Genomic DNA, 54,974 nt, shown 5'->3' on the forward strand with positions numbered 1-54,974 from the left:
TCGTTGTCGGTGAGTTCCATTTGATGGGACTCGCCCAGCAGGTCCGCCATACGAGAGGAGTCGTATTCGTTCATCTGGCAGCCGTGCGTTTTGATGAAGAGCTTCTTCGCCATCGGTACCTGTCGTCTATGAATCGTCTGGGACGAAAATGAATGAAATATCGGTCGGGCACAGGCGCGTGCCGGTGCGTTTAGAGTGGCAGTCATTATACGGATACAACAAACCAGCGGCTAGCGCTGTACAATCGATACTTGACCCAGGCGTTTCTATGAGTATACTACGCACCGTGTTTGAGCAGTTCCTCGATAGCTCAGTTGGTAGAGCAAATGACTGTTAATCATTGGGTCACAGGTTCGAGTCCTGTTCGAGGAGCCAACATCTGGCTCGCCTCAAACGCCTTAGCAAAAGCGGTAGCATAAGCAGTTCCTCGATAGCTCAGTTGGTAGAGCAAATGACTGTTAATCATTGGGTCACAGGTTCGAGTCCTGTTCGAGGAGCCAACCGCCGCTAAGCACCGATTTCAAGACGTTCCCCGATAGCTCAGTTGGTAGAGCAAATGACTGTTAATCATTGGGTCACAGGTTCGAGTCCTGTTCGGGGAGCCAATCTCGTCTTTTTTAACCGCACGCCGGTTCTGCAGTTCATCTTCGTTCGATTCAACTGACTCCTTTGCCTCTCTGGCAGTCATTACAGGCCTTTTCCAGCGCCTGATATTTGCGTGTCTTTAAAACGCTCTTATCCTTCTTCACGCTTCAGTACGCCCGTGCGGGCATGAAAAAAGCCGCACCCTCGAAAGGGCGCGGCTGATTCGAGTGGCTCCGGCGCTTAGCGCTGGGCCATGCGCTGGGCGTTTTTCATGTGGGTGTAGTCGAGCATGATCTCGGCGGCTTCGAGCACGTGGGCGCGGTCCACCGGCATCTCTTCATCCTCTTCCTCGGTTTCGTCGATCGGCTCGCCGCTGGCGTTGTCCATGCGGGCGTCGAGCCACTCGTCGAGCTCCGGTAGGTTCAGCGCCCGGCGGCGCTGGTTTTCCAGCGAGAGCTGCTCGGCTTCCTGAGCTTCCAGTTCGCGCTGGCGCTGTTCGCGGTTCAGGCTCACGGTGGTGTGCTGTTCGCGAAGCTGGCGGGCGAGCGTCGACTGGCGCTCCAGATAGCGGAAGTTCGGGTTCTCGGCGGCGCGCTTTTGATGGCGCATGGTCAGCGCGGGAATAAAGTCCTCCGGGTTGCCGTAGCGGCGATACTGCACGTTTTGCACCGTATCCCAGGCCAGGGCGTTATCGAGACTGCTCTCGCCGATGCGCTCCGGGTCGATCAGGCTGGGGAACGTGATATCCGGTTCGACGCCGCGGTTTTGCGTGCTATCTCCCGAAATGCGGTAGAACTTGGCGCGGGTCAGCTTGATCTGGCCGTGGCTCAGCTCGTTGAGGGTTTGAACGGTGCCCTTGCCGAAGGTGTCGGCGCCGACCACCAGGCCGCGGCCGTAGTCCTGAATCGCGCCGGCAAAGATTTCCGAGGCGGAGGCCGAGAGGCGGTTGGTGAGCACAGTGAGCGGGCCGTCGTAGAGCGTACCGGCATCGGTATCGCCGTAGAGCTGGATGCGCCCCTGGGCGTCGCGCACCTGCACGGTCGGACCGCGGTCGATGAACAGCCCAATCAGCGAGTTGGCTTCCTGCAGCGCGCCGCCGCCGTTGTTGCGCAGATCCAGCACGATGCCCTCGACGTTTTCCGCCTTGAGCGCTTCGATCTCCTGGGCAACGTCGCGCGTGGTGCTGCGATACTCCTCTTCGCCCGCCTGCCAGGCGTCGAAGTCGACGTAGAAGGTGGGCACGTCGATCACGCCGATCTTGTGCGGCTCACCGTCGCGCTCGACCTCGATCACTTCGCTCTGAGCGGCCTGATCTTCGAGGCTGACCGTGTCGCGGGTAATCTCGACGATGTGCGAGCGGGTCATGTCGACCGCCTGGGCGGGGACCACGTCCAGGCGCACCGTGGAGCCTTTTGGCCCGCGGATCAGATCGACCACGTTGTCCAGGCGCATGCCCACCACGTTGACCATTTCGCCCTCGTCCTGTCCCACGGCGACGATACGGTCGGCGGGTTCCAGCACGCCGGCGCGCTCGGCGGGACCGCCGGGCACCAGGCTTGCGACTTTCACGTACTCGCCGTCGGCCTGCAGCAGCGCGCCGATGCCCTCCAGTGACAGGCTCATCTGAATGTCGAAGGATTCGCTCTGGCGCGGTGAGAGATAGCCGGTGTGGGGGTCGATGGTGCTGGAGATCGCCGCCATCAAAATGCCGAACACGTCTTCGGATTCGGTCTGCTCCAGGCGCGTGAGCTGGCCTTCGTAGCGCTGGCGCAGATTATCTTCGATCTCCTCTTCGTCCTGGTCGGCCAGCGACAGGGTCAGCGCATCGTTTTCCAGACGCTTGCGCCACAGCTCGTCGAGCTCGCTTTCCTGGGTTGCCCAGGGCGCTTCTTCGCGGTCGACTTCCAGGCGCTCGTCGCTTTGGAACTCGAAGGAGAGGCCGTCGTCCAGGCGGGTCAAGAGCCATTCGAGGCGGTCGGTGTGGCGCTCGCTCAGGCGATTGTAGAGCTCGAAGGCCTCGTCAAGGTCACCTTCGAACAACACCTGATCCATGTCCTCTTCCAGGTGGCGGTAGGGCTCGATGTCGCGACTGAGCAGATAGCTACGCTGGTTGTCCAGAATATCCAGATAGCGCTGGAAGGCCTCCTGAGACCACTGCGCGTCGAAGTCGATATTGGCGTAGTGGCCGTAGCGCAGCGCATCCCCAATCTCCACTGCCGCTTGGCGCTGTTCGTCGGTCGGCGCGAGTTGCGCAAGCGCCGGGCTGGCGACGGCCAGCATCACGGCAACGGCGGCCGAGCGCGTAAGCGTTACAAACAAGCTCATCAGTCAGGCTCTCCCGGAATTTATAGTCACTCGTGTCCTCTGGACATTCAGTCAGCCCATGAGTTGCGCAGGCCAAGAGCATTGTAGCAGGTCATTTACTCTGTGATACTCACTGATTTTCTGATAGAGGGCATTGATTTGACCGCGCTCGACACTTCTTTTGATGCGCCGCGTTTGGCGCGGCTGTGCGATTTTCTGGCGGGCTCGCCCACGCCCTGGCACGCGACCCGCTCGATGGCTCGTCGGCTCGAGGAAAACGGCTTCATTCGCCTTGACGAGCGCGCCGACTGGACGCTCGAGGCGGGCAAGCGCTACGTCGTGACCCGCAACGACTCCTCGATCATCGCCTTTCAACTGCCCGCCGGCGATAAAAACGGCCTCGAAAGCCTTCGCATGATCGGCGCGCACACCGACAGCCCCGGGCTCAGATTGAAGCCCGAGGCGACCCAGCGCTCGGCGGGCTGGCTACAGCTTGGCGTGCAGGTCTACGGCGGCGTGCTGCTCGCGCCCTGGTTCGATCGTGATCTGGGCCTGGCCGGGCGGGTGCACCTTCGCCACGCCGACGGCCGACTCGAAAGCGTGCTGCTCAACGTGGCGGATCCCGTGGCCATGATCCCGAGCCTGGCGATCCATCTGGATCGTGACGTCAACGCCGGCCGAGCGATCAATCCGCAAACCCAAATGGCGCCGGTACTGATGCAAAGCGGCGATGCTACGCTCGATTCGCTGTTGAAGGGCTGGCTTGAGCGTGAACACGGCCTCAAGGGCATCGAGGTCGTCGATTTCGAGCTCGGCTTTTACGATCTGCAGCCGCCGTCGCTGGTCGGGGTGGGGCGTGAGCTGGTGGCCAGCGCCCGGCTGGATAACCTGCTGTCGTGCTTCATGGGGCTGGAGGCGCTTCTGGCGTGCGACGGTGAGCAGGGCGCGCTGCTCATCGCCAACGATCACGAGGAAGTGGGCAGCGCCAGCGCCTGCGGCGCTCAGGGGCCGTTTTTGGGCGACGTGCTCCGGCGCATCAATGCCCAGGTCGGGAAGGGGGGCGAGGAGGCGCTGATTCAGCTGATTCAGTCGTCCGTGATGATCTCCTGCGATAACGCCCACGCGCTGCACCCCAACTTTCGCGACAAGCACGACGAGCGCCACGGCCCGGCCATCAATGGCGGCCCGGTGATCAAGGTCAACGCCAGCCAGCGCTACGCGACCAACAGCGTCACCGGGGCGCTGTTTCGTGACGTGTGCCGCGAGGCGGGCGTGCCGGTGCAGTCGTTTGTCACCCGCGCCGACATGGGCTGCGGCAGCACCATCGGCCCCATCACGGCCACCGAAATCGGCGTGCCGACCATCGACGTGGGCGTGCCACAGTGGGCGATGCACTCGATTCGTGAAACCGCCGGTACCCGGGATGTCGAACACCTGACCCGCGCGCTGGTCGCCTTCCTCAATCGCCCAGCGCTTTATTGAGGCGCACACTTTTCACGGGCGCACAAAAAACCCGCTAACCGAAGTTAGCGGGTTTTTTTGAAGCTGGTGGCTACACCCTGATTTGAACAGGGGACCCCATCATTATGAGTGATGTGCTCTAACCAGCTGAGCTATGTAGCCGTTCAACGGGGGCGAATATTACAAAGCGTGCCGCCGCTCGTCAAGTACTTCCTTGTTCGGCGGCGGGTTTATCCGCCGCCGAGTGCGTCAGGCGTTCAATCAAGCGCTAGACGTTAAAGCGGAAATGGATCACGTCGCCATCCTTGACGATGTACTCCTTGCCTTCCAGGCGCCACTTGCCCGCATCCTTGGCACCTTGTTCGCCGCCCAGGCTCACGAAATCGTCATAGGCGATGACTTCGGCGCGGATGAAGCCTTTCTGGAAGTCGGTGTGGATGACACCGGCGCCTTCCGGGGCGGTGGCGCCCTGTTTCACGGTCCAGGCGCGCACTTCCTTCACCCCGGCAGTGAAGTAGGTTTGCAGGCCCAAAAGGGCGTAGCCGGCGCGAATGACGCGGTCGAGCCCCGGCTCCTCCATGCCCATCTCTTCGAGAAAGACGCTGCGCTCTTCGTCGTCGAGCTCGGCGATTTCGGCTTCGAGCTGGTTGCACACCGGCACTACCACCGCGCCTTCCTCTTCGGCAATTTGACGGACGATATCGAGATACGGGTTGTTCTCGAAGCCATCCTCGTTGACGTTGGCGATGTACATCGTCGGCTTCAGGGTCAAAAAGCCGAAGCTCTTCACCTGATGCTTTTCGTCATCGCTTAGCCCGAAGCTTCGAAGCGGCATGCCCTCGGCCAGGTGCGGCTGGATCCTGTCCAGAATCGCCTTGGTGGCCGTGGCATCCTTGTCGCCACCCTTGACCGAGCGTACCAGCCGCTGGCTCGCTTTCTCGACGGTGTCGAGATCGGCGAGCGCCAGCTCCAGGTTGATGGTCTCGATGTCTGCGCGTGGGTCGACCTGGTTGGCTACGTGAATCACGTTGTCGTTATCGAAGCAGCGCACCACGTGGGCAATCGCCTGGGTTTCGCGAATGTTGGCCAAAAACTTGTTACCGAGGCCCTCGCCCTTGGAGGCACCGGCCACCAAGCCCGCGATATCCACGAACTCCATGGTCGTGGGCAGTACCTTCTGAGGCTTGACGATCTCGGCGAGCTTATCGAGGCGCGGATCCGGCATCGGCACGATCCCGACGTTGGGCTCGATGGTGCAAAACGGAAAGTTTTCCGCATCGATGCCGGATTTGGTGAGCGCGTTGAAGAGCGTGGATTTGCCTACGTTGGGTAGGCCAACGATACCGCAGTTAAAACCCATGGGAATGTCCTGACCGGGGCGCGCTTGATAGAAAGCCGCCTTGAAATGGAAACGTTTGGCTATTTTACGCTATGGAGCTGGTTCATGGCTTTCGCCCAGTCGCCTTTGAGCGCCAGGGGGAGGGTGGTCTCGCACGCCTGAATAGCGTGGTCGATCGCTTCCTGCTCGCTTTTGCCCGGGCGATTCAATACGTAGTGAACCACCTGGCGTGCCTCGCCCGGATGGCCGATACCGATACGCAGCCGGTGGAAGGCGTTCTGGTTGCCAAGAGCGCTGATGATGTCACGAAGACCGTTGTGGCCGCCGTGGCCGCCGCCGGTCTTGAAGCGCGCCTGGCCCGGGGGCAGGTCGAGCTCGTCGTGCACGACCAGCAGGTTGTCCGGGGCGAGCTTGAAAAACTGGCAAAGCGCAGCGACGGCGCCGCCGCTGCGATTCATGAAGGTGGTGGGGTTCAATAGGTGAAGCTCATGGCCCTCGAGCTGCGCCTTGGCATAGCGCCCGAGGAACTTCTTTTCCGGGCGAAGCTCGGTATGGGCACGTCGCGCCAGCGCGTCCACTAGCCAGAAACCGGCGTTGTGGCGCGTCGCGTCGTACTCGGGGCCGGGGTTGCCCAGCCCAATGATCGCCGTTACCTGGCTCATGTTCCCACCTCCAACGTTCAAAAGTGTCTCGGCCGCTGGCCCGACAAAAAAAATCAAGCGCCGAAGCGCTTGATTTTAGCATTCATGGGCCATGCGGGCATGGCCCAATCTGCACGGGGGTAAAGAGGACCGCGCTTACTCGGCGCTGCCTTCTTCGCCTTCACCTTCTTCCTCGTCTTCAACACGATCCTTGATCGCGGTGATGTTGAGGATGGCGTGGTCGTGCTCTTCGCCGTGGGCAAGATCCACGGAAGAAACGCCGGCCGGCAGGGTCAGGTCGGACAGGTGCAGGGTGGTACCCAGCTCGACGCTCGAAATGTCGACTTCCAGGTAGTCCGGCAGGTCTTTCGGCAAGCAGCTGATCGCCACTTCGTTGTTCAGCACGTGCAGCTCGCCGCCCTGGTCCTTGATGCCGACACACTTCGCTTCGCCCACGACGTGCAGCGGCACGTTCATGGTGATTTCGTGGGTGGCGTCAACGCGCATGAAGTCGGCGTGAGTCAGCAGCGGCTTGTAGGGGTGACGCTGCAGATCACGAACGACGACCTGCTCCTGCTTGCCTTCGACGTCCAGCGTGATGACCGAGGAGAAGAAGGACTCGTCTTCGATCGCCTTGTAGAACGCGGTCTTTTCGACGGCGATGGAGACAGGCGCTGTTTCGCCACCGTAGATCACGGCGGGAACTTGCTGGTTCGCACGACGCAGGCGGCGGCTCGCACCTTTCCCCAGGTCGTTACGAACGTCGGCTTTCAAAGTAAAATCGGACATGTTGGTGCCTCTTGGTTTAAGTAAGAAAACCCCGCCGACCGCGACCAGTCGACGACGCTTTCAGGGCCCCGAGGGGGCTATAACGTCAGGCAGTGTCCACGCTCGCGTGAGCGGTTAGTGGAACATCGCGCTGACGGATTCTTCGTTGCTGACCCGGCGGATCGCTTCCGCAATCAAGCCGGCAACGCTCAACTGGCGAATTTTACCGCTGCGACGCGCATGGTCGGCGAGCGGAATAGTGTCGGCCACGACCACTTCATCCAGTACGGAGCTTGTGATGTTGTCGATGGCGGGGCCAGACAAGATCGGGTGTGTAGCATAGGCCACCACGCGCGCCGCGCCGTGGTCCTTGAGTGCTTCGCCGGCCTTGCAGAGCGTGCCGGCGGTGTCGATCATGTCGTCGACCACCACGCACGTGCGGCCTTCGATCTCGCCGATGATGTGCATCACCTGGGCCTGGTTGGCCTGGGGGCGACGCTTGTCGATGATGGCGAGATCGGCGTTGAGCTGCTTGGCGATGGCGCGCGCGCGCACCACGCCGCCGACATCCGGCGAGACCACGACCAGATCGTCGTAGTTCTGGCGCTCGATGTCGTCGAGCAGGATCGGCGAGCCGTAGACGTTGTCCACCGGCACGTCGAAAAAGCCCTGAATCTGGTCGGCGTGCAAATCCATGGTCATCACGCGGTCAACGCCGGCCTTGACCATCATGTCGGCCACGACCTTGGCGGAGATGGGCACGCGGGCAGAGCGCACGCGACGATCCTGGCGCGCGTAGCCGAAGTAGGGCAGCACCGCGGTGATGCGGGTCGCCGAGGCGCGACGCAGGGCGTCAACCATCAGGATCAGCTCCATCAGGTTGTCATTGGTCGGGGCACAGGTGGACTGGAGAATGAAGACATCCTTGCCACGCACGTTCTCATTGATCTCGACTGCGATCTCGCCGTCGCTGAACTGGCCCACCGTGGCGTTGCCCATCCGGCTGTCCAGGCTCTCAGCCACTTTACGAGCGAGTTCGGGATTGGCGTTCCCGGTGAAAACCATCAATTTTGACACGTGCAGCCACCTTTGCAGCGTTGGGGATCAGGGGAGAAAACGTTGGATCATGGGCAGGTTGGCTGGGGTACCAGGATTCGAACCTGGGAATGCCGATACCAAAAACCGGTGCCTTACCACTTGGCGATACCCCAGCAATAACCCAATGTGATGACCGGGCGCTTTCAGCGTCCCAGCGCATCGTGTAGAGGAGAGGTGTTGAGCCCGCGCGTCACCCAGGCCTGATAGCGTTGGCCCGCCTGTTCAGCGACGGCGTTTGCATCGCGTTGGGTTTCAAACGCGGCAAACAGACACGCGCCGGTGCCGGTTACGCGGCCGGGTGCGAACTGCTCGAGCCACTCGAGCGCACAAGCGATCGGCGGATAGCGTTTTTTGACCGTTGCTTCACAGTCGTTACGCCACGTGGCCGCTCCCCCCTGCAGTGCGCGCGCCATAGTAATGGGGCGGCTTGCGCGTGTCAATTCCGGGTCCTGGAAGATGGCCGGGGTCGACACGCTCACCCCCGGGTGGATCACCACGAACCAGGGCGTGTCGAGGGTGACCGGGGTAAGCACCTCACCCACGCCCTCGGCCCAGGCGCTATGGCCATGAACGAACACCGGCACATCGGCGCCCAGCGAGAGCCCGAGGTCCGCCAGTGCCGTCAGCGAGAGCTCGAGCTTCCATAGCCGGTTGAGCCCGACCAGTACAGTGGCGGCGTTGGAGCTGCCGCCGCCCAGGCCTCCGCCCAGGGGCAGGCGCTTGTCGATGCCAAGGCTTACGCCCTGGTTCGCGTCACGGCGGTAGGGCAGCAGGGTGCGCGCGGCGCGCACCATCAGGTTGTCATCGAAGTTCACGCCATCGACGTCGTTTTCGAGCGCGATCACTCCATCGTCTCGCGGCGAGAGCGTGATCGTGTCCTGCAGGTCGATGAACTGAAAAAGCGTCTGCAGCGTATGGTAGCCATCCTCACGGCGGCCGGTCACGTGCAGCATGCGGTTGAGCTTCGCCGGTGCCGGAAGCTTCATGGTAGACGTCGTGCCTGTCACCGCTTACTCCTGGTCGTCGCGCGGGCGCCACTGGTTCACCACCAGAGTGATGCGCACCTCGTCATAGTTCATGACCAGACGCCGCGGCAGCCACATCTCTTCGACCTCTTCCCAGTCGCGGTAGTCGATCTCCCAGCCGTCCTGCTCCAGATGACGCGGAAAGCCGAGCTCGTCGGTTTCGAGCTGATAATCGGAGTCATCGCCTGGAAGGCCCCGTACCCAGTCGGGCATGGCGCGTACCGGCAGCGACCAGCCAAGCTGCTCCTCCATCAGCGCCTCCGGCGTTTCGGCTTCGAAACGGCCTTCACCGGTGGTCAGCGAGAAGCGGCCCTCGCGGCCTTCCAGCACGCTGCGCCCGCCGCCGAAGGGGCCGCTGATCAGCATGCGAAAGTAAAACGGCGTCTGGTTCCAGTCCAGGTTGGCGCTGGTGTTCTCGTCCGGGGTTCTAAGCCCGGCCTTGCCGATCAGCGTCCAGCTATCGAACGCTTCGACCTCGGCCTGCTGGCGCTCCCAATGGCCCTCTTGTCGGCCGCTGTCGTCCATCGGGGCCTGGGTGGCGCACCCGGCCAGCGCCAATAGTGCGGCGCCGGTCAGAAAGGCTTTTGCCGGGCGGGCCCAGGCGCTGAAAGGCGAGGCGTTCGAGTAAGCGGTCAACATGGTGAAGCTCCGTATCGGTGATGCATTCTGATTCATTCAGAATAAAAAGGGTTAAAGAGGGTGTCTCAAGGCGTGCCAAGCGCCGGGCGGCGGCGCAAGAGCTCGTCGAGCGCCGGGGTATCGCCACGCCCGGTTTGGAAGCGGCGAACGATGGCGCGTGCCTCATCAACGCGGCCCAGCGCATCGAGGACCTCGGCCAGGTGCGCGGCGACCTCCTGGTCCGGCATTTGGGCAAACGCGGTTTCGAGCCAGGAGAGCGCCTCGTCGGGCTCGCCCTGTTTGAACAGCACCCAGCCCATGCTATCCAGCACCGCCGGGTTGTCCGGCTCGAGCTCATAAGCGCGCTCGATGAGCGCTCGGGCCTCCTCAAGCCGTTCGCCGGAATCCGTGTCTGCCAGCGTGTAACCCAGCGCGTTGAGCGCGTTGGCGTTGTCCGGCTCGCTGCGAATGATGTAGCGCAGATCGCGCTCCATGGCCGCAAGGTCACCGCGCTCGAAGGCGCGCATGGCCCGCAGGTAGCGAAGGCCGGTATCGGCGGGGGTGCGGGCGAGCTCGCGGTCGAGCAGGGCGTCGGCCTCGCTTGCGAGATTTTGGTCGTCGAGCAGCTGTACTTCCAGCAGCACCAGATCGCTGAAGTAGGCGTCATAGCGCATCCGCTCGATGCGTAAAAAGGCGCGCGCATCCAACAGCCGATCCTCCTCGATCAGCATCTGCGCGGCGGCGGCCCGGGCGGGCAGGAACTCGCTGCCCTCGCGCACCTGACGGTAGTAGATCAGGGCGTTATCGATGTCGCCTTCGGATTGAGCGATCGCGCCCAGAAGAAAGTAGGCCAGATCCGGAATGTTCTCTTCGCCGATCATCGGCTGCAGCAATCGGTAGGCGGGGTCCGGGTGGCCCTCTTCCAGATAGAGCTGGGCCAGCGCCACGCGCAAATCCGGCCCGCCGCCGTGGCGCTCGAGCAGCGCGTCGGTCTGCTCCTGCGCTTGGGTGAGGTTATTGAGGCGAATGTTGGCCTGGGCGAGCATGAGTACGAAGCGCACGTCGTCGGGGGCAAGCTCGAGCCCGCGGCGCGCGGCGCGGCGCGCGCCCTGATGATCGCCGGTTTCCAGCGCCAGTCGGGCGCGGGCGAGCCACAGCGACTCAAGATCCGGGGCCTGGCTTGCGACCTCGTCCAGACGCGCCTGGGCTTGGGCGGTGTTGCCAAGCGCGGCTTCGATCAAAGCGGTGCCCAACAGCACATCAACCTGGCCCTCCTGCTCGTCACCCAGCGGCGCGATCCCAGCGCTTTCGTCGAGAAAATCGCGCAGCGGGCGGATCAACAGTCCAAGCGGGGCGTTTTCCGCGACCGCCAGTTCGGCGAACGCGGCGATCTCGCCGTTGCCGCCGGCGGAAACGATCGCCAGGCGCTGCTCGAGGCTGTCGAGCCAATCGCCGCGCGAGAGCGAAAGCGTGGCCAGAAACTGATTGGGCCCCTGGGCGGTGGGTGCAAGCTCGCGCCAGCGCAGCGCCGAGGTTTCCATGAGCGCGGTGTCGTTGCCAAAACGGGCGGCGAAGGTGGCGCGCTCGGCAAGGGCTGCCACCGGGTAGCGGCGTGAAGCGGCCAGATACCCCTGGCTTGCGCGGCTAAAATCGCCGCGCTGGCCGGCCATTTCCGCGGTCAACAGCGTGCGCAGCCCCTCGGCGTCGAGCCCGCGCGTGATCGGCGGCGCCGAGGCCATGGGGTCATCGATGAAAGCGGGTAGCCCGCCCACCGAGCTCGAAGGCGTCGCCTGACAGCCGCTTAACAACAGCGTGACCGCCAAAGGCCAGCGGGGTAACCCCGTTAATGTCGCGCGAAAGGGCATGCGTATCTCAATCAGGTGGCCGAATTGTCAGCATAGCGGCTTGCGGGGCTGCGGCAAAGTGGTGGCGCCAGAACCGGGTGGTTTGTGGTAGAATGCTACACCTTGAAAACGATTCGTGTCAGCGCAATTTCGACCACCGCAGCCGTCTCATTGGCGGTTTCGCCACTGTCGAGCGTTTGACGCTCAAAGGACTCGCCCGCTCAAGAGTCGAGCCGCCGTTTATCCACGACCGATCCACTAGCGAAGACGCATAACGCATGACGCTTCTTGCCCTGGGAATCAATCACCGCACCGCAAGCGTTGCCGTGCGTGAGCAGGTAGCCTTTACCCCTACGCAGCTCGAAAGCGCGTTGGGCGAGCTTCGCTGTCTGCCGAACATTCACGAGGCGGCGGTGCTCTCGACCTGCAATCGCACCGAACTCTACTGCGTTACTGACGCCGCCGGCGAGCGCGCGGTGCTCGACTGGCTTGGCCGCTTTCACGGCCTGAACGTCGAGGATCTGACTCGCTGCGCCTATCATTATCTCGACGCCGCCGCCGCCCGCCATCTGATGCGCGTGGCCGTAGGGCTCGATTCGATGGTGCTCGGCGAGCCCCAGATTCTCGGCCAGCTAAAGGATGCGTATCAGCAGGCGCGCGAGGCCCGGGGCCTTGGCGGCGAGCTTGAGCGTCTTTTCCAGCACACGTTCGCCGTGGCCAAGCAGGTGCGCACTGAAACCGGCATCGGCAAGAACCCGGTGTCGGTCGCCTACGCCGCCGTCAGCATGGCGAGCCGCATTTTCGACGACTTCGGCCGGGCAAGTGCGCTTCTGATCGGCGCCGGCGAAACCATTGAGCTTGTGGCACGCCATCTGAGCGAGGCTGGCGTGCGCAAGCTCACCGTGGCCAACCGCACCCGCGAGCGCGCCATGAACGTGGCCTCGAGTCTGGGCGGCGAGGCGATCACGCTGCCGGAGATTCCGGCGGCGCTCGAACACGCCGACATCGTCATCTCCTCGACCGCCTCGCCGCTGCCGATTCTGGGCAAGGGCATGGTCGAACGAGCGCTAAAAAAGCGCCGCCACCGGCCGGTGTTCATGGTCGATATTGCCGTGCCCCGGGATATCGAGCCGGAGGTGGGTGAGCTTGCCGACGTCTTTTTATATACCGTCGATGACCTCGAGGAGGTGATCGAAGAGAATCGCCGCCACCGCCAGGTGGCCGCCGACCAGGCCGAATCACTGATCGAACACGGCGTGGGAAGCTGGGAGCAGGAGCGCCGAGTGCGCGGCGGCGGCGAGCTGATCCGCGACTACCGCCGCCACGGCGAAGCGCTTCGCGACGAAAGCCGCGACCAGGCGCTCGAACGCCTGGCCCGCGGCGAAGACCCGGCAAAAGTAGTCGAGCGCCTTGCCCATCAGCTCGCCAACCGCTTCATGCACCAGCCGACGTTGGCCCTTCGCAAAGCGGCCTCCGAAGAAGATCACGCAGTGCTGAGCGCGGCGCCGCGCGTTTTGCTTTCCCCAAAACCCGCGTTTGAGAAGCCCGCGCCCTCGGCTAAACGCCAGAAGGATGATACGCCCGCATGAAAGAGACGTTGCGCCAACGTTTGGACAGTTTTGCCGACCGCTTCGAAGAGCTTGCGATGCTGCTCTCCGAGCCCGAAGTCATCAACGACCAGCAGCGCTTTCGCGACTACTCCCGCGAGTACGCAGAGCTCGAGGAGCTGGTCGCGGCCTGGCAGCGCTACCGCGAGGTCGAAGAGAACATCGCCACCGCCGAGGCCTTGAGCGGCGACAGCGACCCGGAAATGCGTGAGATGGCGGAGATGGAACTGATGGAGGGCCGCGAGCAGCGCGAGGCTCTCGAGGTCGAACTCAAGCGCCTGCTAGTGCCCAGGGACCCGGATGATAACCGTGGCGTGTATCTGGAAGTGCGCGCTGGCACCGGCGGCGACGAGGCGGCGATTTTTGCCGGCGATCTGTTTCGCATGTATTCACGCTACGCAGAAAAGCGCGGTTGGCGGGTGGAGATCGTCAGCGCCAGCCACGGGGAGCAGGGCGGCTATAAAGAGGTGATCTCCCGGGTGAAGGGCGACGGCGTCTATGCCCGGCTCAAGTTCGAGTCCGGCGCGCACCGCGTGCAGCGCGTGCCCGCCACCGAATCCCAAGGGCGAATCCACACCTCCGCTTGCACCGTGGCGGTGATGCCCGAGGTGGATGACGTCGGCGACATCGACATCAACCCGTCGGATCTGCGCGTGGATACCTACCGCTCCAGCGGCGCCGGCGGCCAGCACGTCAACACCACGGATTCGGCGATTCGCATTACCCACCTGCCGACCGGCGTGGTCGTCGAGTGTCAGGAAGAGCGCAGCCAGCACAAAAACCGCGCCAAGGCGATGTCGCTGCTCGCCGCCAAGCTCAAGCGCAACGCCGTGGATTCCCAGCGCCAAGAACAGGCCGATGCGCGCCGCTCCCTGGTCGGCTCCGGCGATCGCAGCGAGCGTATCCGCACCTACAACTTCCCCCAGGGGCGTATCACCGATCACCGCATCAACCTGACGCTCTATAAACTGCTGGATGTGGTCAGCGGGGAGCAGCTCGACGACGTGGTCGAGCCGCTGATTCACGAGTATCAGGCCGAGCAGCTTTCCGCCCTTCAGGACGCCTGATGACTTTCGATACGCTGTTGAACGCGGCGGCCAAACGCCTTGCGGACGCGGGCTCGCCCTCGCCCCGGCGCGACGCCGAGCTTTTGATGATGCACGCCGCCGGCTGCGAGCTGACCTGGCTCTACACCTGGGGCGACCGCGACTGCGAGCCCTGGGCGCGGGCGCGCTTCGAGGCGCTCATCGCTGCCCGTGCTCAGGGCGAGCCGGTGGCGTACCTGACCGGCGAGCGCGAGTTCTGGGGGCTGCCCCTTTTGACCTCGCGCCATACGCTGATCCCGCGGGCGGACACCGAAACCCTGGTCGAGGCGGCGCTTGCGCGCGCCGGCGCCGCCAGCGGCCGGTTTCTGGATCTGGGCACGGGCACCGGCGCCATTGCGCTCGCCTTTGCCAGCGAGCGCCCAAACTGGCAGGTGAGCGGACTCGACCTGCGTATTGATGCCGTGGCCCTTGCCGAACAAAATGCCGCGCGGCTGGCGCTCGAAAACGCCACCTTCATCCAGAGTGACTGGTTCGATGCACTGGCGCAGGAAGACGTCGCGCCGCGCTTTGATATCATCGTCAGCAACCCGCCCTATATCGACGAAGCCGACCCGCACCTGAGCCAGGGCGACGTGCGCTTCGAGCCGCGCTCGGCGCTGGTGGCGGCGGGCGAAGGCCTTGCCGATCTGCTTCATTTGGTGTGCTGCGCCCGTGAATATCTCGGGCAGGGCGGGTGGCTGCTGCTGGAGCACGGCTATCGTCAGGCCGATGCAGTGCGTCAGGCGCTTTCAAGCGCGGGCTACCTGGACGTCGAGAGCCTCGTCGATCTGGGCGGGCACGCGCGGGTCACGCTGGGGCGGATGCCGGCGTCGATCGAGGGCGCGAAGAATTACCAAGGCGAACACTCATGAAGATGAAACGCGCATGAAAACCAAAAACAAGGCGCTGGATCGCATCGATTTACGGATTCTGCGCGTGCTGCAGGACAACGCGCGTATCTCCTACGTGGATCTCGCCGCCGAGGTCGGGCTTTCGACCACGCCGTGTTTGGAGCGCGTCAAGCGTCTGGAGCGCGCCGGCGTCATTCGCGGCTACAAGGCGATGCTCGACCCGCAGGCGCTCAAGGCGAACCTGTTGGTGTTCGTCGAGATCAGTCTGGAGACCCAGTCGCCGGCGGTGTTCGACGAGTTTCGCCGCGCGGTGGAAACGCTGCCCCAGATCCAGGAGTGTCATCTGGTGTCCGGGCAGTTCGACTACATTTTGAAGTGCCGGATTCCGGAAATGTCCGCCTACCGGCAGCTTCTGGGCGACGTCGTACTGACGCTGCCTGGCGTCAAGGAGTCCAAAAGCTACGTGGTGATGGAGGAGGTCAAGGAGAGCTTCAGCCTGCACGTGCCGGAGGTCAGCGAGTTCGAGGAGAAGGGCCCATGATGGATGACCAAACGCTTTTGCGCTACAGCCGCCACATCATGCTCGACGAGGTCGATATCGACGGCCAGCAGCGCCTGCTCGATGCCCGCGCGCTGATCGTCGGCGCCGGCGGGCTTGGCTCGCCGGTGGCGCTCTATCTGGCCGCTGCGGGCGTGGGTCACCTTACGATTGCCGACGCTGACACCGTCGAACTCTCCAACCTGCAGCGCCAGATCGCCCACCAAAACGCCGACATCGGTCGTAACAAAGCGGTTTCGGCAAGCGACAGCATGGCCGCGCTCAATCCGCAGTGCGAGATTACCGCCATCGAGCACCACCTGAGCGAGGCCGAGCTCGCCACGCTCGCCGCCACCTTTGATGTCGTGCTCGACTGCACCGACCGCTTCTCCAGCCGCTACGCGATCAACGTCGCCTGCCAGGCGGCGGGCGTGGCGCTGGTATCCGGCGCGGCGATCCGCTTCTCCGGCCAGCTCGCCGTGTTCGACCCGCGCGACGTTAAAAGCCCTTGCTACGCCTGCCTCTACCCGCCGGGTGAAGGTGGCGATGAAGCACCGAGCTGCGCCGACAGCGGCGTCATCGCGCCGCTGGTCGGCGTCATCGGCGCGTTCCAGGCGCTGGAGGCGGTCAAGCTTTTAAGCGGCGCGGGCCAGGTACACCGTGGGCTCTCCACCTTCGACGGGCTGCGCGGCACTTGGCGCCACTTTCAGGTCCCCCGCGATCCGGCCTGCCCGGTGTGCGGGCCGCGATAATTCGGCATCGCAGCGTACAACGATAAAAGGGTGAATCATGGCGAAATCTACCGGCTCGAAAAGTCTTGGTCAGGCCAGGCGTGCTCAGCGTGCAAGGAAGAAAAAGCAGGTGGCGCCAGCGTTTCAAGTGCCGGTGTTGAAAACGGCTTCAAGGCAGAGCGGCGTTGCGACAGTGGCGCTGAGCGACGCCCTCGAGCGCGCGCGCCTGGCGCTCGACGAGGCGTTGGAAGGCCCGCTGGATGCGCCGCTTCATCTGTTCGTGTCCGTCACCGATGCCACCCACCGCGCCATTGTAGTCAACGCCTACGGCGTGGCGGATAGCGAGCATTGGCAAGCGCTGAGTGAGACGCTCGCCGGAAAATTGAGCGAACAGGCGGCGGTACGCTGGCTGCGCCTTGACTGGACGCGCGAGCTTGCCGAGTACACCTGGGAGAGCCTGGCCGCCGAGCTCAAAAAGCACAAGCGTAATTACTTTCGCCGCGGCATCGCGCTGGACGGCGGGTGCCAGCGCGCCTTTCTCGAGCAGGAGCTTAACGCCAACGCCATGCTCTATCAGGGCGTCAAGGTGCCCCACGCCGAGCTCAATCAGAAAAACTTCCTGCGCTACGCCCGCGAGCGCTTTGGCACCCAAACGGAGATCGATTTCGGCCCCCACCAGCGCGTGTTCACCTTTACCACTGATGCGCTTCTGGTGACCGCCGACCAGCCTGTGCGGCCTTTACACGGCTACTCCGGTGGCGAGGAAGGACGCGACACTGGCCGGCGCGTCATCGAAACACTCACGCCCGAGATCACACGTACGCTGATCGAGCGCGCAAGCGAATTTCTCGCCGATCAGGTCGAGCCGAGCGGGCGCTTTATCTATGGCCTGCACCCCTGTTTTGATCGGCAGGTGAACGGCTACAACACCCTGCGCCACGCCAGCAGTATCTACAGCATGCTCGAAGCCTGGGAGGTGACCCAAAGCGCGTCGCTTAAGCGCGCGATCGACGCCGCGCTTTCGCACCTCACCACGCGGCTTTTGAAACGCTTTACGCATCGCGGCGAGCAGGTGACGTACCTGCTGGAGGACAACGGCGAGATAAAGCTTGGCGGCAGTGGCGTCACGCTGTTGGCGCTTTCGAAATACACCGAGCTGAGTGGTGACGAGCAGTACCTGCCGCTAATGGAAGAGGTGGCGCTCGGTATCCGCCAGTGTCAGCTCGAAAGCGGTGGCTTCAACCATGTGTTGAACGCATCCGACCTCAGCGTCAAGGAGGCGTTTCGTATCATCTACTACGATGGCGAAGCGGCGTTCGGGCTGATGCGCCTGTACGGCTTGACCCGAGATGCCCGCTGGCTCGAGGTCGTCGAGCGCGCTTTTGAGTACTTCATCGCCCAGGAGCACTGGAAAGCGCACGATCACTGGCTGAGCTACTGCGTCAATGAGTTAACACTTTACCGGCCTGATGAGCGCTACTACCGCTTCGGGCTTCAAAACGTCGCCGGGTACTTGGGCTTTGTGGAGGGGCGGATTACCACCTTCCCCACGCTTTTGGAGCTGATGATGGCAGCGCACAAGATGATTGCGCGCCTGCAGGCCACACCCGAGCATCGCCATCTTTTAGCGCTGATCGACGTCGAGCGCTTCTACCGGGCGCTGGAGACGCGCGCCCACTACCTGCTCAACGGCCACTTCTGGCCTGAGCTTGCGATGTTCTTCCAGCGCCCGGAGCGCATCGAAGGCAGCTTCTTCATCCGCCACCACAGCTTTCGCGTGCGCATCGACGATGTCGAGCACTATCTTTCCGGGTTCGTAGCATATTTGCTGCACTATTTGAAGCAGAGTGCCCACGACCAGAGTCAGGTTTGAGCAAGCTCAGGGATCAGGGAAGCGCTCGGTCTTGAGATTTAAGCGTAAAAAAGCCCGCTTTGAGCGGGCTTTTTTACGTCGAACAAGGGAAGGGGCGAAATACCCCTTCGCGCTTCGCAATTCTGAATCGATCAGTTCCGAATCAGATAGTCAAAGGCACCCAGTGAGGCCTTCGCGCCTTCGCCCATGGCGATGACGATCTGCTTGTAGGGCACAGTGGTGGCGTCGCCGGCGGCGAACACGCCGGGCACGGAAGTCATGCCGTGGGCGTCGACGATGATCTCGCCGTGGGGCGACATTTCGATTGGTGAGCCTTTTAGCCACTCGGTGTTCGGCACCAGCCCGATCTGGACGAAGATGCCCTCGAGCGCGACGTGTTTGGTCTCGTCGGTGTTGCGGTCCTTATAGGTCAGACCGTTGACGCGGCTGCCGTCGCCGGTCACCTCGGTGGACTGGGCGTTGAGGATGATGTCGACGTTGGGCAGGCTCTTGAGCTTTTTCTGCAGTACCGCGTCGGCGCGCATTTCGCCCATGAACTCGACCAGCGTGACGTGACCGACGATACCGGCCAGATCGATCGCCGCTTCGACGCCGGAGTTACCGCCGCCGATCACGGCGACGTGCTTGCCCTTGAACAGCGGGCCGTCGCAGTGGGGGCAGTAGGCTACGCCCTTGTTACGGTACTCGCGCTCGCCGGGCACGTTCATTTCGCGCCAGCGTGCGCCGGTGGCCAGCACCAGCGTCTTGCTCTTGAGCGTGGCGCCGGACTCGAATGTCACTTCGTGCAGCCCGCCCTCGACCTCGGCGGCCTTGAAGTGGCTGGCACGCTGCAGATTCATCACGTCGACGTCGTAGTCGTTGACGTGCTGCTCGAGTGCCGCGACCAGCTTGGGGCCTTCGGTGTAGGAGACCGAGATGAAATTCTCGATACCGAGGGTGTCGACCACCTGGCCGCCGAAGCGCTCGGCGGCGATGCCGGTATTGATGCCCTTGCGCGCCGAGTAGATCGCCGCCGAGGCGCCGGCGGGGCCGCCGCCGATGACCAGCGAATCGAAGGCGGCTTTCTCGCTGAGTTTCTTCGCGTCGCGCTCGGCCGCACCGGTGTCCACCTTGGCAAGAATCTGCTCGATGGTCATGCGGCCCTGATCGAAGGGCTTGCCGTTGAGGTAGACGCTCGGCACCGACATGATTTCACGCGCTTCAACCTCGTCCTGAAACAGCGCGCCGTCGATGGCCACGTGGTGGACGTTCGGGTTGAAGATCGCCATCAGGTTCAGCGCCTGAACGACGTCAGGGCAGTTCTGGCATGAAAGCGAATAGTAGGTCTCGAAGCGCATCTCGCCGTCGAGCGCCTTGATCTGATCAAGCGTTTCCTGTGCGGTCTTGGGCGGATGGCCGCCCACCTGCAGCAGTGCCAGCACCAGCGAGGTGAACTCGTGGCCCATGGGGATACCGGCGAAAACCACGCCGGTCTCTTCGCCGGGGCGGTTGATGGCAAACGACGGCGTGCGTGCGTCCTGGCCGTCCGTATGCAGGGTGATCTTGTCGGTCAGACTCTTGATGTCTTCCAACAGGCCGAGCAGCTCTTTTGACTTGGCACCGTCATCGAGGGACGCAACGATCTCGAACGGTTGAGTCACCTTTTCCAGATAAGCTTTCAACTGACTTTTTAAATTGGCGTCCAACATGACAGTAGGGTCCTCGCAATCGGCGTTGATTGGGCTCGACCGATGGCAGGCCTGAAAGGCCTTCACGGGAGCAATACAAGCGGTTAAAAAATCGAGCGATGTTTCGGATAGATGTTTCGAATACAAGGAGCGTTTTAAGCCCTGGAGGCACTATTTTCGAAGGCTTAAAACGATGCACCCGGGTAGGACCCGGGTGCAGGGCCGATTCATCACGAAACGGTAAACGCGTTGAGGCGAATCGGCGGGTTGGCGTTAGATTTTGCCAACGAGATCCAGCGACGGGGCCAGCGTCTCTTCGCCTTCTTTCCACTTGGCCGGGCACACTTCGTTCGGGTTTTCGCGAACGTACTGGGCGGCCTTCACTTTACGCAGCAGCTCTTCGGCGTTACGGCCGATGTTGCCGGCGTTGATCTCGACGATCTGAACCTTACCGTCCGGGTCGACGACGAAGGTGCCGCGCTCGGCCAAGCCGTCTTCTTCGATCAGCACTTCAAAGTTGCGCGAAATTTTCAGCGTCGGATCGGCGATCATCGGGTACTGAAGTTTGCCGATGGTTTCGGAGCTGTCGTGCCACGCCTTATGGGTGAAGTGGGTGTCGGTCGACACGCTGTAGATTTCCACACCCAGCTTTTTGAACTCTTCGTAGTTATCGGCCAGGTCACCAAGCTCGGTCGGGCAAACGAACGTGAAATCGGCCGGGTAGAAGAAGAAAATGGACCACTGGCCTTTCAAATCGGCCTCTGTAACGTCGATGAACTCACCATTGAGGTAAGCAGTCGCTTTAAACGGTTTAACTTCGGTGTTGATCAAGGACATTAAGATCGTCTCCAAGTGATTGGGTAGTGGCTTCTGAATACGGGTATCATACTAACGGCGAACGGCTGATAGCTAAAATTGAGAATGGACATATCATCCATAGTCTCATGCTATCGCAAGCGCCTTTATCGATAGCGTGCTCGTTCAAGGTACTTCGAGCGCCTCTCAAAGCCGCCCGGCTACGCCGTCACCAGACGTAGGTGGGGTCGAGGCGTTAGTAATGCAACAATTTTTTGGCCAGCCCTTGCGGTGGGGGAGCCAGCCGCGCAGAATTCCCGGCGCAAAAAATTGCCAGGCGACGAGCAGGTGCTAATTTGAGTGTTGGCACAGCTATCGGCCATCAGGCGATACCTCCGCCGCCCGGGCAAGGCGCGCGGATAGCCGCCCTGGTCTTTCATGATTTCTACAAGGAGCCACCTGATGGGGAACATCCACAAGCTTTCCGCGGCCGTTGCGGCCTTTTCCTGCGTTGCAGCGGCGAGCGCTCACGCTGCTGAGGTGCGCATCTATAACTGGTCCGACTACATTGCGCCGGAAACCCTCGAGAAGTTCACCGAGCGCACCGGCATCGACGTCACGTACGATGTTTACGACAGCAACGAAACCCTCGATGCTGCGCTGCTGGCTGGCCGCTCCGGCTACGATGTGGTCGTTCCTTCCTCGCACTTCTTCTCGCGCCAGCGCCAGGCCGGCGTATACCAGCCGCTGGACAAGAGTGCGCTGCCGAATCTGGAGAACCTCAATCCGGAGCTGATGGAGAATCTGGAAGCCATCGACTCGCAAAGCGAGTACATGATTCCCTACATGTGGGGCACCAACGGCATCGGCTATAACGTCGAGCGCGTCACCGAGATTCTGGGCGACGATGCGCCGCTCGACAGCTGGTCGCTGCTGTTCGACCCGGAAATCACCGGCGCGCTCAGTGAGGCCGGCTGCGGCATTTCCATGCTCGATACCGGCGAGGAGATGCTGCCCGCGGCGATGGCGTATCTGGGCCTCAATCCGATCAGCGACAGCACCGACGATCTCGACGCCGCCGGCGAAGTGATCGCAAGCGTCCGTGACGACATCACCTATTTCCACTCGTCGCGCTACATTTCCGATCTCGCCAATGGCGATATTTGCGTGGCGGCGGGCTACTCCGGCGATATTTTCCAGGCCGCCGAGCGCGCCGAGGAAGCCGGACGCGATTTCGAGATCGGCTACACCATTCCGAAAGAGGGCGCTGCACTCTGGTTCGACGTCATGGCCGTGCCGGCCGACGCGCCGAATCCGGAAAACGCCCACGCCTTCATCAACTTCATTCTCGACCCGGAAATTGCCGCCGAGATCACCGACTATGTCAGCTACGCCAACCCCAATGCCGCCGCTGATGCCTACGTCGATGAGGAGATCCTGAACGACCCGGCGATCTACCCGGAAACTGAGGTGATGCAGAACCTGTATGTCGCCCGCGACATGCCGCAAAATTTCCAGCGTCAGCGCACGCGTATCTGGAACCGGGTCAAATCCGGCCGCTAAGGCGCGCCGTTCAAACGGCGGGCAGGTGAGCTGCCCGCGCTTTATCGTCAGGGCCTGCTCTCAGGCCCTTTTTAGGAGTGGGCATGGACACGACGACCCCGTCGAAGGACACCACGCCGGAGTCAAGCGCTACGCGTACCGCCGGTAAGACCCCGCGCTTTGCCGAGGACGTCGTGCTGCAGGTCAAGCGTCTGAGCAAGCGCTTCGACGATGCGCTGGCGGTGGATACCGTCAATCTCGAGGTCAAGCGCGGCGAGATCTTTGCGCTGTTGGGCGGCTCCGGCTCTGGCAAGTCGACGCTTTTACGCATGCTGGCGGGGTTCGAGACGCCGTCCGAGGGCAGCATTCTGCTCGGCGGTGAGGACATCACGCGAACGCCACCGCACAAGCGCTCGATCAACATGATGTTTCAATCCTACGCGCTCTTTCCCCACATGAACGTGGCGCAGAACATCGCCTTTGGGCTCAAGCAGGACAAGCTCTCGAAGGCGGATATCGACGAGCGGGTCACGCAAATGCTCAAGCTCGTGCACATGGAGCGTTTTGCCAAGCGCAAACCGCACCAGCTCTCCGGCGGCCAGCGTCAGCGGGTGGCGCTGGCGCGCTCGCTGGCCAAGCGGCCAAGGCTTCTGCTGCTCGACGAACCGATGGGGGCACTGGATAAAAAGCTTCGCACCGAAATGCAGCTCGAGGTGGTCGAGATCATCGAACAGGTCGGCGTGACCTGCATCATGGTCACCCATGATCAGGAAGAGGCGATGACCATGGCGGACCGCGTGGCGATCATGGCCGACGGCTGGATCGAACAGGTGGGCTCGCCGGTGGATATCTACGAAAGCCCGGCGAGTCGCATGGTGGCGGAGTTCGTCGGCACGGTGAATCTATTCGAGGGCGAGATCGTGGCGGATGCTGCCGATCACTGCACCATCGAGACGCCAATGTTGTCGCGGCCGATTTACATCGACCACGGTATCACCACCCAGGCCGTGGACCGGCGCGTGTGGGCGGCGCTGCGTCCGGAAAAAATCTGGCTGTCGCGTGAAAAGCCTGAAGGGGCGTACAACTGGGAGGCGGGTAAGGTCGACGATATCGCCTACCTGGGCGGCTACTCGCTTTATTACGTGCGTACCGCATCAAACCAGATCATCAAGGCGAGCATGGCCAACGTCGAGCGTCGCGGGGATCGGCCCACCTGGGAAGACAGCGTGTACGTCTACTGGGAAGATCACAGCGCCATCGTGCTTAACCGCTAATGCGTGGTTTTAGGAGCGCCCCTGATGAAGTCGTTTGACATCGCGACGCGTTTGAAGCGCCTGCAGCTGGGCCGCCGCGCGGTCATCGCGCTGCCGCTTTTATGGCTGACGCTGTTCTTTTTATTGCCCTTTGTACTGGTGCTGAAAATCAGCCTGGCGGAGTCGATGGTGGCCATCCCGCCGTTTGGCCCGCTGATCGAGTACAGCGACCAGGTGCTGCACGTGTTTCTCAACCTGGGCAATTACCTGTTCCTGCTCTCCGATTCGCTCTACGCCGCGGCGTACTGGGGGTCGATCAAGACGGCGTTCATCTCGACCGTTGCGTGTCTGCTGTTGGGCTACCCGATGGCCTACGCCATGGCGCGGGCGCCGCTTCGTTGGCAGCTGGTGCTGGTACTGTTGGTGATGCTGCCCTCCTGGACGTCGTTTCTCATCCGCGTTTATGCCTGGATGGGCATTTTGAGCAACAGCGGACTGATCAATAACCTGTTGCTTGGCCTTGGTGTGATCGAGTCGCCGCTTCGAATGATGAACACCCGCTTTGCCGTGGTGGTCGGTATCGTTTACGCCTACCTGCCCTTCATGGTGCTACCGCTTTACGCACACCTCACGCGCCTCGATAACGCGCTGCTGGAGGCGGCGGCGGATCTGGGCTCGCGCAGGCTCAATACCTTCATCAAGGTGACGCTGCCGCTCTCCATGGGCGGGATCATCGCGGGGTCGATGCTGGTGTTCATTCCGGCGGTGGGGGAGTTCGTGATCCCCGAGCTTCTCGGCGGGCCGGATACGTTGATGATCGGTAAGGTGTTGTGGGAGGAGTTCTTCCTCAACCGCGACTGGCCGGTCGCCTCGGCGCTGGCGATGGTGATGCTGCTACTGCTGCTCGTGCCCATCGTCTGGTTTCACCGCTATCAGTCCCGGGAGCTCGAAAAATGAGTGTCAAGCCGCGCGTTCCTTCGTTCACGACGGTCATGTTGGTCATCGGGCTTCTGTTTCTCTATTTGCCGATGGCCGTGCTGGTGGTCTATTCGTTCAACTCCTCCAGACTGGTCACGGTGTGGGCCGGGTTCTCCACCCAATGGTACGGGGCGCTGTTCGAGGATCGCCAGATCCTCGAAGCGGTATGGACGAGCCTTAAAATCGCCTTTTTCGCCGCCAGCATGGCGGTGTGTCTGGGCACCGTTGCGGCCTTCGTGATGACCCGGTTCGGGCGCTTTCGCGGCAAGACCGCGCTTTCGAGCATGGTGACCGCGCCGCTGGTGATGCCGGAGGTGATCACGGGGCTTTCGCTGTTGCTCCTGTTCGTTCAGATGGCCCAGCTGACCGGCTGGCCAGCGGATCGCGGCATGGCGACGATCTGGATCGCCCATACCACGTTTTGTAGCGCCTACGTGGCGGTGGTGGTGGCCGCGCGGCTTCGCGAAATGGACCGCTCGATCGAGGAGGCGGCGATGGATCTGGGTTCACCGCCGCTAAAGACCTTTTTTTGCATTACGCTGCCGGTGATCTCACCGGCGCTGGTCGCCGGGTGGCTTCTGGCCTTTACGCTGTCGCTGGATGACCTGGTGATCGCAAGCTTCGTGTCCGGGCCCGGGGCGAATACGCTGCCGATGGTGGTGTTTTCCTCGGTGCGCCTTGGCGTGTCGCCGAAGATCAACGCGCTGGCGACGCTGATCATCTTGATCGTGGCGATCGCTACGCTGCTCGCCTGGTACGTCATGCGGCGAAGCGAGAAGCGCCGGCTCATGCTGATTCGGGAAGCCCAAAGCGCCGAGTAAAGGCAAACAGCGACATCAAGACACTTCATCGTCAAGGCACTTCATCGTCAAAGCACATCGTCGTCAAAGTACGTCGTCGTCGCGCCCGGTGGTGATCGCGTCGATCTCACCGGTCATCGGCGACATGACCACCTGCACCTGAATCGGTGCGCAGCAGCGGTGGCAATCCTCCCAGGTGGTGTGGCTGCCCTGGGACGTGTCGATTATGAAGGTCAGCGCCGTGGCGCAGTAGGGGCAGTCGAAATCGTGTTCGATGAGCGCTTCGTCGTCCATGAGGATCTCTCGCAAAGGGTGGGGGCGTGCACAACACGGGTGGATTCAGTGTAGCAGAGCCCGGGTGGGCGCCGGTCGCCAGAATCAGGTAGGATGGGTCGGCGGTTTTTCGATCAACAGGTGAGACAACGATGATGAAACGTTACATGGTAGTGGCGGCCGCGCTGGCCCTCCCGATGACGGCTCTGGCAGAGACGCCGAACGTAACGCCGGGCGAGTGGGAGTTCGTCAGCGTGACCAGCGTAAGCGGCGATATGGATATTCCGGATCAAACCGAAACCGAGCGTCAGTGCATCACTCAGGAAGAGCTCGACAGCGCCGAATTCGGCCTGATCGAGGAAGAGCAGGGCTGCGAGCTCTTGAGCCAGGAGATGAACGCTGACGGTCTCTCCTACAACATGGCCTGCAGCGCCGACGGTGGCCAGGCGACCATCGACGGCGAAATGAGCTTCATGGGCGAGCAGATCGATGGCACCGTCACGATTGTGACCGAGTCCCCGATGGGCGCACTCACGATGGATACCACCATCGAAGGCGAGCGCGTCGGCGACTGTGGTTAAGCGTTGACGAGTGAGTGAAAAAGGCGCCTTTCGGCGCCTTTTTCGTTGGCCTCAAACACGCCGGTCGGCGGCGGCGATCTCCGTCTCCAAACGGCGCTTGACCGCGTTGGGCGAGCCGGTGTGGCGGGCGAGCAGATCATACGCCACCGGCACGACCAAAAGCGTAAACAGCGTGGCCGCCCCGACGCCGGCCATGATCACCGTGCCGATCACCAGGCGCGACTCCGCCCCCGGCCCCGTCGAGAGAATCAGCGGCACGGCACCTGCCATGGTGGTGATCGCGGTCATCAGAATAGGGCGAAGGCGGGTAACCGAGGCCTCCACGAGCGCCTCGCGAAACGCCACGCCTTCGTCGCGCAGCTGGTTGGCGAACTCGACGATCAGAATACCGTTTTTCGCCGCCAGCCCTATCAGCAGCACCAGCCCCACCTGGCTGTAGATATTCAGTGACTGACCGGTGAGCAGCAGGGCGAGCAGCGCGCCGCTCATGGCCAGCGGGACGGTCAACATGATCACCAGCGGGTGGATAAGGCTCTCGAACTGCGCCGCCAGCACCAGAAACACCACCACCGCGCCAAGCACCAGCAAAAAGGTCGTGGCGCCACTGGCCGCCTGATAGTCCCGCGAGGGCCCGGCCAGGCTGGTTTGGGCCGCCTCGGGCAGCAGCTCATCGGCCGCTTGCTGCAGGTAGGTGATCGCCTCGCCGAGGGTGTAACCATCGGCCAGGTTCGCCTCGATAGTGATCGAGCGCACGCGGTCGAAGCGGTTGAGCGTGCTGGCGCCGGCGAAGTCGGAGAGCGTCACCAGACTCGAGAGCGGAATCAGCTCGTTGCTCCGGCGCGAACGCACCTGGACGTTGTCCAGCGCGCGGGGGCTGTTTTGCCGCGCCCGGTCGCCTTCGACGATGACGTCGTACTCCTCACCGTCATCGACGTAGCGGGTGACGTTGCGCCCGCCGAGCAGCACCTCGAGGGTGCGGCCGATCTCGCTGACCGTCACGCCGAGGCTTGCGGCGCGGGCGTAGTCGATCTCCACGCGAAGCTGCGGCTGGGTTTCGTCATAGTCGCTTTCAAGCGCGGTCAGGCGCGGATTGTCGCGGCGCACGTGCTCCAGCAGCGTATCGCGCCAGCCGGCGATCTCTTCATAAGAGCCGCCGCCGAGCACGAACTGCAGCGGCTTTTGAGTGCGCTGGCCAAACCCCTGGCGCATCACCGGGAAGGCGCGCACACCGGGGAGCGTGGCGAGCGTCTCGCGCACCTCGTTCATGATCGCCCAGGCGCTTCGCCGCGTGCCCCACGGCGCCATGTCGATGATCAGAAAGCCGCTGTTGAAGTTTTCGATGTTGCCAAAGCCGCGCGGCGCGCGCACTACCACGCGCTCGAACTCGCCGCTTTCCAGAAAGGGGTCGAGTCGCGCTTCGATCTCGTCCATGTAGTCCATCATGTACTCGAAGGTGGCGCCTTCCGGGCCGTTGACCAGCACGATGAAGTTGCCGCGATCCTCCTGGGGGGTGTATTCGCTCGGAAGAATCGAGGCAAGCCAGGCGGTGGCGGCGATCAACAGTAAAAACAGCGCCACCACCAGCCAGCGCAGTTTGAGCGTCAGCAGCAGCACGCGCCGGTAAAGGCGCTGGGTGGCGCTCAAAAGCCGCTGCACGCCGCGGCCGATGGTGCTTTCGTGCATGCCGGGCTTGAGAATTTTCGAGGCCATCATCGGCGTGAGCGTCAGCGCCAAAAGCGTCGAGAACACCACCGCCGCGGCCATGGTCAGGGCGAACTCGGAGAACAGCCGGCCGATATCGCCCTGAAGCATGCTCAAGGGCACGAACACCGCGACCAGCACCAAAGTCGTGGCAATCACCGCAAAGCCGATCTGACGGGTACCGCGGTAGGCGGCGACCAGCGGGGTCTCGCCGTACTCGAACATGCGCCGGTTGATGTTCTCGAGCACCACGATGGCATCATCGACGATCAGGCCGATGGCGAGCACCAGCGCCAGGAGCGTGAGCAGGTTGATCGAAAAGCCCATGACCGCCAGCGCCGTAAAGGCGCCGATGACCGCGATGGGCACAGTGACGGCGGGCACGAGCGTGGTGCGAAGGTTGCCCAAAAAAAGAAAGATGACCACGACCACCAGCGCCATGGCGATGAACAGCGTCGAAACGACCTGGTCGATGGCGCCGGCGACGAACAGCGAGGCGTCGTAGTTGAGTTCGAGCGTCATGCCGTCCGGCAGGGTTTGCTGCAGCCGTTCAAGCTCTCCCTGCACCGCCTCGGACAGCGCCAGCACGTTGGCAGTGGACTGCATGATCACCCCAAGGCCCACCATCGGCACGCCGTTGGCGCGAAACACCGAGCGATCCTCAACCGAGCCCACCTCGACGCGGGCGACATCCGAAAGGCGCACCAGATAGCCGCTCTCGCCCTGGTCCAGCGCCAGGCGCTGGAAGTCCTCGGCGGTGGCAAAGGCGCGCGGCAGGCGCACGATGAACTGGCGGTCGGCGGATTCGAGCGAGCCGGCGGGCAGCTCGACGTTTTCGGCGCGCAGGGCATCCTCGATGTCGCCCACGGTCAGGCCTCGGGCCGCCAGCGCGTTGCGATCGAGCCAGACGCGCATGGCGTAGTCGCGCCCGCCGCCCACGCGAATGCGGGCAACGCCGGGCTGTACCGACAGGCTATCGACCAGTTGGCGGTTGGCGTAGTCGGTGAGCTCGGTGATCGAGTACTCGGCGCCGGATAGACTCAGCCACACCACGATCTCTTCGCTGCTGTCCGCCTTGGTCACTTCCGGCGCGTCGGCATCGTCGGGAAGATTTCTCAGCGCCCCGGAGATACGGTCGCGAATATCGTTGGCCGCGGCGTCGATGTTCATGGTGATCGCGAATTCGATCTCGATACGCGAGCGGCCATCCTCGCTTTGCGAGGTAATCAGCTCGATCCCTTCGACCCCGGCGATGCGATCCTCGAGTACCTGGGTAATGCGCGTTTCGACCACGCTGGCCGAGGCGCCGGGGTAGCGGGTATCGATACTGACGATCGGTGGATCGACGGTGGGGTACTCCTGCAGCGGCAGCCGGTCCAGCGCCAGCACGCCGAAGGCGATGATCAGCGCGGCGATGACCAACGCCAGGACCGGGCGCTGAACCGAGATGTCCGAAAGCTTCATCCGCGGTCCGCCTCCAGAAGCTCGCGCACGCCGGTGTCGTCATCGACGACGCCGAGCAGGCGCACTTCCAGCTCATCGCGGGCAAGCTGTAGCCCGTGGATCACGACCAGATCGTCAGCGTCGAGGCCTTCCAGCACTTCCACCTCACCCACGCGGCGCTCGCCGATCGTGATTTGACGCCGCTCCAGGCGGTAAGTGTCGCCGTCTGCGTGGATCAGCATGACGTAGTGGCGGTCGCCGCTGGGCTCCAGCGCCGCTTCGGGAACGATGATGGCCTCGCGCGGGCGCTGGCGTACGGTGACTTCCATCAGCATCCCGGGGCGAAGGCGCAGCCCGGGGTTGTCGAGCAGGGCGCGTACGTCGACGCTGCGGGTGACTGGATCGATGCGCGTGCCGATACTGGCGATGTCACCGCCAAACACTTCGTCCGGGTAGGCGGCGGTCGTGGCGCTGAGCGCGAGCCCCGGCGAGAGACGGCCGAGAAACACTTCCGGTACGCTGAAGTCGAGCTTCATGACGTCGAGCTTATCGAGCGTGGCCAGCGCCATGCCCGGCGTGACCAGCGCGCCGACGCTCAACTCTTTAAGCCCGACCCGGCCGCTGAAAGGAGCATGCAGCCGGTAGTCCTTGAGCTGCGCCTCGATGGCCTGCACCTGGGCCTGGGCCTGATCCTGCCGGGCCTGGCTATCCTCGACGTCGGCGCGAGCGGCGAGGTTTCGGTTTTGCAGCTGCGTGGCGCGATTCAAGGCGTTGCCACGCTCGGCGCCAAGCGCCTGGGCGGCGCGCAACAGCGCCTGCTCCTCGGCGTCGTCGAGGCGAATCAAAAGCCGTCCGCGCTCGACCTGTTCGCCGTCGTCGAAATTGATCTCGGCGATGCGCTCGGTCACCGTGGCGGCGAGCGTCACGCTTTCATCGGCGCTGAGCGTGCCCAGCGCCTCGAGCGGGTCCGACCAGTTGCCCGCCTCGGCGTAGCGGCCGATGACGGTCGGCAGCGGCTGGGCGAAGGCCGGTGGGGCAAGGGCAAGCATGAGGATCACGCTAAAGAACAGTTCGATAAGGCGGTTGTGGGCAGGCATACGGGTCTCGGTCAAGGGCCGTGTTAGCTCGGGCGCAGTGCATGCGCAGGGTCGTTCAGCGCGGCGTTTAATGCAACGCTTTCGCCGCGCTGCCCGAAACAGCGCCCCCGGTGCAGCGCTCGCCGAAATAGGGGGCCGGCACAATAAAGCGCTTCATACCTGATAGAATGGCCGACTTTCTGTTGGTTCGAGGATGTCGGGTATGGTGTTTGATGTCGTGATCATCGGCGCGGGGGCGGCGGGTCTCATGTGCGCCGCCCAGGCCGGCTACGCCGGCAAGCGGGTGCTGGTGCTGGACCATGCCAACAAGGCGGGCAAGAAGATCCTGATGTCCGGGGGCGGTCGCTGTAACTTTACCAACATGGACACCGCGCCTCACCACTTTTACTCTCAAAATCCGCACTTTTGCATCTCGGCACTCAAGCGCTACCGCCCGGAGCACTTCGTCGAGCTGGTCGAGCGCCACGGTTTGGAGTACGTCGAGAAAGCCCCGGGCCAGCTCTTTTGCGCCGACTCCGCGAAAGAGATGGTGCGGCTTTTGTTGACTGAGTGCGAGTGGGCCGGCGCCGAGGTGTCGCTCAATACCCGCATCGAGCGCGTCGAGCGCGCGGGCGATGCCATGCGCCTTCATACCTCCCGCGGTCGAATCGACGCGGGCGTGCTGGTAGTGGCCACCGGCGGACTCTCGATCCCCACCCTGGGGGCGAGCGGCTTTGGCTATGAGCTTGCCCGCCAGTTCGGGCTCGAGGTACTGCCCACCCGGCCAGGACTCGTGCCGCTCACCCTGAGCGATACCTGGAAGGCGCGTGCCAGCGCCCTTTCCGGGGTGAGCGTGCCGGTGGCCGTCCACCACGAAGGCTACCGTTTCGAAGAGCCGCTGCTGTTTACCCACCGGGGCCTGTCCGGGCCGTCGATGCTGCAAATCTCGAGCGTGTGGGAGCCCGGCGAGGCGCTCTCTATTGATTTGCTGCCTCACTGTGAGGCCCGGGAGTTACTCCTGAAAGCGCGTCAGGAAACGCCCAGGCGGCTGCTGTCGACCTGGCTTGGCGAGCACTTCCCCAAGCGCCTGGCCCAGGCGCTGATCGAGTGGTACCCCGACGGGCAGACGCACCTACCGCTGGCGCAGGCCTCCAATGAGATGATCGACGCCTGGGCCGAGCGGCTGAACGGCTGGACGTTGAAACCTTCCGGCACGGAAGGGTGGCGTACCGCGGAGGTGACCATGGGCGGCATCGATACCGATGCGATTTCTTCGAAAACCTTCGAGGTGAAGGAGTTGCCCCAGCTTCGCTTCATTGGCGAGGTGCTGGACGTCACCGGGCGTCTCGGAGGCTACAACTTTCAGTGGGCCTGGGCGAGCGGAGTGGCCTGCGCCCAAGCGCTTTAATCGCTACCGGCACACGCCAGATACGAAAACGCGCGCCGAGGCGCGCGTTTTGGAAAGCGTCAACCGACACTTTTCAGGTCGCAATCTTGGCCAGCAGTTTGAACTTGCGAAACAGCATGTACCCCGCCAGCGCCTTACGCCCGGCGGCCATGGCGCCACCCGGATGGCGCACCAGACGCCACGCGGCAATACCGCCAATAGCGAAAAGCGGCAGTTTGAAACTTTTCAGGCTGTTCTCGAGCGGCTGAGCGGCGTTGAGCAGGTAGTCGCTATCGACCAGAATATCGACCCGCTGCTGCTCGAGTTCCAGCAACAGCGCTGCCTTGCGCTCGGCACGGCTGGGTCTAGCGGTGTTGGTCGGGGTGGTCATACTGGTTGGCCTCCAAAAGCGCCCGGTCGGCTGCCAGCTGCTTGAGCGTCTCTTTCAACAGCGTGTGGCTCTTTGCCTGACGAAGGGCAATCAGGGCGAAAAGCAGGCTTGCGAAAATCAGAGCGCCGGCGCTGACAACGATCGCCGTTATGCGGTAAGTATCCCAGAAGAGGATAATGACCAGCGCCGTCAACGTGGCCACGCCCAGTAAAAGCAAAAGCAGGCTCGCGCCTGCCAGCAGAAAAAGTACCAGTAAACGTGCGCGTTCCTCTTCGAGCTCTAATACCGCCAAACGCAGGCGGGTTTCACTATTGGCGACCAGTGAGCCCAGCAAGCGTTTGACGGCAGAGAATACGCGTTGGGTAGGACCCAAGGCCATTAGCGACGACCGAGCAGCAGTCCGGCTACCAGACCCGCAGCGGCACCAATACCCATGCTGGTCCAGGGGTTTTCGCGAACGTAGCGGTCGCAGCAATCAACCTGGTTGGACAGCGACTCGCGGGTATCTTCGTAGAGATGCTCGCCAGCGCTTTCCAAACGTGAACGGGTCTCTTTCAAACGACGCTCGGCGCGCTCGCGAAGGCCGCGCATTTCACCGCTGGCATCCTTGGAGGTGGCGCTGACCAGCTCTTCGACGGTTTCGCTCAGGTAGCGAAGGTCGTTTTTGAGCTGGTCGGCACGTGCTGAACTGTCGGAATTACGTTTGGCCATGATGTCTTCCTTTGACGTATGAATGAAACGATAACCGCTATCAGCATAGCAGCCCTTACCGAATAGACAACCTTGCCTAGCGGTCGAGCCCGGAGGCGCTAAACATGGGATTCAGGCTAAACCCGATGCTCAGCCGGTGGACCCGGTTGTCGTAGTCGATCATGCTCTCGCCGTACCCGTAATAGTACTGCAGGTGTGCGCGAAGATTGGTGAACGCCGGCCAGCTGTAGTCGATTTGCGTGCCATAGTTGCCCGCCGAGGGATTACCGCGCAGTTGCCCGGCGATTTCGTGATTATGGTTCAAACGCTTGGCCAAACGGATGTCGCCGTAGCCCATGAAGCGCTCGATGTCCGGGTTGTCGTCGCTACTTTCCGACTCCGGTACGCGCCAGTGGGGGGCAAGTGTGAGCGCCCAGTCGCCGCGCTGGAAGGTGCTCTCCAGGTAGAATCGATTCCAGCTACGCGAGAGCGGGTCCGAGCGGCCGTTGGACTGGTGGTTGAACGCGACCCGGTTGCGGGTGTTGACCCAGCCAAGCGCCGTCCAGGCGTTATCGAAGTCGATGAAGAGTTCCGGCTCGTAGTTGGTCTCCCGGAAAGGCGAGGAGGCCTCGGTGTTGTATGCCTGCCACCAGCTTCTCTGGGTATAGCCGAAATAGACATCCCCCACGTCACCAAACAGGTCCTGCACCAGGTTGAACTTGGCGCTGAACTGAAACTTCACTTCGACGTTGTCCGGACCGTTTTCGTCAGTGATTTCGCGAAAGCTTTCCGCATCCCGGTTGGTGTTGTAGCTCACCGGGAAAAGATAGTTGGTCCGGTGCGTGGTGATCGCGAAGGGGTTGCGCGTCGACTCCTGCTCGAGCATGCGCCGCTCACTCAAGTCTTCCAGCGCGGCCTCTTCCGGCTGCGGTTCGGGTTCGATGCCGGCGGCGCGCTCCTCGGGGGCTTCCACCTGTTGAAGCTGCTGGCGCAGTTGATAGAGCTCGACGTTGAGCGCGCGAATGCGCGCCTCGATCTCGTCAGGCGACTGCTGCGCCCAGGCACTCGACGCGAGCGGAGAGGCGCCAATGAGCACGAACAGTGCTGCAAACAACCGGGGTTTATTGACCATGAACGAGGCTCGCGAGGTGAAGGAGTGAGTTAACAGGGCTTTCTATACAGCCTTGGCGTTTAAGTCAACTAGCGATGATTGCGAAAGTACGCATTACCCAGGACAATGGCGCCCTTTCCCGCCATAGCGGGCGATCTGTCAGCGGGGCGACGCGTCGAGATGAAACGTGCGGTTGGGAGATGGGTGGGTGGTTTGGCGCTGATGGCGCTGTTACTCGTCGTCACGGGCGCCAGCGCTTGGGCGGTCGAGGTCGAGGGCGTTCCGTCGCAGGAAGAGCTCAGTGAACGTCTTGACCAGCTAGAGGCGACGGAAGGGGAGTTAAGCACTCAGCAGGCAAGCGATCTTCAGTCGCTGCAAGCCTCGCTGGACGCCTATGAGCGCCTCGAGGCGATGGAGGAGCGTCTCGCCACCCTCGAGCAGCGCACCGATGACGCGCCCTCGACGCTGGCGCGTCTGGAGCGCGAGCTCGACGAAGCCGAACAGGCGCGTCAGGCGTTTAGTGCCGAAGACCTGAGCGACATGGCGCTATCGCGGTTGGAAAGCCGCCAGGCCGACGCGGTGGCCGCCCTGCAGCAGCTCCAGGGGCAGCTTGCCGACGCCAACTCCCAGCTGTTGGCCGCTCAGACTCTCCCCGAACGCGCGCAGCAGGCCATTTCCGATGCGCTCCAGCGAAGCGAACGCCTGCGCCGCGAGCTGGACGAGCGCGAGGCACTGCTCGACGACCGCCAGCTCTCGGCGCAAAACGATGCCGAACTGATTCAGCTTCGCTTGGGGCGGGCGCTGGCCGAGCGCGAAATCAGCCTCAACCAGCGTGAGCTCAGCGCCAACAGCCGCCTGCGCGAGTTGGCCCAGCGGCGTCGTGATCTTCTGTCGATGCAGATCGATGAAAAGGAGCAGCAGCTCAACCTGCTTCAGGGCGTGATCGACCGCCAGCGCCGGCTCGCCTCGGAACAGGCGATCGCCGATGCCGCCCGCGAGGACCCGCTGGTGGCCGAAGGGCACCCGGTGGTACTGAGCGCCCAGCAGATCAACCAGGCGTTGAGTCTCGAGCTTTTAAGAGCCACCGACCGTGCCAACGGCATCGTGCGTGAAAACATCGAGGCGCAGCGTCAGCTCGATCACGTGCGCCAGCTCCAGCGAAGCCTCAACGAGCAGCTCGATGCCATTCGCGGCAGCCAGCTTCTGTCGCGCATTCTGGTCGAGCAGCGCCAGTCGCTGCCCAGCATCGCGCCCCGGCGCGATCTACAGGACGAAATCGCCGACCTGCGCTTGAAGCAGTTCGATCTGGTGCGCCAGCGCGACCAGCTCAGACAGGGGGAGCGGCTGGCCAACCAGCGTCTGGAGGAGGCCGGGGTTGAAGTCACCGCCGGGCTCGTCGACTCTCTTTCAAGGCTCTACCAGTCCCGGCGCGAGCTCGTCGAGCAGCTCGAACAGGCTTACAGTGAGCTTTTGAGCGCGGCCATCGAGCTGCAGCTCAACCAGCAGCAGTTGTTGGAAATCTCGCGCACGTTGCGCTCGACCATTGACGAGCAGCTGTTCTGGGTAGCGAGCAGCCGCCCGCTGGATCTCACCTGGCTACGCCAGCTGCCGCAAAACCTGCGCATCGAGTGGCGTGAAGGCGAGTGGCGAAACCTTCTACCCACCCGCTGGCAGGGGCTTTCATGGCAGGTGCTCAGCGGCGCGCCACTGATGCTGATCAGCCTACTGTTGATCTTTCTCAGAGCGCGTATCAAGGCGCGGCTGGCGCTTCTTCATTCGCAGATCGGCCGGCTCAAAAGCGACACCCAGGGCCATACGCCCAAGGCGGTGCTACTCAACGCGCTGCTCGCCCTTCCCGGCCCGCTGGTACTCGCCGGCGTCGGTCTGGGGCTCAAAACCACCGAGGGCACGGCGCTTCAAAGCCTGTCGATGGCGTTTTTGCAGCTGGCGCTGAGCTGGGGGGCGATCGCCTGGGGGCGTCGGCTTCTGGTGCCGGATGGTGTGGCCGAGCGCCACTTTACCTGGTCGGCGGGCTACAGCGCTCGGCTTCGCAAGCTTTTGGGCGGGCTTGGGCTGATGCTATCGCTGGTGCTGGTGATCGCGACGATCTCCGAGCCGATGCAGACGCCGCTGATCCAGCGGCCCATCGCGCTCCTGCTGTTGTTCGTGGCGTTAGCGGCGATGAGCTGGTGGCTGGCCCAGCTGATTCTCGCCCACGTGCCGTTTTTCGGCGTGCGCCTCTTCCGGCTGCTGCTGGGGCTTTCCATCGCCGCGGTGCCGCTGGTGCTGTTCAGCCTGGTGGCCTGGGGGTTCGAGTACACCGCGCTGCGCCTGGTGGGGCGCTTTGCCATGACGATCTACATTCTCGGGCTCTGGATCATCATCGAAGCCACCGTGGTGCGCAGTCTGGCCGTGGCGGCGCGTCGTCTTGCCTATCGCCGGGCGCTGGCGCGCCGCCGGGCCCAGGTGCAGGAGGGGGCCGAAGGCGGGCTCGAGGTGGTCGAAGAGCCGCCGCTGGACATGCACCAGATCAACAGCCAGTCGCTGCGTTTGTCCAAGCTGATTCTTCTGATCGGCTTCATGACGCTTTTGTACCTGGTGTGGTCGGATCTTCTCTCGGTGCTGGGCTATCTGGATCAGGTGTCGCTGTGGGACGCCGAAGAGGGCGATATCGTCGGCAATACGCTGTCGATCGCCGATCTGTTCACCGCGCTCTTCGTGGTGGCGGTGACCTTCATCATGGCGAGCAACCTGCCCGGACTACTGGAGGTGATGGTGCTCTCCAGGCTCTCGCTCAAGCAGGGCAGTTCCTATGCCATCACCTCGCTTCTCTCCTACACCATCGTAGGCACCGGGGTGGTCATGGCGCTGGCAACCCTGGGCGTTTCCTGGGACAAGCTGCAGTGGCTGGTGGCCGCGCTCAGCGTGGGGCTCGGCTTCGGGCTGCAGGAGATATTTGCCAACTTCATTTCGGGGCTGATCATCCTGTTCGAGCGCCCGATCCGTATCGGCGACACCATCACGCTTGGGAATTTGCACGGTACCGTTAGCCGGATCCGCATTCGCGCTACCACGGTCACGGATTTCGATCGCAAGGAGATCATCATTCCCAACAAGACCTTCGTGACCGACCAGCTCATCAACTGGTCGCTTTCCGACAACGTCACGCGGGTGGTATTGACCTATGGCGTCTCCCACGGCTCGGATCTGGCGCGGGTTCATACGCTTTTGCGCCAGGCCGCCGATGAAAACGCGCGCATTCTGACCGACCCGGAGCCTCAGGTCTTCTGCGTAAGCTACGGGCCGCACAGCCTGAATTTCGAGCTGCGCATCTTCGTCAACGACCTGCTCGACCGGCTCTTTGCTGCCGACGAAGTGAACTGCCGGGTCGACGCGCTGTTTCGCGAGGCGGGCATTCGGGTGGCTTTCGAGCAGATGGACGTCTGGCTGCACCGCGACGAAAGCGAGCCGGTCAAGGTGCAGTCGGCCAACGTGCCGCCGCCCTCGACGGGCTAGCGGGCGGCCTTTTCGTTGGGGCCCTGAATGTTCTTGTCCTGCTTGCTCAGGCCTTGCTCGCCAACAGCAAAAACTCCCGATTGCCGTCGCCGCCGGTGATCGGGCTCTCCTGCCAGTGGCTTATCTCAAAACCGCTTTCCTCGCAGCACCGGCGAATGCGCCGCTCGACCTCCATAAAGCGCCTTGCGTCCTGCACCACGCCGCGCTTATCGAGCGCCCCGGGGTCGAGCTCGAACTGCGGTTTCACCAGCGATAATAGCCGGCCACCCGGGGGCAGCAGCGTTGCGATCTCGGGGATGATCAGCGTTTGCGAGATGAACGAGACGTCCATGACCGCGACGCCGATCGGCCGCTCTGACAGCGCCTCAAGAAGCGCTTGCGAGCTGCTCATCGAGCGGGCGTTCAAGCCTTCCAGACAGCGCACCCGCGCATCCGCGCGAAGCGCCGGGTCGAGCTGGCCGTGGCCGACCTCCACGCCGATGACGTGGCGCGCACCAAAGCGCAGGGCGCAGTCGGTGAAACCACCGGTAGACTGACCCACATCGAGCACCCCAATGTCATCGAGGCGAAGCCCAAGCGTCTGGAGCACGCCTTCGAGCTTGAGCCCGGCCCGAGAGACGTAGCGCTCTTCCGGGTCGTCGTCGATGACAAAGCGCGTCTCGGGTGGCCAGGGTTGGGAGGCGCGGGTCAGCGGAGTGCCATCTTCAAGGCGGACCCGGCCGTTTTTGATCAGGCGCTGGGCGCGGGTGCGGGAGCTGGCGAGGCCCAAAGTCGCCAGCAGCTGGTCGAGTCGCATCATATCGGGGGAGTAAATGGTTCGTTAGCGGTTGGATGAGTGGCTTTTTAGCATTCGAGTTCTGGCAGGCGCGGCTCGCCCCAGCTTCGGTGCAGGTAGCCCGTGACCCGCTCGAGCACGTCCTGAGAGACCGTGGCCGGCTCGCCGCGCTCCAGCGGGTCGTAGTGATAGATGTAAAGGCGCGAGACGAACTGCTCGAACGGCAGCGAGGCCTCGCCGAAGCGCTCGCCAAACCCGGCGGTGCTCACGCGCACGCCGTCGCCCCAATCCTGGCCGCTGTCGTTGTTGGGGTTGAAGAAGTAGACACGCATGGTGTCGGTCGGGTCGAGCGAGGCGCGAAGAATGGTGATGGCGTGCCAGCCCACGAAGCGTCCGGCGCTGTCGGTCACGGCGATGCCCGCGGGCTGGGGGTGAATCAGCGGCTGGTTGCCGTTGTAGAACGGATGGTAGCTGGCGTAGAAGTGGCGAATGAAGCGTTCGACCTCGACGAGCCGGCCGCTTTGTACATCGACGTTGATACGAAACCCGCGCCCGGACCACCAGCCGTGAAACTCCGGGTTGACCCAGCGGTGCGGGTCGCCTTCACGCCCGATACAGCGCCGCCCCATCTCGGCGTAGATGCGATCCAGGTGCGGCACCACGATCAGCGAGACCGGGTCCAGGTCCATGGGAAGGGAGGTGGCCACACCCGCGCCGCTCTCTCTGGACGAGATCGGCTGGCCTTCGAAGTGCATGATGATTTCATCGTCTCGCGTCGCCCAGGCCACCATTTGCAGCAGGTAGTCCGGGTCGTTGTAGGCCCACATCGAAAGCGCCCGCGCCGACTGGCAGGTCGGGTTGTTGCCCTGGCCCACGCCCAGCGGTAGCCCTAAAAGGCACAGCACGCCCTCCATGAGCCGCGCGTGGGGGCTCACCTCGTTGCCGTAGGTCGCGCTCAACCGTGCTTTGGCTGGCGGTGATAGCGCCAGATTGAGCTGACGCCACATTGCCGGGGCCACCGGCGGCTGATAGAGAATCCCACGCTCGAGCATCAACGCGAGGCCGTACACCGCCTGAGCAGTTGCGGGGTAGACGCTTTCGCGAATCAGCGCGTGCACCAGCTCGCGGTAGCACAGCAGACAGTCCCGCCCGGTGGAAGAGAGCCCGAGCGCTTCGCTGATCAGGTAATCGCTTTCATCGAGACAAAAGCGCATCAGCACAGCGTGGTAGGGCGACACCAGCCCGGTGTCGTGCATGGCGCGGGCAAAGCCGGTGGCTTCGGCCTGCAGCGCGGCGCTGTCCATGCCGGCCAGCCGCGTCTGAAACACCTCGACGCCCGGATCCTCGCGGCACGCCTGGGTGGGGCCAAACAGGGAGCTGACCAGCCGGTCAGCGCCCTGGCCGCTCGCGCCGAGATCGATCGATGGGTCGGCCTGGCACAGCGCGATGTGGGTAATCATCTGCTTAATGCCGTCGACCTGCACCGGGCGCTGCTGAAGAATGCGCCAGATTTCGTCGATCAGCCGGTCGATGATGTGCTCGTAGCCGATTCGCCCGGCCAGATGCTGAAAAAGCGCCCGCGGAATCGCCGCCAGTCTGCCCTGGGTTTCGCGCTCGGCCTCGGTTGGCGCGCCGAACAGTAGCGTCAGGTTGAGCGCCATGACCTGGGTGAGGTGTTGGTGCGCCTGCGCCTGGGTGATCAGCGGATGATCGAGCTCGCCTTTGGCCACGGCCAGAAGGCGCAGCTCGCTGAGCGCCTCGATCACCAGGGCGTGGGCGTGGGCGCTTTTGAGCGAAAAGGCAGCAAGGGCGGGCTGGAGATACTGCGGGGTTTCCCAGTCGGAGCCCTGGAACACGGCGGCGGATTCAAACGTCGCGGCGCGCGCCTCGCAGGCCTGGCAGCCGCCTGGTTGCAGCAGCACGCGGCGGGCGGTATCCAGAACGCGGGGGAGCTTGTCGGGCCGGGCGAAGGCGGGAGCGTCCTCGAGCCTTTTAAGCGCATCGTCCAGCTTTTCCAAAAGTCCCCTCAGCAGAGGGGACGAAGTTTGATCATCGGCGGTCGTCACAGCGACTCCTTTTCCCTGCAGTCGCGGGGATTATACATAGAAGTCGAGGTCTTCCTGATGTTTTAGCAGATCGCGAAGCGTGTGGGCGTCGTCGCCGCGAAAATAGATAAGCCCCCAGTGGGTGCCGAAGGCGGTGCGCTTGGTGACCGTTTCTTCGACCGGCGAGGTAAGCTCGTGTGACTCGAAGTAGGGGTGATCCTCGGTCTCCTCCGGAATCTCCAGGCGGCTGACCACGCGTCGGCGGGGGTAGACGCCGAAGCAGCCGGCGAAGCCGTCGGCATCGACCACTTCCTTGGGAAAGAAGGCGGCGACCTCTTCCGGCGTGGTTTTGGGGTCGAATACCAGCATCGAGGCCTGGTAGGCGTTGAAGCCGTAAACGCGCTCGAGCAGTTCGAACACCTTGAAGCCCGGTGGGCGGTAGGCGACTTCCCCAAAGTACATCTCGCCGTCGCTGGTGACGAAGTACTCCGGGTGAATCAGGCCGAACTCGATGTCGAAGGTCTTGATGAGCTTCTCGATCTGTTGGGTGATCTGTTCGCGATACTTTTCGAGCTCCGGCGAGGCGGGCACGAACACCGAATAACCCAGGGTCACGTACTCGGAAATGTTCAAAAAGGCGATCTTGCCGTTATGAATCCACGCCTCGACGGCGAACTCCCAGCCGTCCAGGTGCGACTCCATCAGGACCGGGAATTCCTCTTCCGGAATCGAATCGATTTCATCCGGGGTGCGAATCACGCGGTGGCCAAGACATCCGGCCTTATCGAAGGCCTTGAGGTGAATAGGGTCGTTGGGGTCGCCGTCGAGCTTCAAAAGCGTTTGGTTGACGCGCTTCAAAAAGCGGATGACGTCTTCCTTATCGTGGGCTTCTTCGAAAATGCCCACGCGAATGCCTCCCAGCTGTGCCCGGCGCTTCATCAGGGCCTTGTCGCGTAGCAATAGCGACTGGCCGTAAAGGCGCGGATTGTCGAGCAGCAGCGAGTTGATCGCGCCGGCCCACTCCACGGTCTCTTCGAACAGCGGGATGGCGACGTCAACGCCTTTCTCTTTCAGGGTTTCGGCGATTTCGAGCGAGCGGTCGTTGAGACGCTCGAAGTTCCAGGCCACGTGGGGAATGTTGTGCTGTTGGCAATACTCTTCGGCCCAGTCCGGGGCGACCACGATGTAGCGGCGGTCGAACTTCTCCGCCGCTTCGATGGCGTTCAGGCTCCAACCCAGTAGGGCGATATACCCCTTGCTCGAATCCTTTTCCATGCTGGTAACTCCTGTGGGGAAAAAACCGTCTGCATTGACGCCACCATACACACTCGGTCACCCAAACAATACCCGAGCCGCCGCCCTGAAAAAGGGGAGTAACGCGTAAAACGTGCACGCGGCAGTAAAGGGCAAGCCCAGAGTTATGATAGTCTAGGATCGAGTTTTTGACCTTTAAACGCCAAGAGGACGACGCCAGAATGGCGCCCAAGCCAATCTATCGGGTAGTGGTTCACCAGCAGGGTGAAGTGTGGGATTTATACGTCAGAGAGATCTTTCAAAGCGAACTCTGGGGCTTTATTGAAGTCGAGGAGTTTGTCTTTGACGATGTTTCGCGGGTGGTGGTCGACCCGGGCGCTGAAAAACTGCAGCGCACCTTCGAGGGCGTCAAGCGAAGCTACCTGCCGCTCAACGCCATCGTGCGGATCGACGAAGTCGAGCGTGAAGGCCCGCTGAAAGTCGTCAAAAGCGATAGCCGCGTCGCGGAATTTACTCGTCCCTTCCCGCTGCCACCTCGCGGTGAAAGGTAAGCGTACGGGCGCGCCTTCCTTTGGGCAACGATGCTCGACGTACGTGTTTTTTGATCAGGATGTTAGTCATGCAAGTAAAAAAGTCTCGTTTCATGGGTTGTCTGGCGAGTGCCGGTTTATTGATGGGTGGGGCAAGCTCTACGGCGCTCGCCCAAAACGATAGTCAGGCCTGGGTCAGCGAAGAGCTCAGCACCTTCGTGCGTAGCGGCCCTACCGACGGCTACCGTATCGTGGGAACGCTCAACGCCGGCGAAGAGGTCGAGGTGCTCGAAGAGAGCGGCGACTACACCCGCGTACGCGGAAGCGGCGGTGACGCCGTATGGGTACTCAGCGACGAACTGCAGCAAACCCCGAGCGCCCGCGAGCAGCTTCCCGAACTCGAAGACCAGGTCGGTGAACTCACCCAGGAGCTCGACGGTATCAACGATACCTGGGAGGAGCGCGTCTCCTCGATGCGTGAGACGCTTGAGGTACGCGAGCAGCGTATCACCGAGCTCGAAGCGCGCAACCGCGAGCTCGAAAGCGTAACCGATCAGTCTCGCCAGCAGGTGCGCGCGCTCGAGGCCCGCCTGGACACCCAGGAAGAGGATCTTTTGATGCGCTATTTCATGTACGGAGGCGGCGTGGCCGGGGCCGGGCTTCTGGTGGGGCTGATCGTGCCGCACCTGCCGCGCCGGCGTAAAAAACGCGACCGCTGGTTCTAAGCGCCCAGCCAAGAGGTATCGATGGAGAACGCGTGGCGCAAGCGCTGGCAAGAAGGGCGTATCGGCTTTCACCAATCGGTGACTCACCCGGCGCTGGTTCGACACTGGCCGGATTTGAACGTCGCCCAAAACGCCAGAGTGCTGGTACCGCTGTGCGGTAAAAGCCTGGACATGCGCTGGCTTGCCGAGCGCGGCCATGCGGTACTCGGCATCGAGCTCGCCCCGGAAGCGGTGGCGCAGTTTTTAGCGCAGCGCCCGCTTGGAGTGTCGCGCTACCGCCAGACCGGGTTCGATATTGCCCGCCAGGCCAATGTCGAGCTTTGGTGCGGCGACTTTTTCCATCTTACCCGCCGCCAGGCCTCGCAGCTCGACGCGTTTTTCGACCGCGCCGCGCTGATCGCGCTGCCCCCGGCCACCCGGGCGCGCTACGCGTTTCATCTGGCGCAGCTTTTGCCGCCCGGGGCGGCAGGGCTTTTGATCAGCGTGACCCACGAAAATGGCGAGGAAGGCCCGCCCTACAGCGTAGCGGAAGAGGAGATTCGACGGCTTTTGTCGCCCAACTTTGCGCTGACGCTGCTGGAACAACGTGAGGCGGACGCGCGCGGCGTCAGCGAGCAGGTGTGGGCGCTCAAGCGGCGCGGGCCGGCGTGACCCGCGCCTTCAGGTAGCGGCGCGGTTAGCGGGCCAGAAGCCTTGCAAGCTCGGGGTCGCTGAACGCGCGATTCATGCCGTCGCTGAGCAAATCGTTGATCATGCGCGTGTTGGTCGCCTCACCGGGCTTGATGGCGTAGCCCTGGGTGCGCCGCGAGGTATAAGTGCCGGTGTAGGTGGTGCCGCGGTTTTGCGCGATGGCGCGAAAGACCGCTTCGATGCGCGCTTCGTCGACCAGGGGTTGGCCGCTGTCGGCCTGGCCGTAGTGCAGGCTGGCAAGCTCCAGCGTCAGGCTCGGGGCGTTTTGCACTGGGCTACTGGTGGGGTTGAAACCCATTTCGCGCACCGCGCGCTCCGCCTCGGCTTGAAGCCTCGGCACCAGTTCGTGGCTGTTGACCGTAATCTGGGCCGTGGACATGCTGCCGCCGGCGCGGGTGCCGATCACTTCGCTTTCACGGGCGTCGACCGCTGCGACGCTGACCTGCTGCCCCGAGCCCGCCTTGGGCACCTCGGCGGTGCGCTCCGGGCTTAGCTGAAGGTACTGGGGGCTGGCGCAGCCGGTAAGCCAGGCGCCTGCGACAAGCGCCGTGGTGAGCGTTAAAAAATGACGCCGAAGCATGGTGTTTCTCCGCGATGGTTAAAAAGGCCAGTATAGCCTGCGCTCGCGCGTCGGGTACATGCAAACCCAAAGGCACGTTTCTGGAGAGTTTTCATGGAGCAAGAGGCGCTTTTCGACACGCCGCCGCCGGCCAATTTGCTGCCCCACGACGGCGAGGCGTTTTACCTCGGCCCGGTGCTCACCGAGCGCGAGGCAAGCGCCTACTTCACGCGCTGTGTTTTAGAGCTCGACTGGGCCCACGAGCGTGTGGTGATGTTCGGCCGTGACATCACCACCCGGCGTAAGGTCGCCTGGTACGCCGATGCGCCGGCCACCTACACCTACTCGGGTCAGACCAAACGGGCGCGGGTTTGGCCGGCGCTTTTGCAGGCGCTGAAAGAGCGGGTAGAGCGGGCAAGTGGGGCGCGCTTTGATTCGTGCCTGTGCAATCTCTACCACTCGGGCGAGGAGGGCATGGGCTGGCACAGCGACGACGAGCGCGAGCTTGCCGAGCAAGGCATCATCGCCTCGCTGACGCTCGGCGGCGAGCGGCGTTTCTCGTTCAAGCACAAGGCGAGCGGCGAGCGCGTCTCGCTTTTGCTGGAACATGGCAGCCTTCTGATCATGCGGGGGGCGACCCAGACCCACTGGTGGCACAGCCTGCCCAAAACCAAAAAGTGTACGGATGCGCGGGTGAATCTGACCTTTCGCCAGCTGCGCGCCGGATGAACGCGAAGGCGCCGCTGGTCAGCGGCGCCTTCGTTTAGTGGGGCTGGCGTGTCTTCGCCGCGTCGTCCTTGAAGCGGTGCCAGCGCCTTGGGTGGGCGTAAAGGCGCTGGCCGCGATGGATCTTCAGGCGCTCGAAATCCGAGTGGCGTACCGTGGCAAGCCAGGGTGCGCCGAGCCAGTCGGCTTCGAGCTCCACGCGCACCTCGGCGCCGACCAGCGAAAACGCGGTGATCGTCATCGGCAGGTGAACGCCGGGCTCGAACGTTTCCGCCAGGCGCACCTCGTGGGGGCGCAGCAAGAGCTCCTCGTCACCATCCGGTAGGTCGACCTTGAGCTTCGCATCGCCGCAGGTGAGCACGCCGTTTTTGACGTGGCCTTCCAGATGGTTGACGTCGCCCAGAAACTCGAACACGAAGCGGTTTTTCGGTGCCCGGTAGAGCGCCTCGGGCGTATCGATCTGCTCGATGCGGCCGTTACTCATGACCACCACGCGGTCGGAAAGCTCCAGCGCCTCCTCCTGGTCGTGGGTGACGAACACGCTGGTAAACCCCAGCTCTTCGTGCAGGCGGCGCAGCCACCGGCGAAGGTCCTGGCGCACCTTGGCGTCCAGCGCGCCGAAAGGCTCGTCGAGCAGCAGTACGTCCGGCTGGACCGCAAGTGCCCGTGCCAGCGACACCCGCTGCTGCTGACCGCCGGAGAGCTGGGCCGGCAGGCGGTTGGCGAAGTGCTCGAGCTTGACCATTTCCAGAAGCCGAAAGACCCGCGCGCGAATCTCGCCTTTCGATGGGCGGTCCTTGCGCGGCATCACGGTCAGACCGAAGGCGACGTTATCGAACACGCTCATGTGGCGAAAAAGCGCGTAGTGTTGAAAGACGAAGCCGATGCGTCGGTCGCGTACGTGCACGTGGGTCACGTCGCGCTCGCCGAACAGGATTTTACCCGGGGTGGGCGAGCGGTCGGCGTTTTCGAGCCCCGCGATGATGCGCAAAAGCGTGGTCTTGCCGGAGCCTGACGGCCCCAGAAGGCCCACCAGCTCGCCGTCGTGAATGTTGAGATCGATCGGCTCGAGCGCCTGAGTGGCGCCGAAGTGCTTGGCGATATGGTGTAGCTCGATGCTCATAAAATGGCCTCCCGGCGGGTGGCGCGCCGCTGAAGGGCCGCCTTGGTCGCCAGCGTCAAAAGCGCAATCAGCGCCAGCAGCGCCGCGCTCGAAAACGCCCCGACCGCATTGTAATCCTGGTAAAGCTGCTCGAGGTGCAGCGGCAGAGTGTTGGTCTGGCCGCGAATCGCCCCGGACACTACCGACACGGCGCCGAACTCACCCACTGCTCGGGCGTTGGTCAAAATGACGCCATACAAAAGCGCCCACTTGATGTTGGGCAGCGTGACGCGGCGAAAGACGATCCAGCCGGAGGCGCCCAGGGTCACCGCTGCTTCCTCTTCGCGGGTGCCCTGGGCCTGCATCAGCGGAATCAGCTCACGGGCGACGAACGGGCAGGTGACGAAGATGGTGACCATCAAAATTCCCGGCCAGGCGAACATCAGCTGGATATCGTAGCCGTCCAGAAAGCTTCCGATCCAGCCGTTACGCCCGTAGAGCAGCAGATAAACGAGCCCTGCCACCACCGGCGATACCGCGAAGGGAATGTCGATCAGCGTTTGCAGAATTCGCCGACCGGGAAAGCGAAACCGGGTGACCAGCCAGGCCAGCGCCACGCCAAATACCAGGCACACCGGAATGGTCATCAGCGCGATCAAAAGCGTCAGGCCAATGGCGTGCAGGGTATAGACGTTGCTGACGTTTTCCCAGAACACCATCACGCCGCTGGACAGCGCCTGGGCGAAAATGGCGACCAGCGGCAGCAGCAGAAACAGCGCCGATAAGAAAACGGCGGCGGCTATCAGGATATTTCGAACCAGCGGTGCATCACCCACGCGGCGCATCAGGTAGATCCTCCGTGCAGACGACGAACGAAGCGCCCCTGCCACACGTTGATCGCGAGCAGCAGCGCCAGTGAAGTGAACAGCACGACTGAGGCGATCGCCGAGGCGCCGGCGTAGTCGTACTCCTGCAGGCGCACGAAAATCATCAGTGCGGTGATTTCGGTTTCATAAGGCATGTTGCCGGCGATGAAGATGATCGCCCCGAACTCACCGAGCGAGCGCACGAAGGCGAGCCCGGTGCCGGTGACCAGCGCTGGCCACAGGTGCGGCATGATCACGCGGCGAAACGCGACGCCGTCGGTGGCGCCGAGCGACATCGCCGCCTCGTCGATCTCCCCCGGTAGATCCTCCAGCACCGGCTGCACCGTGCGCACCACGAAGGGAATACTGGTGAACGCCATGGCAAGCGCAATGCCCACCCAGGTGTAGGCCACCTGAAACCCCAGCGGCTCGAGCAGTCGACCCATCCAGCCGTTACTGGCGTAGAGCGTGGCAAGCGTAATGCCGGCCACGGCGGTGGGGAGCGCAAAGGGCAGGTCCATCAGCGCGTCCAGAAGCCGCTTGCCGGGAAACTCGTAGCGTACCAGCACCCAGGCCAACAGCAGCCCGAACGCTGCATTGACCAATGCAGCCACCGCCGCCGCGCCCAGCGTCACCATATAGCTTGCCACCACTCGGCCTTCCGTAACGATCGACCAGTACTCGGCGAGGCTCAACCCCGCCAGCTGGCCGAACAGCCCGGTGATGGGTAAAAGCAGCACCAGCGAAATGAACAGCACGCTGATACCCATGGACAAACCAAAACCCGGCAGCACGCGCGCGCTGCCGGATTGGCGAAAGCTCAACGATTTCATGCCGAGCCGTTAGCGACGCTGAAGCTGGTCGAGCATGCCGCCGCTCTCAAAATGCGTTTCCATGATCTCGTCCCAGCTGCCGAAGACGTCGTCGACGTTGAAAAGCTCGGTTTCCGGAAACTCGTCGGCGAACTCTTCTACCACGGCGTCGTTATGAACGCGGTAGTTGAAGCCGGCCAGCGTGCGCTGAGCCTCTTCGGTGTAGAGGTAGTCGAGATAGCCCTGAGCGAGGTCCTCGTTGCCGTTACGCTCGGCGTTTTCCGAGACCACCGCGACCGGGAACTCCGCCAGCACGCTCATTGGCGGCACGATGACTTCGTAATCGTCGCTGCCGTACTCGCGGCGAATGTTGTTCACCTCGGACTCGAAGCTGATCAGCACGTCGCCAATGCCGCGTTCGATGAAGCTCGTGGTGGCGCCGCGACCGCCGGTGTCGAATACCGCCACGTTGGCGAGAAGGGTACGCATGAACTCATGAATCTGCTCTTCGTCACCCTCGAATTCACGATCGGCGAAGCCCCAGGCGGCGAGGTAGGTGTAGCGTGCGTTGCCGGAGGTTTTCGGGTTGGGGAATACCAGCTCGACGTCTTCCTGAACCAGATCGTCCCAGCTCTCGATACCCTTGGGGTTGTCCTTGCGCACCAGAAAGGCCGTGGTGGAGTAGTAGGGCGAGGCGTTGTTGTCGAACGCGTCCTGCCAGTCCTCGTCGACCAGCCCGGCGTCCGCCAGTACGTCGACATCGGTCACCTGGTTGAAGGTGACGACATCGGCGCGAAGGCCCTGCATGATGGCACGCGCCTGGGCAGAGGAGCCGCCGTGGGACTGGCTCACGCTGACCTCTTCGTCGTGCTCCTGCTCCCACCACTCGATGAAGTCCGGATTGATCGCGGCGAACAGCTCGCGAGCGATATCGTAGGACGAGTTCAGAAGCTCGCGCTCCTGGGCCATGGCGGTACCGGTCGCGCCAGCAGCGGTGGCGCTGAGAGCAAGGGCCAGCGCGGTGCGGGTGAAGGGAGCAGAGAGGGCAAGCGGTAAGCGCATCGAATCTTTCCTTTTGTTGGCAGGCAAGTAGGAGTGAGCGAGGTGCCGAGCGATCATGCAAGCACGGCGTCCATGGAGATCGGTAGAGTCGGTCTGGCCATAGACTTTTTCGGGATAAGACAAGGTTAGTCCTGTGTTTCAGGAATTACAATCTGCCTTTATATTCGATTGAGGAATAATGACCGTTCCCTCGCCGCTAAGCGGACAGGCGCTGAAACGTCGGACTCTGGTATCATGCGCGCTTTGTCAGCGCCTTTGAGGCGCGCCCGCTTTACCCTGGAGCGTTTATGACCGCCGCGAAAGATTTTCTCATCGCCCCTTCGATTCTCTCTGCCAACTTCGCCCGCCTGGGGGAAGAGGTCGACAACGTGCTCGCCTCTGGCGCCGACATCGTCCACTTCGACGTCATGGACAACCACTACGTGCCGAATCTGACCATTGGGCCGATGGTGTGCAAGGCGCTTAGAGACCACGGCGTGACCGCACCCATCGACGTGCATCTGATGGTCAAGCCGGTGGATCGCATGATCGGTGATTTCATCGAGGCCGGTGCCAGCTACATCACGTTTCACCCGGAAGCCTCCGAGCATATCGACCGCTCGCTCCAGCTGATTCGCGACGCCGGCTGCAAGGCGGGACTGGTGTTCAACCCGGCCACGCCGCTTTCCTATCTCGACTACGTGATGGACAAGATCGATATGGTGCTGCTGATGAGCGTCAACCCGGGCTTTGGCGGGCAGTCGTTCATTCCGGCGACGCTGGACAAGCTCAGGCAAGCGCGCGCGCGTATCGACGCCGCCCCGCACCCGATTCGCCTGGAGGTCGACGGCGGCGTCAAGGTGGATAACATTCAGGCCATCAGGGAGGCCGGCGCGGATACGTTCGTCGCCGGCTCCGCGATCTTCAATGCACACAGCAAAAGCGATCCGAACGGCTACGACAGCGTGATCGGCTCACTGCGCCAGGCTTTGGTAGGCCACTAATCCGATAGGCCGCTAAATTCAGAGGCCACTCATTCTGGAAAATCATCAGGTCGCGCTCAGTGCAGCTTCATGCGCGGCTTCAGATAACGGTTTAGCTTGTCCACCACCCAGGTCAGTCCGGTTTTCGGTACGCCGTGAATCGAGACCTGGTGCATGCGGTAGAGCGAGGCGTAGGCGTTGCGCGCCATCCAGCCTTCCAGAAACAGTCCGCGTGAGGCGCCACCGCGCATCAGGTTGCCAACCGCGTCGTAGCGGGCAAGCGACACCAGCGAGCCGTTATCCTTGTACTTGAAGGGCTTGAGTTCCTTGCTCTCGAGCGCCCGCGTGATATTTTCCGCCAACACCCCCGCCTGCTGGCGCACGGCCTGGGCCCGGGGTGGCACCGTGGAGTCGTCGCCCTGAGGGCAGCTGGCGCAGTCGCCCATGGCGAAAATGCTCGGGTCGTCGACGCTCTGCATGGTCTGCTGGACGCATACCTGGTTTCTCTTGTTCACCGTAAGCCCCAGTTCGGCGAGAAAGTCCGGCGCCTTGATGCCCGCAGCCCAGACGTTCAGATCGGTTTCGATCGTTTCGCCGTCACCGGTGACCAGCTCGTACTCCCGCGCCTCCTTGATCGCGGTTTCCAGATGGATGTTGACGCCCAGGCTTTCGAGCTCCTTGTGAACGGTTTGGCTGACGCGTTCGGAAAGGGCGGGCAGAATGCGCGGCGCCGCCTCGATCAGGTGAACGCTGATCTGGTTGTCGTCGACGTTGGTGACCCCATAGGCATTGAGCAGGCGGGTGACGTCCAGAAGCTCCGCGGCGAGCTCCACCCCGGTCGCACCGCCGCCGACGATCCCGACGCTTAGTGTGGTGTGGGTTCGAAGCGTCGGGTCGGTGTAGCGCAGGAAGGTGTTGATCATGTCGCGCTGAAAGAGCTTCGCTTGCTGGGGCGAGTCGATGAAGTGGCAGTGCTCAGCCACGCCCTTGGTGCCGAAGTCGTTCGAGACGCTGCCAAGCGAGAGCACCAGGTAGTCATAGGTGAGGGTGCGCTCGGGCAGCACCTCGATACCATCCTCGTCGAGAATGGGGGCCAGGCTCAACGTTTTGTTTTCCCGGTCGAGCCCGCACAGCGAGCCGCGCTGGTAGCGGTAACCGTGGGCGCTGGAGTGGCCGCGAAAGTCGACCTCGTCCATGGCAGAGTTCAACACGCCGGTGGCCAGCTCATGCAGCAGCGGCTTCCAGACGTGGGTGGCGCTGCGGTCCAGAAGGACGATTTCGGCGCGCTGCTTCTTGCCGAGCGTGCGCCCTAAACGCGTGGCGAGCGCAAGGCCTCCCGCGCCGCCGCCGACGATGACGATCCTTGGGTGAGTCACTGGCTTCTCCTTGGCAAATTTGGCTTCAGCATAGTGCTTTCTACTGATTCTGACGAATGGCGGCGCGCGGTTTTATCGTCTTTTCGCCTGACGCAGGGCGTGCTTTTTGGCACTCTGAGCTTACCGCTTTTCGACAGCTCCTTGTAAACACCACAGGAAGGTTTCATGCACGCGATTTTAACGGACAAGCGGCTCATCGCTTTCGACTTGGACGGCACCCTGATCGACTCCGTGCCGGATTTGGCCGTGGGCGTGCAAAAAGCGCTCGATGAGGTCGGCGTTCGCGCCCCGGACGAGGCCAACGTGCGCGACTGGGTGGGCAACGGCGCCCGGTCGCTGGTCGAGCGCGCCCTGACCTGGGCGCTGGGTAAGGCGCCAGACAACACGCTTTTGACCCAGGCGTATGAGGCGTTCATGCGCCACTACGGCGCCGCGCCGTTTGCCCATACCCGTGTGTACGATGGCGTTGAAAAGACGCTGGCCGCGCTCGATGAGGCCGGCTTCGCGCTTGCGCTAATCACCAACAAGCCCGAACGCTTCATCGCGCCGATTCTCGAACATTTCGGCCTGTTGAATTGGTTCGCGCTCTGTATCGGCGGCGACACCCTGGTCGAGAAAAAGCCGAGTGCGCTTCCGCTGCTGCACGCTGCAAATACGCTGGGCGCAGCGCCAAAGGCATGCGTGATGGTGGGGGATTCTAAACACGATATCGAGGCGGGCAGGGCGGCGGGGTTCGCCACCGTCGCCCTGCCTTATGGCTACAACCACGGGGAGCCGATCGAGGCGAGCCGGCCGGATCTTTGCGTGGCGAGCCTCACCGCGCTACTCGATTGACAATGCCCCGGCTCAGGGCCGAGCGCCGCCGAGCGCCCTGTGCAGAAGCTCGGCGTTGTAGTTGAGCATGCCCGGGTAGTTATAGGCGGGGCTGTCGGTGTCGCCGAGACTATCGACGAACAAGGGGCCGGCGAGCGCAATATTGCTCTCCCGCGATAGCGCATCCATGTGAATCCAGGGCGTGGTGCTCTCGTAAAAAAGCGCCGGTGGGCGGGTGTGGGTCAGCCGCTCGCTCATCACCGCCATATCGAAGGCGCTGCCCAGGCGCTCACTGTTGCTGCCCCAGATGGCGGCGTAGTCGAAATCGAAGGCGCGGGCAAAATACGCCATCCCGGCTTCGCTGGTATAAAGCACACGGTTGGTTTGGGGAATACCTTCCAGGCGCTCAGTGAGACGCGCGCTCAAAAGCGCCAGCGACTCGCGGGTGCGCGCGGCGCGCTCCTCGAACGCGTCGCGCTTTTCCGGATACTGCTCGCCCAGGGTGCGCGCAATGACGTCGACGTAGGCGCTGGCGCCGGCCGGGTCCATCCACAGGTGCGGGTCGACGCTGCCATGGAGCCGGCCCACCGTCACCGGCAGCGTTTCAAACTGCGCCCGCTCGGCCACGGGTTTGAGGCGCAGGCGCTGATCCGCCATGGCCTCGACGTGCCTAAGCCAAGGCTCGAGCCCGTAGCCGTTATAGAAGACGATATCCGCCTCTTCGATCGCCAGCACGTTGGGCGGGGTCAGCTCCCAGCGGTGCACATCCTGGCCGCGGGGCACGATGGTCTCGACGCTGATGTCGTCGCCGGCGATGCGTTGTACCAAATCACCGATCACCGAAAACGAGGCCATCACTTTATACGAGGGCGCGGCCTGCACGGGGAGGGCCAGGGCCAACAAACCGGCGACCAATAGACTCCCAAGGATGGCGCGGTGCTTCATTCCAAATGTTCCTCGTTAAAAAACGCCAGATCATAATAATTGCACGAGCGTCTTGCCAGTGCCCGCGCGGCGTTGATATCGCCTGACCACTGCAACGCGCCGCCCGGTTAGGGTATCATCGTTTTTAGCCGATTGATCAGTGTGATGGGGTAAGCGTGGCGATAGCGGACAAGACACCGCGTGTGGTGATGATCGATAACTACGATAGCTTCACGTTCAATATCGTTCAGTACCTGAGCGAGTTGGGCGCCGAGGTATTGACCTATCGTCACGACGCCATAACGCTTGATGAGATCCAGGCATTGGCGCCGTCGCACCTGGTGATTTCCCCCGGGCCCTGTACGCCCAACGAGGCGGGCGTGTCGCTTTCGGCCATCGAGCGCTTTGCCGGCACGCTGCCCATTTTGGGCGTGTGCCTGGGTCATCAGGCGATCGGCCAGGCCTTCGGGGCGCGGGTCGTGCGGGCGCCGAAGGTGATGCACGGTAAAACGTCATCCATCGAGCACACGGGCATTGGCGTGTTTCGCGCTCTGGAAACGCCGCTCGAGGTGACCCGCTACCATTCGCTGGTCGTCGAGCGCGAAAGCTTGCCCGCGTGTTTCGAGGTCACCGCCTGGACGACGGCTGGTGACGAAACGCCGGGGCTGATCATGGGGATGCGCCACCGAACGCTTGATATCGAAGGGGTGCAGTTTCATCCTGAGTCGATACTGACCCGTCAGGGTCACGCGCTGCTGGCCAATTTTCTAACGCGCAGCTGACTGCTCACTTTTTTACGTAAAGAGGCCTGTCCTTTCATGCAAATGCGAGACGCCATCAACGCGGTGATGCGCCGTGAAGATCTATCTTTCGACGTCATGCGCACGCTGATGCATCAGATCATGACCGGCGAAGCCTCCGACGCCCAGATCGGCGGTTTGCTGGTCGGGCTCTCCATGAAAGGGGAGAGCGCCGTCGAGGTCAGCGCCGCCGCCCAGGTAATGCGCGATTTGATGCGCCCGGTGCGGCTCTTCACCGACAACGTGGTGGATATCGTCGGCACCGGCGGCGACGGCGCGAACTTGTTCAACGTCTCCACCGCGTCGAGCTTCGTCGCCGCCGCCGCCGGGGCCCACGTGGCCAAGCACGGCAACCGCAGCGTGTCGTCCTCGTCGGGAAGCGCAGATCTTTTCGATATCGCCGGTATCTATCTGGATCTTTCCCCGGAGCAGGTCGCGCGCTGTATCGAGCAGGTCGGCGTCGGCTTCATGTTCGCCCCCAACCATCACCCGGCGATGCGCTACGCCATCGGCCCGCGTCGCGAAATGGGCGTGCGCACGCTGTTCAACATTCTGGGGCCGCTGACCAACCCGGCCAGCGCCCCCAATCAGGTACTCGGCGTTTACGCCCCGCACCTGGTGCCGCTGATGGCCGAGGCGCTCAAGAAACTCGGCAGCCGTCATGCCATGGTCGTGCACTCCGAGGATGGCCTCGACGAGATATCGCTGGCCGCGCCCACCCAGGTGGCGGAGCTCAAGGATGGCGAGATCATCGAGTACACCATTACGCCGGAGGCGCTTGGTATCGAGCGTCAAAGCCTTGCCACGCTCAAGGCGGCGACCGCCGAGGAGAGCCTGCGCCTGGTCAAGGCCGCGCTGGTCGGCGACGGCCCGGAGGCGGATATCGTCACGCTCAACGCCGGCGCGGCGCTCTACTGCGCGGGTATTGCGGACTCCCTGAAAGAGGGTGTGGCCGTCGCCCAGGATGCCCAAGCCTCCAAACTGCCGCTTGAAAAGCTCAAGGAGCTTTCGCACTTTACCAGCGTGTTCAAAGAGTAATTCTCATGTCCAGCTCCTCAACGCCCACCATTCTGACGCGCATTCTCGCGCGCAAGGATGAAGAAGTCGCCACCCGCCGTCAGGCGGTTTCTGAAGACGACCTGCTCGCGCTTGCCCGGAAGCAGAGCGCGCCGCGCGGCTTCATCGACGCCCTCAACCGACGCATCGCCGCGGGGGATCCGGCGATCATCGCCGAGGTGAAAAAGGCCTCGCCCTCGCGCGGGGTGATCCGCGAAGCGTTCGACCCGGCGGCCATCGCCGAAAGCTACGAGGCCGGAGGCGCGGCGTGTCTGTCGGTGCTCACCGATGCGGACTTCTTTCAGGGCCACGAGGACGACCTGAT

General features: G+C 62.8%; 51 protein-coding genes and 5 tRNA genes (2 of these 56 cut by a window edge). 26 read left to right on the plus strand and 30 right to left on the minus strand.

All coding sequences use genetic code 11. From position 1 onward, the window contains the following. A protein-coding gene (gene miaB / locus OCT39_RS05555) for a tRNA (N6-isopentenyl adenosine(37)-C2)-methylthiotransferase MiaB (protein ID WP_263586686.1) crosses the window boundary here: on the minus strand, positions 1-113 show its beginning. Its footprint begins 1,249 nt before the window's first position; 113 of the gene's 1,362 nt are visible here — the first part of the coding sequence; the start codon lies at positions 111-113; its stop codon lies beyond the left edge, outside the window. 186 nt (positions 114-299) lie between these two features. On the opposite strand from miaB, the gene OCT39_RS05560 reads away from it, so the two are divergent. The 3 genes from OCT39_RS05560 (at position 300) to OCT39_RS05570 (ending at position 605) form a co-directional block, all read left to right on the plus strand. Further along, a tRNA-Asn gene (locus OCT39_RS05560) sits at positions 300-375 on the plus strand. Positions 376-424: 49 nt separating this feature from the next. Then, positions 425-500: transfer RNA gene (locus OCT39_RS05565), tRNA-Asn, on the plus strand. Positions 501-529: 29 nt separating this feature from the next. Then, positions 530-605: transfer RNA gene (locus OCT39_RS05570), tRNA-Asn, on the plus strand. A 220-nt stretch (positions 606-825) separates the two neighbouring features. Here OCT39_RS05570 and OCT39_RS05575 read toward each other — a convergent pair. Further along, positions 826-2,910, minus strand: coding sequence for a carboxy terminal-processing peptidase (locus OCT39_RS05575; RefSeq protein ID WP_263586687.1), 2,085 nt, complete (start codon positions 2,908-2,910; stop codon positions 826-828). Positions 2,911-3,048: 138 nt separating this feature from the next. Here OCT39_RS05575 and OCT39_RS05580 point away from each other — a divergent pair, with 138 nt between their 5' ends. Next, positions 3,049-4,371, plus strand: coding sequence for a M18 family aminopeptidase (locus tag OCT39_RS05580; RefSeq protein WP_263586688.1), 1,323 nt, complete (start codon positions 3,049-3,051; stop codon positions 4,369-4,371). Between the two features lie 64 nt (positions 4,372-4,435). Here the strand turns inward: OCT39_RS05580 and OCT39_RS05585 are convergent. From OCT39_RS05585 to OCT39_RS05625, 9 genes are all read right to left on the minus strand, one after another. Continuing rightward, positions 4,436-4,512, minus strand: a tRNA-Met gene (locus OCT39_RS05585). Between the two features lie 106 nt (positions 4,513-4,618). Beyond that, entirely contained in the window at positions 4,619-5,710 is a 1,092-nt protein-coding gene (gene ychF / locus OCT39_RS05590) for a redox-regulated ATPase YchF (RefSeq protein WP_263586689.1), read from the minus strand. A 59-nt stretch (positions 5,711-5,769) separates the two neighbouring features. Continuing rightward, entirely contained in the window at positions 5,770-6,351 is a 582-nt protein-coding gene (gene pth, locus OCT39_RS05595) for an aminoacyl-tRNA hydrolase (RefSeq protein ID WP_263586690.1), read from the minus strand. 135 nt (positions 6,352-6,486) lie between these two features. Next, the gene (locus OCT39_RS05600; RefSeq protein WP_263586691.1) at positions 6,487-7,119 is read right to left on the minus strand and encodes a 50S ribosomal protein L25/general stress protein Ctc; all 633 of its coding nucleotides are present in this window, start codon (positions 7,117-7,119) and stop codon (positions 6,487-6,489) included. A 114-nt stretch (positions 7,120-7,233) separates the two neighbouring features. Beyond that, positions 7,234-8,175 carry a ribose-phosphate pyrophosphokinase gene (locus tag OCT39_RS05605; protein ID WP_252109137.1) on the minus strand — a complete coding sequence of 314 codons (942 nt, stop codon included), beginning with the start codon at positions 8,173-8,175 and terminating at the stop codon, positions 7,234-7,236. Between the two features lie 59 nt (positions 8,176-8,234). Further along, a tRNA-Gln gene (locus OCT39_RS05610) sits at positions 8,235-8,309 on the minus strand. 30 nt (positions 8,310-8,339) lie between these two features. Next, complete coding sequence (ispE, locus tag OCT39_RS05615; protein WP_263587296.1) at positions 8,340-9,182, minus strand: 4-(cytidine 5'-diphospho)-2-C-methyl-D-erythritol kinase; 843 nt, start codon at positions 9,180-9,182, stop codon at positions 8,340-8,342. A 24-nt stretch (positions 9,183-9,206) separates the two neighbouring features. Continuing rightward, positions 9,207-9,860, minus strand: coding sequence for a lipoprotein insertase outer membrane protein LolB (lolB, locus tag OCT39_RS05620; protein WP_263586692.1), 654 nt, complete (start codon positions 9,858-9,860; stop codon positions 9,207-9,209). 65 nt (positions 9,861-9,925) lie between these two features. Then, complete coding sequence (locus OCT39_RS05625; protein ID WP_263586693.1) at positions 9,926-11,704, minus strand: tetratricopeptide repeat protein; 1,779 nt, start codon at positions 11,702-11,704, stop codon at positions 9,926-9,928. Positions 11,705-11,961: 257 nt separating this feature from the next. On the opposite strand from OCT39_RS05625, the gene hemA reads away from it, so the two are divergent. Genes hemA through OCT39_RS05655 form a run of 6 tightly spaced genes read left to right on the plus strand, consistent with a single transcriptional unit; the run spans position 11,962 to position 18,368 of the window. Then, entirely contained in the window at positions 11,962-13,272 is a 1,311-nt protein-coding gene (gene hemA, locus OCT39_RS05630; RefSeq protein ID WP_263586694.1) for a glutamyl-tRNA reductase, read from the plus strand. Continuing rightward, on the plus strand, positions 13,269-14,357 hold the full coding sequence (gene prfA / locus OCT39_RS05635; RefSeq protein WP_263586695.1) for a peptide chain release factor 1: 1,089 nt from the start codon (positions 13,269-13,271) through the stop codon (positions 14,355-14,357). Before hemA ends, prfA begins: the two co-directional genes overlap by 4 nt. Next, entirely contained in the window at positions 14,357-15,247 is an 891-nt protein-coding gene (prmC, locus tag OCT39_RS05640; protein ID WP_263586696.1) for a peptide chain release factor N(5)-glutamine methyltransferase, read from the plus strand. Before prfA ends, prmC begins: the two co-directional genes overlap by 1 nt. A 13-nt stretch (positions 15,248-15,260) precedes the next feature. After that, positions 15,261-15,767, plus strand: coding sequence for an Lrp/AsnC ligand binding domain-containing protein (locus tag OCT39_RS05645; protein WP_263586697.1), 507 nt, complete (start codon positions 15,261-15,263; stop codon positions 15,765-15,767). Next, entirely contained in the window at positions 15,764-16,516 is a 753-nt protein-coding gene (locus OCT39_RS05650; RefSeq protein WP_263586698.1) for a HesA/MoeB/ThiF family protein, read from the plus strand. Before OCT39_RS05645 ends, OCT39_RS05650 begins: the two co-directional genes overlap by 4 nt. Positions 16,517-16,553: 37 nt before the next feature. Beyond that, on the plus strand, positions 16,554-18,368 hold the full coding sequence (locus tag OCT39_RS05655; protein ID WP_263586699.1) for a hypothetical protein: 1,815 nt from the start codon (positions 16,554-16,556) through the stop codon (positions 18,366-18,368). A 131-nt stretch (positions 18,369-18,499) separates the two neighbouring features. Here OCT39_RS05655 and ahpF read toward each other — a convergent pair whose 3' ends face one another. Together ahpF and ahpC are read right to left on the minus strand one after the other, a co-directional pair. After that, positions 18,500-20,056, minus strand: coding sequence for an alkyl hydroperoxide reductase subunit F (gene ahpF / locus OCT39_RS05660; protein WP_263586700.1), 1,557 nt, complete (start codon positions 20,054-20,056; stop codon positions 18,500-18,502). Positions 20,057-20,308: 252 nt separating this feature from the next. Further along, positions 20,309-20,872 (minus strand): alkyl hydroperoxide reductase subunit C, encoded by a 564-nt coding sequence (gene ahpC, locus OCT39_RS05665; protein WP_263586701.1) that lies wholly within the window; start codon positions 20,870-20,872, stop codon positions 20,309-20,311. 420 nt (positions 20,873-21,292) lie between these two features. Between ahpC and OCT39_RS05670 the strand changes: the two genes are divergently transcribed. The 4 genes from OCT39_RS05670 (at position 21,293) to OCT39_RS05685 (ending at position 25,424) form a co-directional block, all read left to right on the plus strand. Further along, complete coding sequence (locus OCT39_RS05670) at positions 21,293-22,393, plus strand: polyamine ABC transporter substrate-binding protein (protein ID WP_263586702.1); 1,101 nt, start codon at positions 21,293-21,295, stop codon at positions 22,391-22,393. 83 nt (positions 22,394-22,476) lie between these two features. Next, entirely contained in the window at positions 22,477-23,646 is a 1,170-nt protein-coding gene (locus OCT39_RS05675; RefSeq protein ID WP_263586703.1) for an ABC transporter ATP-binding protein, read from the plus strand. Between the two features lie 24 nt (positions 23,647-23,670). Next, complete coding sequence (locus OCT39_RS05680; RefSeq protein WP_263586704.1) at positions 23,671-24,582, plus strand: ABC transporter permease subunit; 912 nt, start codon at positions 23,671-23,673, stop codon at positions 24,580-24,582. Continuing rightward, positions 24,579-25,424: an ABC transporter permease subunit gene (locus OCT39_RS05685; RefSeq protein WP_263586705.1), complete on the plus strand. Its 846-nt coding sequence runs from the start codon at positions 24,579-24,581 to the stop codon at positions 25,422-25,424. Before OCT39_RS05680 ends, OCT39_RS05685 begins: the two co-directional genes overlap by 4 nt. A gap of 63 nt (positions 25,425-25,487) precedes the next feature. Here OCT39_RS05685 and OCT39_RS05690 read toward each other — a convergent pair whose 3' ends face one another. Beyond that, the gene (locus OCT39_RS05690) at positions 25,488-25,697 is read right to left on the minus strand and encodes a CPXCG motif-containing cysteine-rich protein (RefSeq protein WP_263586706.1); all 210 of its coding nucleotides are present in this window, start codon (positions 25,695-25,697) and stop codon (positions 25,488-25,490) included. Between the two features lie 131 nt (positions 25,698-25,828). On the opposite strand from OCT39_RS05690, the gene OCT39_RS05695 reads away from it, so the two are divergent. Beyond that, on the plus strand, positions 25,829-26,257 hold the full coding sequence (locus OCT39_RS05695) for a DUF3617 domain-containing protein (RefSeq protein ID WP_263586707.1): 429 nt from the start codon (positions 25,829-25,831) through the stop codon (positions 26,255-26,257). A gap of 51 nt (positions 26,258-26,308) precedes the next feature. Here OCT39_RS05695 and OCT39_RS05700 read toward each other — a convergent pair whose 3' ends face one another. Further along, positions 26,309-29,422 (minus strand): efflux RND transporter permease subunit, encoded by a 3,114-nt coding sequence (locus OCT39_RS05700; protein ID WP_263586708.1) that lies wholly within the window; start codon positions 29,420-29,422, stop codon positions 26,309-26,311. Next, on the minus strand, positions 29,419-30,498 hold the full coding sequence (locus tag OCT39_RS05705; protein ID WP_263586709.1) for an efflux RND transporter periplasmic adaptor subunit: 1,080 nt from the start codon (positions 30,496-30,498) through the stop codon (positions 29,419-29,421). The genes OCT39_RS05700 and OCT39_RS05705 overlap by 4 nt, the downstream gene beginning before the upstream one ends. Positions 30,499-30,700: 202 nt before the next feature. Between OCT39_RS05705 and OCT39_RS05710 the strand changes: the two genes are divergently transcribed. After that, positions 30,701-31,885, plus strand: a complete 1,185-nt coding sequence (locus tag OCT39_RS05710) for an NAD(P)/FAD-dependent oxidoreductase (protein WP_263586710.1) — start codon at positions 30,701-30,703, stop codon at positions 31,883-31,885. A gap of 73 nt (positions 31,886-31,958) precedes the next feature. Here the strand turns inward: OCT39_RS05710 and OCT39_RS05715 are convergent, their stop codons facing one another. From OCT39_RS05715 to OCT39_RS05730, 4 genes are all read right to left on the minus strand, one after another. Beyond that, positions 31,959-32,255 carry a YqjK-like family protein gene (locus OCT39_RS05715; protein ID WP_263586711.1) on the minus strand — a complete coding sequence of 99 codons (297 nt, stop codon included), beginning with the start codon at positions 32,253-32,255 and terminating at the stop codon, positions 31,959-31,961. Continuing rightward, on the minus strand, positions 32,230-32,634 hold the full coding sequence (locus tag OCT39_RS05720) for a phage holin family protein (RefSeq protein ID WP_263586712.1): 405 nt from the start codon (positions 32,632-32,634) through the stop codon (positions 32,230-32,232). The genes OCT39_RS05715 and OCT39_RS05720 overlap by 26 nt, the downstream gene beginning before the upstream one ends. Further along, complete coding sequence (locus OCT39_RS05725; RefSeq protein WP_252109116.1) at positions 32,634-32,966, minus strand: DUF883 family protein; 333 nt, start codon at positions 32,964-32,966, stop codon at positions 32,634-32,636. The genes OCT39_RS05720 and OCT39_RS05725 overlap by 1 nt, the downstream gene beginning before the upstream one ends. A 76-nt stretch (positions 32,967-33,042) precedes the next feature. Further along, positions 33,043-34,077: a phospholipase A gene (locus OCT39_RS05730; RefSeq protein WP_263586713.1), complete on the minus strand. Its 1,035-nt coding sequence runs from the start codon at positions 34,075-34,077 to the stop codon at positions 33,043-33,045. Between the two features lie 159 nt (positions 34,078-34,236). Here OCT39_RS05730 and mscK point away from each other — a divergent pair, with 159 nt between their 5' ends. Beyond that, complete coding sequence (mscK, locus tag OCT39_RS05735; RefSeq protein ID WP_412031136.1) at positions 34,237-37,572, plus strand: mechanosensitive channel MscK; 3,336 nt, start codon at positions 34,237-34,239, stop codon at positions 37,570-37,572. Positions 37,573-37,618: 46 nt separating this feature from the next. Here mscK and OCT39_RS05740 read toward each other — a convergent pair whose 3' ends face one another. From OCT39_RS05740 to OCT39_RS05750, 3 genes are read right to left on the minus strand one after another with little or no spacing between them, the layout of a single operon-like run. Beyond that, positions 37,619-38,371 carry a TlyA family RNA methyltransferase gene (locus tag OCT39_RS05740; RefSeq protein WP_263586714.1) on the minus strand — a complete coding sequence of 251 codons (753 nt, stop codon included), beginning with the start codon at positions 38,369-38,371 and terminating at the stop codon, positions 37,619-37,621. Between the two features lie 44 nt (positions 38,372-38,415). Next, positions 38,416-40,413 carry a hypothetical protein gene (locus OCT39_RS05745; RefSeq protein WP_263586715.1) on the minus strand — a complete coding sequence of 666 codons (1,998 nt, stop codon included), beginning with the start codon at positions 40,411-40,413 and terminating at the stop codon, positions 38,416-38,418. A 30-nt stretch (positions 40,414-40,443) separates the two neighbouring features. Next, positions 40,444-41,667 carry an ATP-grasp domain-containing protein gene (locus OCT39_RS05750; RefSeq protein WP_263586716.1) on the minus strand — a complete coding sequence of 408 codons (1,224 nt, stop codon included), beginning with the start codon at positions 41,665-41,667 and terminating at the stop codon, positions 40,444-40,446. Between the two features lie 200 nt (positions 41,668-41,867). Between OCT39_RS05750 and OCT39_RS05755 the strand changes: the two genes are divergently transcribed. The 3 genes from OCT39_RS05755 to tmpT all read left to right on the plus strand — a co-directional run bounded on the left by OCT39_RS05755 (position 41,868) and on the right by tmpT (position 43,552). Next, on the plus strand, positions 41,868-42,197 hold the full coding sequence (locus OCT39_RS05755) for a DUF1820 family protein (protein WP_252109111.1): 330 nt from the start codon (positions 41,868-41,870) through the stop codon (positions 42,195-42,197). A 68-nt stretch (positions 42,198-42,265) separates the two neighbouring features. Then, on the plus strand, positions 42,266-42,901 hold the full coding sequence (locus OCT39_RS05760; protein WP_263586717.1) for a TIGR04211 family SH3 domain-containing protein: 636 nt from the start codon (positions 42,266-42,268) through the stop codon (positions 42,899-42,901). Positions 42,902-42,922: 21 nt separating this feature from the next. Beyond that, positions 42,923-43,552 carry a thiopurine S-methyltransferase gene (tmpT, locus tag OCT39_RS05765; protein WP_263586718.1) on the plus strand — a complete coding sequence of 210 codons (630 nt, stop codon included), beginning with the start codon at positions 42,923-42,925 and terminating at the stop codon, positions 43,550-43,552. 25 nt (positions 43,553-43,577) lie between these two features. On the opposite strand, the gene OCT39_RS05770 is transcribed toward tmpT, so the two are convergent. Beyond that, positions 43,578-44,171 carry a YajG family lipoprotein gene (locus tag OCT39_RS05770; RefSeq protein ID WP_263586719.1) on the minus strand — a complete coding sequence of 198 codons (594 nt, stop codon included), beginning with the start codon at positions 44,169-44,171 and terminating at the stop codon, positions 43,578-43,580. A 93-nt stretch (positions 44,172-44,264) separates the two neighbouring features. On the opposite strand from OCT39_RS05770, the gene OCT39_RS05775 reads away from it, so the two are divergent. After that, positions 44,265-44,879 (plus strand): alpha-ketoglutarate-dependent dioxygenase AlkB family protein, encoded by a 615-nt coding sequence (locus OCT39_RS05775; RefSeq protein WP_263586720.1) that lies wholly within the window; start codon positions 44,265-44,267, stop codon positions 44,877-44,879. Positions 44,880-44,913: 34 nt separating this feature from the next. Here the strand turns inward: OCT39_RS05775 and OCT39_RS05780 are convergent, their stop codons facing one another. The 4 genes from OCT39_RS05780 to cysP are packed head-to-tail and all read right to left on the minus strand — an operon-like array spanning position 44,914 to position 48,718. Beyond that, entirely contained in the window at positions 44,914-45,999 is a 1,086-nt protein-coding gene (locus tag OCT39_RS05780) for a sulfate/molybdate ABC transporter ATP-binding protein (protein ID WP_263586721.1), read from the minus strand. Continuing rightward, the gene (gene cysW, locus OCT39_RS05785) at positions 45,996-46,823 is read right to left on the minus strand and encodes a sulfate ABC transporter permease subunit CysW (protein ID WP_263586722.1); all 828 of its coding nucleotides are present in this window, start codon (positions 46,821-46,823) and stop codon (positions 45,996-45,998) included. Before cysW ends, OCT39_RS05780 begins: the two co-directional genes overlap by 4 nt. Continuing rightward, positions 46,823-47,677 (minus strand): sulfate ABC transporter permease subunit CysT, encoded by an 855-nt coding sequence (gene cysT / locus OCT39_RS05790; RefSeq protein ID WP_263586723.1) that lies wholly within the window; start codon positions 47,675-47,677, stop codon positions 46,823-46,825. The genes cysW and cysT overlap by 1 nt, the downstream gene beginning before the upstream one ends. Positions 47,678-47,686: 9 nt before the next feature. Continuing rightward, on the minus strand, positions 47,687-48,718 hold the full coding sequence (gene cysP, locus OCT39_RS05795; protein WP_263586724.1) for a thiosulfate ABC transporter substrate-binding protein CysP: 1,032 nt from the start codon (positions 48,716-48,718) through the stop codon (positions 47,687-47,689). Positions 48,719-49,005: 287 nt separating this feature from the next. On the opposite strand from cysP, the gene rpe reads away from it, so the two are divergent. Next, on the plus strand, positions 49,006-49,701 hold the full coding sequence (rpe, locus tag OCT39_RS05800) for a ribulose-phosphate 3-epimerase (protein WP_263586725.1): 696 nt from the start codon (positions 49,006-49,008) through the stop codon (positions 49,699-49,701). 56 nt (positions 49,702-49,757) lie between these two features. On the opposite strand, the gene OCT39_RS05805 is transcribed toward rpe, so the two are convergent. Further along, positions 49,758-51,056, minus strand: a complete 1,299-nt coding sequence (locus tag OCT39_RS05805) for an NAD(P)/FAD-dependent oxidoreductase (protein WP_263586726.1) — start codon at positions 51,054-51,056, stop codon at positions 49,758-49,760. Positions 51,057-51,221: 165 nt separating this feature from the next. On the opposite strand from OCT39_RS05805, the gene OCT39_RS05810 reads away from it, so the two are divergent. After that, the gene (locus OCT39_RS05810) at positions 51,222-51,890 is read left to right on the plus strand and encodes a phosphoglycolate phosphatase (RefSeq protein WP_263586727.1); all 669 of its coding nucleotides are present in this window, start codon (positions 51,222-51,224) and stop codon (positions 51,888-51,890) included. Between the two features lie 12 nt (positions 51,891-51,902). Here the strand turns inward: OCT39_RS05810 and OCT39_RS05815 are convergent, their stop codons facing one another. Further along, complete coding sequence (locus tag OCT39_RS05815) at positions 51,903-52,814, minus strand: metal ABC transporter substrate-binding protein (protein WP_263586728.1); 912 nt, start codon at positions 52,812-52,814, stop codon at positions 51,903-51,905. Positions 52,815-53,002: 188 nt separating this feature from the next. Between OCT39_RS05815 and OCT39_RS05820 the strand changes: the two genes are divergently transcribed. The 3 genes in view from OCT39_RS05820 to trpC are tightly spaced (at most 36 nt apart) and all read left to right on the plus strand, a layout consistent with a single transcriptional unit that may run on beyond the window. Next, positions 53,003-53,575 (plus strand): anthranilate synthase component II, encoded by a 573-nt coding sequence (locus OCT39_RS05820; RefSeq protein WP_263587298.1) that lies wholly within the window; start codon positions 53,003-53,005, stop codon positions 53,573-53,575. A gap of 36 nt (positions 53,576-53,611) precedes the next feature. Further along, complete coding sequence (gene trpD, locus OCT39_RS05825) at positions 53,612-54,631, plus strand: anthranilate phosphoribosyltransferase (RefSeq protein WP_263586729.1); 1,020 nt, start codon at positions 53,612-53,614, stop codon at positions 54,629-54,631. Between the two features lie 5 nt (positions 54,632-54,636). Further along, positions 54,637-54,974 carry the beginning of an indole-3-glycerol phosphate synthase TrpC gene (gene trpC, locus OCT39_RS05830; protein ID WP_263586730.1) on the plus strand. 466 nt of this gene lie beyond the right edge of the window, so 338 of the gene's 804 nt are visible here — the first part of the coding sequence; its start codon is at positions 54,637-54,639; its stop codon lies beyond the right edge, outside the window.

Source organism: Halomonas sp. GD1P12, from assembly GCF_025725645.1.
In the GTDB taxonomy this organism is placed as follows: domain Bacteria; phylum Pseudomonadota; class Gammaproteobacteria; order Pseudomonadales; family Halomonadaceae; genus Vreelandella.

Bases quoted from the DNA above. Each gene is read 5' to 3' on its own strand.
- OCT39_RS05575 (WP_263586687.1), bottom strand. From the start codon at position 2,910: ATGAGCTTGTTTGTAACGCTTACGCGCTCGGCCGCCGTTGCCGTGATG.
- ychF (WP_263586689.1), bottom strand. From the start codon at position 5,710: ATGGGTTTTAACTGCGGTATCGTTGGCCTACCCAACGTAGGCAAATCC.
- pth (WP_263586690.1), bottom strand. From the start codon at position 6,351: ATGAGCCAGGTAACGGCGATCATTGGGCTGGGCAACCCCGGCCCCGAG.
- OCT39_RS05600 (WP_263586691.1), bottom strand. From the start codon at position 7,119: ATGTCCGATTTTACTTTGAAAGCCGACGTTCGTAACGACCTGGGGAAA.
- ispE (WP_263587296.1), bottom strand. From the start codon at position 9,182: ATGAAGCTTCCGGCACCGGCGAAGCTCAACCGCATGCTGCACGTGACC.
- lolB (WP_263586692.1), bottom strand. From the start codon at position 9,860: ATGTTGACCGCTTACTCGAACGCCTCGCCTTTCAGCGCCTGGGCCCGC.
- OCT39_RS05625 (WP_263586693.1), bottom strand. From the start codon at position 11,704: ATGCCCTTTCGCGCGACATTAACGGGGTTACCCCGCTGGCCTTTGGCG.
- hemA (WP_263586694.1), top strand. From the start codon at position 11,962: ATGACGCTTCTTGCCCTGGGAATCAATCACCGCACCGCAAGCGTTGCC.
- prfA (WP_263586695.1), top strand. From the start codon at position 13,269: ATGAAAGAGACGTTGCGCCAACGTTTGGACAGTTTTGCCGACCGCTTC.
- prmC (WP_263586696.1), top strand. From the start codon at position 14,357: ATGACTTTCGATACGCTGTTGAACGCGGCGGCCAAACGCCTTGCGGAC.
- OCT39_RS05645 (WP_263586697.1), top strand. From the start codon at position 15,261: ATGAAAACCAAAAACAAGGCGCTGGATCGCATCGATTTACGGATTCTG.
- OCT39_RS05650 (WP_263586698.1), top strand. From the start codon at position 15,764: ATGATGGATGACCAAACGCTTTTGCGCTACAGCCGCCACATCATGCTC.
- OCT39_RS05655 (WP_263586699.1), top strand. From the start codon at position 16,554: ATGGCGAAATCTACCGGCTCGAAAAGTCTTGGTCAGGCCAGGCGTGCT.
- ahpF (WP_263586700.1), bottom strand. From the start codon at position 20,056: ATGTTGGACGCCAATTTAAAAAGTCAGTTGAAAGCTTATCTGGAAAAG.
- ahpC (WP_263586701.1), bottom strand. From the start codon at position 20,872: ATGTCCTTGATCAACACCGAAGTTAAACCGTTTAAAGCGACTGCTTAC.
- OCT39_RS05670 (WP_263586702.1), top strand. From the start codon at position 21,293: ATGGGGAACATCCACAAGCTTTCCGCGGCCGTTGCGGCCTTTTCCTGC.
- OCT39_RS05675 (WP_263586703.1), top strand. From the start codon at position 22,477: ATGGACACGACGACCCCGTCGAAGGACACCACGCCGGAGTCAAGCGCT.
- OCT39_RS05680 (WP_263586704.1), top strand. From the start codon at position 23,671: ATGAAGTCGTTTGACATCGCGACGCGTTTGAAGCGCCTGCAGCTGGGC.
- OCT39_RS05685 (WP_263586705.1), top strand. From the start codon at position 24,579: ATGAGTGTCAAGCCGCGCGTTCCTTCGTTCACGACGGTCATGTTGGTC.
- OCT39_RS05690 (WP_263586706.1), bottom strand. From the start codon at position 25,697: ATGGACGACGAAGCGCTCATCGAACACGATTTCGACTGCCCCTACTGC.
- OCT39_RS05695 (WP_263586707.1), top strand. From the start codon at position 25,829: ATGATGAAACGTTACATGGTAGTGGCGGCCGCGCTGGCCCTCCCGATG.
- OCT39_RS05700 (WP_263586708.1), bottom strand. From the start codon at position 29,422: ATGAAGCTTTCGGACATCTCGGTTCAGCGCCCGGTCCTGGCGTTGGTC.
- OCT39_RS05705 (WP_263586709.1), bottom strand. From the start codon at position 30,498: ATGCCTGCCCACAACCGCCTTATCGAACTGTTCTTTAGCGTGATCCTC.
- OCT39_RS05710 (WP_263586710.1), top strand. From the start codon at position 30,701: ATGGTGTTTGATGTCGTGATCATCGGCGCGGGGGCGGCGGGTCTCATG.
- OCT39_RS05715 (WP_263586711.1), bottom strand. From the start codon at position 32,255: ATGACCACCCCGACCAACACCGCTAGACCCAGCCGTGCCGAGCGCAAG.
- OCT39_RS05720 (WP_263586712.1), bottom strand. From the start codon at position 32,634: ATGGCCTTGGGTCCTACCCAACGCGTATTCTCTGCCGTCAAACGCTTG.
- OCT39_RS05725 (WP_252109116.1), bottom strand. From the start codon at position 32,966: ATGGCCAAACGTAATTCCGACAGTTCAGCACGTGCCGACCAGCTCAAA.
- OCT39_RS05730 (WP_263586713.1), bottom strand. From the start codon at position 34,077: ATGGTCAATAAACCCCGGTTGTTTGCAGCACTGTTCGTGCTCATTGGC.
- mscK (WP_412031136.1), top strand. From the start codon at position 34,237: ATGAAACGTGCGGTTGGGAGATGGGTGGGTGGTTTGGCGCTGATGGCG.
- OCT39_RS05740 (WP_263586714.1), bottom strand. From the start codon at position 38,371: ATGATGCGACTCGACCAGCTGCTGGCGACTTTGGGCCTCGCCAGCTCC.
- OCT39_RS05750 (WP_263586716.1), bottom strand. From the start codon at position 41,667: ATGGAAAAGGATTCGAGCAAGGGGTATATCGCCCTACTGGGTTGGAGC.
- OCT39_RS05755 (WP_252109111.1), top strand. From the start codon at position 41,868: ATGGCGCCCAAGCCAATCTATCGGGTAGTGGTTCACCAGCAGGGTGAA.
- OCT39_RS05760 (WP_263586717.1), top strand. From the start codon at position 42,266: ATGCAAGTAAAAAAGTCTCGTTTCATGGGTTGTCTGGCGAGTGCCGGT.
- tmpT (WP_263586718.1), top strand. From the start codon at position 42,923: ATGGAGAACGCGTGGCGCAAGCGCTGGCAAGAAGGGCGTATCGGCTTT.
- OCT39_RS05770 (WP_263586719.1), bottom strand. From the start codon at position 44,171: ATGCTTCGGCGTCATTTTTTAACGCTCACCACGGCGCTTGTCGCAGGC.
- OCT39_RS05775 (WP_263586720.1), top strand. From the start codon at position 44,265: ATGGAGCAAGAGGCGCTTTTCGACACGCCGCCGCCGGCCAATTTGCTG.
- OCT39_RS05780 (WP_263586721.1), bottom strand. From the start codon at position 45,999: ATGAGCATCGAGCTACACCATATCGCCAAGCACTTCGGCGCCACTCAG.
- cysW (WP_263586722.1), bottom strand. From the start codon at position 46,823: ATGCGCCGCGTGGGTGATGCACCGCTGGTTCGAAATATCCTGATAGCC.
- cysT (WP_263586723.1), bottom strand. From the start codon at position 47,677: ATGAAATCGTTGAGCTTTCGCCAATCCGGCAGCGCGCGCGTGCTGCCG.
- cysP (WP_263586724.1), bottom strand. From the start codon at position 48,718: ATGCGCTTACCGCTTGCCCTCTCTGCTCCCTTCACCCGCACCGCGCTG.
- rpe (WP_263586725.1), top strand. From the start codon at position 49,006: ATGACCGCCGCGAAAGATTTTCTCATCGCCCCTTCGATTCTCTCTGCC.
- OCT39_RS05810 (WP_263586727.1), top strand. From the start codon at position 51,222: ATGCACGCGATTTTAACGGACAAGCGGCTCATCGCTTTCGACTTGGAC.
- OCT39_RS05815 (WP_263586728.1), bottom strand. From the start codon at position 52,814: ATGAAGCACCGCGCCATCCTTGGGAGTCTATTGGTCGCCGGTTTGTTG.
- OCT39_RS05820 (WP_263587298.1), top strand. From the start codon at position 53,003: ATGATCGATAACTACGATAGCTTCACGTTCAATATCGTTCAGTACCTG.
- trpD (WP_263586729.1), top strand. From the start codon at position 53,612: ATGCAAATGCGAGACGCCATCAACGCGGTGATGCGCCGTGAAGATCTA.